This is a genomic window from Paracoccus sphaerophysae, from assembly GCF_000763805.1.
Classification (GTDB): Bacteria; Pseudomonadota; Alphaproteobacteria; order Rhodobacterales; family Rhodobacteraceae; genus Paracoccus; species Paracoccus sphaerophysae.
In genome coordinates this window covers 55,282-111,457 of the sequence record NZ_JRKS01000003.1, presented here as the reverse complement: position 1 = coordinate 111,457, position 56,176 = coordinate 55,282, and the positions used below count along the sequence as shown (strand labels likewise).

51 protein-coding genes, 2 tRNA genes and 2 pseudogenes (2 of these 55 running past the window's edge) are annotated in these 56,176 nt (G+C 69.2%); 38 read left to right on the top strand and 17 right to left on the bottom strand.

What is annotated here, in order from left to right:
* The 5 genes from fdhF to lysM all read left to right on the top strand — a co-directional run.
* On the top strand, positions 1 to 2,861 hold the 3' portion of the coding sequence (gene fdhF / locus IC63_RS02385; protein ID WP_036716542.1) for a formate dehydrogenase subunit alpha. It extends 28 nt beyond the left edge of the window; 2,861 of the gene's 2,889 nt are visible here — the last part of the coding sequence; its start codon lies beyond the left edge, outside the window; the stop codon is at positions 2,859 to 2,861.
* Between the two features lie 104 nt (positions 2,862 to 2,965).
* Positions 2,966 to 3,757, top strand: coding sequence for a formate dehydrogenase accessory sulfurtransferase FdhD (gene fdhD / locus IC63_RS02380; RefSeq protein ID WP_036716591.1), 792 nt, complete (start codon positions 2,966 to 2,968; stop codon positions 3,755 to 3,757).
* A gap of 3 nt (positions 3,758 to 3,760) precedes the next feature.
* The gene (locus IC63_RS02375; protein WP_084115386.1) at positions 3,761 to 4,060 is read left to right on the top strand and encodes a formate dehydrogenase subunit delta; all 300 of its coding nucleotides are present in this window, start codon (positions 3,761 to 3,763) and stop codon (positions 4,058 to 4,060) included.
* 101 nt (positions 4,061 to 4,161) lie between these two features.
* A complete protein-coding gene (gene rnr, locus IC63_RS02370; protein ID WP_036716540.1) occupies positions 4,162 to 6,432 on the top strand; it encodes a ribonuclease R in 2,271 nt (756 codons plus the stop codon).
* Between the two features lie 96 nt (positions 6,433 to 6,528).
* Positions 6,529 to 7,125, top strand: a complete 597-nt coding sequence (gene lysM, locus IC63_RS02365; protein ID WP_036716539.1) for a peptidoglycan-binding protein LysM — start codon at positions 6,529 to 6,531, stop codon at positions 7,123 to 7,125.
* A gap of 56 nt (positions 7,126 to 7,181) precedes the next feature.
* On the opposite strand, the gene IC63_RS02360 is transcribed toward lysM, so the two are convergent.
* A complete protein-coding gene (locus IC63_RS02360) occupies positions 7,182 to 7,724 on the bottom strand; it encodes an RSP_2648 family PIN domain-containing protein (protein ID WP_036716538.1) in 543 nt (180 codons plus the stop codon).
* The gene (locus tag IC63_RS02355) at positions 7,721 to 8,944 is read right to left on the bottom strand and encodes an RSP_2647 family RNA methyltransferase (RefSeq protein WP_036716536.1); all 1,224 of its coding nucleotides are present in this window, start codon (positions 8,942 to 8,944) and stop codon (positions 7,721 to 7,723) included. Before IC63_RS02355 ends, IC63_RS02360 begins: the two co-directional genes overlap by 4 nt.
* Positions 8,945 to 9,086: 142 nt before the next feature.
* On the opposite strand from IC63_RS02355, the gene IC63_RS02350 reads away from it, so the two are divergent.
* A complete protein-coding gene (locus tag IC63_RS02350; RefSeq protein ID WP_036716534.1) occupies positions 9,087 to 10,454 on the top strand; it encodes a glutamate--cysteine ligase in 1,368 nt (455 codons plus the stop codon).
* 34 nt (positions 10,455 to 10,488) lie between these two features.
* Here IC63_RS02350 and IC63_RS02345 read toward each other — a convergent pair whose 3' ends face one another.
* The 6 genes from IC63_RS02345 to IC63_RS02320 all read right to left on the bottom strand — a co-directional run bounded on the left by IC63_RS02345 (position 10,489) and on the right by IC63_RS02320 (position 13,850).
* The gene (locus IC63_RS02345; RefSeq protein ID WP_084115394.1) at positions 10,489 to 10,944 is read right to left on the bottom strand and encodes a DUF2852 domain-containing protein; all 456 of its coding nucleotides are present in this window, start codon (positions 10,942 to 10,944) and stop codon (positions 10,489 to 10,491) included.
* Positions 10,945 to 11,049: 105 nt separating this feature from the next.
* Positions 11,050 to 11,661: a TetR/AcrR family transcriptional regulator gene (locus tag IC63_RS02340; protein WP_036716533.1), complete on the bottom strand. Its 612-nt coding sequence runs from the start codon at positions 11,659 to 11,661 to the stop codon at positions 11,050 to 11,052.
* A 12-nt stretch (positions 11,662 to 11,673) separates the two neighbouring features.
* Positions 11,674 to 11,949 (bottom strand): HPr family phosphocarrier protein, encoded by a 276-nt coding sequence (locus IC63_RS02335; RefSeq protein ID WP_036716532.1) that lies wholly within the window; start codon positions 11,947 to 11,949, stop codon positions 11,674 to 11,676.
* Positions 11,946 to 12,359, bottom strand: a complete 414-nt coding sequence (locus IC63_RS02330; RefSeq protein WP_036716529.1) for a PTS sugar transporter subunit IIA — start codon at positions 12,357 to 12,359, stop codon at positions 11,946 to 11,948. Before IC63_RS02330 ends, IC63_RS02335 begins: the two co-directional genes overlap by 4 nt.
* Before the next feature lie 33 nt (positions 12,360 to 12,392).
* Positions 12,393 to 13,361: an RNase adapter RapZ gene (rapZ, locus tag IC63_RS02325; RefSeq protein WP_408633540.1), complete on the bottom strand. Its 969-nt coding sequence runs from the start codon at positions 13,359 to 13,361 to the stop codon at positions 12,393 to 12,395.
* Between the two features lie 69 nt (positions 13,362 to 13,430).
* Positions 13,431 to 13,850 (bottom strand): HPr kinase/phosphorylase, encoded by a 420-nt coding sequence (locus IC63_RS02320; protein WP_036716528.1) that lies wholly within the window; start codon positions 13,848 to 13,850, stop codon positions 13,431 to 13,433.
* Positions 13,851 to 13,974: 124 nt separating this feature from the next.
* Between IC63_RS02320 and IC63_RS02315 the strand changes: the two genes are divergently transcribed.
* The 4 genes from IC63_RS02315 to pgi all read left to right on the top strand — a co-directional run bounded on the left by IC63_RS02315 (position 13,975) and on the right by pgi (position 19,411).
* A complete protein-coding gene (locus IC63_RS02315; protein WP_036716527.1) occupies positions 13,975 to 15,570 on the top strand; it encodes a phosphoenolpyruvate carboxykinase in 1,596 nt (531 codons plus the stop codon).
* 63 nt (positions 15,571 to 15,633) lie between these two features.
* Positions 15,634 to 17,085, top strand: a complete 1,452-nt coding sequence (gene zwf, locus IC63_RS02310; RefSeq protein ID WP_036716525.1) for a glucose-6-phosphate dehydrogenase — start codon at positions 15,634 to 15,636, stop codon at positions 17,083 to 17,085.
* Positions 17,086 to 17,091: 6 nt separating this feature from the next.
* The gene (gene pgl / locus IC63_RS02305) at positions 17,092 to 17,760 is read left to right on the top strand and encodes a 6-phosphogluconolactonase (protein WP_036716524.1); all 669 of its coding nucleotides are present in this window, start codon (positions 17,092 to 17,094) and stop codon (positions 17,758 to 17,760) included.
* 25 nt (positions 17,761 to 17,785) lie between these two features.
* Entirely contained in the window at positions 17,786 to 19,411 is a 1,626-nt protein-coding gene (pgi, locus tag IC63_RS02300; RefSeq protein ID WP_036716522.1) for a glucose-6-phosphate isomerase, read from the top strand.
* A gap of 55 nt (positions 19,412 to 19,466) precedes the next feature.
* Here the strand turns inward: pgi and IC63_RS17240 are convergent.
* From IC63_RS17240 to IC63_RS02290, 3 genes and pseudogenes are all read right to left on the bottom strand, one after another.
* Positions 19,467 to 19,892: pseudogene (locus IC63_RS17240) on the bottom strand (ATP-grasp domain-containing protein); the annotation flags it as partial.
* Positions 19,889 to 20,863 (bottom strand): alpha/beta hydrolase, encoded by a 975-nt coding sequence (locus IC63_RS02295; protein ID WP_052041804.1) that lies wholly within the window; start codon positions 20,861 to 20,863, stop codon positions 19,889 to 19,891. The gene IC63_RS02295 and the pseudogene IC63_RS17240, both read right to left, overlap by 4 nt.
* Positions 20,864 to 20,881: 18 nt before the next feature.
* Complete coding sequence (locus IC63_RS02290; RefSeq protein ID WP_036716520.1) at positions 20,882 to 21,166, bottom strand: SCP2 sterol-binding domain-containing protein; 285 nt, start codon at positions 21,164 to 21,166, stop codon at positions 20,882 to 20,884.
* 53 nt (positions 21,167 to 21,219) lie between these two features.
* On the opposite strand from IC63_RS02290, the gene IC63_RS02285 reads away from it, so the two are divergent.
* From IC63_RS02285 to IC63_RS02260, 6 genes are all read left to right on the top strand, one after another.
* Positions 21,220 to 21,795, top strand: a complete 576-nt coding sequence (locus IC63_RS02285; protein ID WP_052041803.1) for a tetratricopeptide repeat protein — start codon at positions 21,220 to 21,222, stop codon at positions 21,793 to 21,795.
* A 4-nt stretch (positions 21,796 to 21,799) separates the two neighbouring features.
* Positions 21,800 to 24,910, top strand: a complete 3,111-nt coding sequence (locus tag IC63_RS02280; protein WP_036716518.1) for a helicase-related protein — start codon at positions 21,800 to 21,802, stop codon at positions 24,908 to 24,910.
* Positions 24,911 to 24,932: 22 nt separating this feature from the next.
* Positions 24,933 to 25,304 carry an RNA-binding S4 domain-containing protein gene (locus IC63_RS02275; RefSeq protein ID WP_052041802.1) on the top strand — a complete coding sequence of 124 codons (372 nt, stop codon included), beginning with the start codon at positions 24,933 to 24,935 and terminating at the stop codon, positions 25,302 to 25,304.
* 57 nt (positions 25,305 to 25,361) lie between these two features.
* Positions 25,362 to 25,700 (top strand): ferredoxin FdxA, encoded by a 339-nt coding sequence (gene fdxA / locus IC63_RS02270; protein WP_036716516.1) that lies wholly within the window; start codon positions 25,362 to 25,364, stop codon positions 25,698 to 25,700.
* A gap of 261 nt (positions 25,701 to 25,961) precedes the next feature.
* On the top strand, positions 25,962 to 26,471 hold the full coding sequence (locus IC63_RS02265) for a CarD family transcriptional regulator (protein WP_036716581.1): 510 nt from the start codon (positions 25,962 to 25,964) through the stop codon (positions 26,469 to 26,471).
* A 77-nt stretch (positions 26,472 to 26,548) separates the two neighbouring features.
* On the top strand, positions 26,549 to 26,746 hold the full coding sequence (locus IC63_RS02260; RefSeq protein WP_036716514.1) for a hypothetical protein: 198 nt from the start codon (positions 26,549 to 26,551) through the stop codon (positions 26,744 to 26,746).
* Between the two features lie 9 nt (positions 26,747 to 26,755).
* Here IC63_RS02260 and IC63_RS02255 read toward each other — a convergent pair.
* A pseudogene (locus tag IC63_RS02255) lies at positions 26,756 to 28,140 on the bottom strand (dipeptidase).
* A gap of 180 nt (positions 28,141 to 28,320) precedes the next feature.
* On the opposite strand from IC63_RS02255, the gene hemA reads away from it, so the two are divergent.
* From hemA to ispG, 3 genes are all read left to right on the top strand, one after another.
* The gene (gene hemA / locus IC63_RS02250; RefSeq protein WP_036716513.1) at positions 28,321 to 29,550 is read left to right on the top strand and encodes a 5-aminolevulinate synthase; all 1,230 of its coding nucleotides are present in this window, start codon (positions 28,321 to 28,323) and stop codon (positions 29,548 to 29,550) included.
* A 114-nt stretch (positions 29,551 to 29,664) separates the two neighbouring features.
* Positions 29,665 to 30,930 (top strand): helix-turn-helix domain-containing protein, encoded by a 1,266-nt coding sequence (locus IC63_RS02245; RefSeq protein ID WP_036716512.1) that lies wholly within the window; start codon positions 29,665 to 29,667, stop codon positions 30,928 to 30,930.
* 99 nt (positions 30,931 to 31,029) lie between these two features.
* A complete protein-coding gene (ispG, locus tag IC63_RS02240) occupies positions 31,030 to 32,160 on the top strand; it encodes a flavodoxin-dependent (E)-4-hydroxy-3-methylbut-2-enyl-diphosphate synthase (RefSeq protein ID WP_036716511.1) in 1,131 nt (376 codons plus the stop codon).
* A 260-nt stretch (positions 32,161 to 32,420) separates the two neighbouring features.
* Here the strand turns inward: ispG and IC63_RS02235 are convergent, their stop codons facing one another.
* A complete protein-coding gene (locus IC63_RS02235; protein WP_036716510.1) occupies positions 32,421 to 33,173 on the bottom strand; it encodes a DsbA family protein in 753 nt (250 codons plus the stop codon).
* A 141-nt stretch (positions 33,174 to 33,314) separates the two neighbouring features.
* Between IC63_RS02235 and IC63_RS02230 the strand changes: the two genes are divergently transcribed.
* From IC63_RS02230 to IC63_RS02210, 5 genes are all read left to right on the top strand, one after another.
* Positions 33,315 to 34,457 (top strand): pyridoxal phosphate-dependent aminotransferase, encoded by a 1,143-nt coding sequence (locus IC63_RS02230; RefSeq protein ID WP_036716509.1) that lies wholly within the window; start codon positions 33,315 to 33,317, stop codon positions 34,455 to 34,457.
* Complete coding sequence (locus tag IC63_RS02225; protein WP_036716579.1) at positions 34,454 to 35,662, top strand: N-acetylmuramoyl-L-alanine amidase family protein; 1,209 nt, start codon at positions 34,454 to 34,456, stop codon at positions 35,660 to 35,662. The genes IC63_RS02230 and IC63_RS02225 overlap by 4 nt, the downstream gene beginning before the upstream one ends.
* 97 nt (positions 35,663 to 35,759) lie before the next feature.
* The gene (locus IC63_RS02220) at positions 35,760 to 38,282 is read left to right on the top strand and encodes a penicillin-binding protein 1A (protein WP_036716507.1); all 2,523 of its coding nucleotides are present in this window, start codon (positions 35,760 to 35,762) and stop codon (positions 38,280 to 38,282) included.
* Between the two features lie 87 nt (positions 38,283 to 38,369).
* Positions 38,370 to 39,497, top strand: a complete 1,128-nt coding sequence (gene prfB / locus IC63_RS02215; protein WP_036716505.1) for a peptide chain release factor 2 — start codon at positions 38,370 to 38,372, stop codon at positions 39,495 to 39,497.
* 139 nt (positions 39,498 to 39,636) lie between these two features.
* On the top strand, positions 39,637 to 40,686 hold the full coding sequence (locus IC63_RS02210; RefSeq protein WP_036716503.1) for a patatin-like phospholipase family protein: 1,050 nt from the start codon (positions 39,637 to 39,639) through the stop codon (positions 40,684 to 40,686).
* Between the two features lie 18 nt (positions 40,687 to 40,704).
* Here IC63_RS02210 and IC63_RS02205 read toward each other — a convergent pair whose 3' ends face one another.
* Genes IC63_RS02205 through tyrS form a run of 3 tightly spaced genes read right to left on the bottom strand, consistent with a single transcriptional unit; the run spans position 40,705 to position 43,796 of the window.
* A complete protein-coding gene (locus IC63_RS02205; protein ID WP_036716502.1) occupies positions 40,705 to 41,613 on the bottom strand; it encodes a pseudouridine-5'-phosphate glycosidase in 909 nt (302 codons plus the stop codon).
* A gap of 57 nt (positions 41,614 to 41,670) precedes the next feature.
* On the bottom strand, positions 41,671 to 42,555 hold the full coding sequence (locus tag IC63_RS02200; RefSeq protein WP_036716500.1) for a PfkB family carbohydrate kinase: 885 nt from the start codon (positions 42,553 to 42,555) through the stop codon (positions 41,671 to 41,673).
* Positions 42,552 to 43,796 (bottom strand): tyrosine--tRNA ligase, encoded by a 1,245-nt coding sequence (gene tyrS / locus IC63_RS02195; protein WP_036716498.1) that lies wholly within the window; start codon positions 43,794 to 43,796, stop codon positions 42,552 to 42,554. Before tyrS ends, IC63_RS02200 begins: the two co-directional genes overlap by 4 nt.
* A 66-nt stretch (positions 43,797 to 43,862) precedes the next feature.
* Between tyrS and IC63_RS02190 the strand changes: the two genes are divergently transcribed.
* From IC63_RS02190 to IC63_RS02160, 7 genes are all read left to right on the top strand, one after another.
* Complete coding sequence (locus tag IC63_RS02190) at positions 43,863 to 44,984, top strand: anhydro-N-acetylmuramic acid kinase (protein ID WP_036716496.1); 1,122 nt, start codon at positions 43,863 to 43,865, stop codon at positions 44,982 to 44,984.
* A 141-nt stretch (positions 44,985 to 45,125) separates the two neighbouring features.
* Positions 45,126 to 45,947: a PRC-barrel domain-containing protein gene (locus IC63_RS02185; protein ID WP_036716494.1), complete on the top strand. Its 822-nt coding sequence runs from the start codon at positions 45,126 to 45,128 to the stop codon at positions 45,945 to 45,947.
* Positions 45,948 to 46,112: 165 nt separating this feature from the next.
* A complete protein-coding gene (locus IC63_RS02180; RefSeq protein WP_036716492.1) occupies positions 46,113 to 47,306 on the top strand; it encodes a hypothetical protein in 1,194 nt (397 codons plus the stop codon).
* A gap of 169 nt (positions 47,307 to 47,475) precedes the next feature.
* Positions 47,476 to 47,552 (top strand) — tRNA-Asp (locus IC63_RS02175).
* Between the two features lie 29 nt (positions 47,553 to 47,581).
* A tRNA-Asp gene (locus IC63_RS02170) sits at positions 47,582 to 47,658 on the top strand.
* A 123-nt stretch (positions 47,659 to 47,781) separates the two neighbouring features.
* Positions 47,782 to 48,246, top strand: a complete 465-nt coding sequence (locus tag IC63_RS02165; protein ID WP_036716491.1) for an SspB family protein — start codon at positions 47,782 to 47,784, stop codon at positions 48,244 to 48,246.
* 89 nt (positions 48,247 to 48,335) lie between these two features.
* The gene (locus tag IC63_RS02160; protein ID WP_036716489.1) at positions 48,336 to 48,893 is read left to right on the top strand and encodes a class I SAM-dependent methyltransferase; all 558 of its coding nucleotides are present in this window, start codon (positions 48,336 to 48,338) and stop codon (positions 48,891 to 48,893) included.
* 46 nt (positions 48,894 to 48,939) lie between these two features.
* On the opposite strand, the gene IC63_RS17235 is transcribed toward IC63_RS02160, so the two are convergent.
* Complete coding sequence (locus IC63_RS17235) at positions 48,940 to 49,887, bottom strand: Hint domain-containing protein (RefSeq protein ID WP_084115384.1); 948 nt, start codon at positions 49,885 to 49,887, stop codon at positions 48,940 to 48,942.
* A gap of 239 nt (positions 49,888 to 50,126) precedes the next feature.
* On the opposite strand from IC63_RS17235, the gene fumC reads away from it, so the two are divergent.
* The 7 genes from fumC to IC63_RS02120 all read left to right on the top strand — a co-directional run.
* Entirely contained in the window at positions 50,127 to 51,521 is a 1,395-nt protein-coding gene (gene fumC / locus IC63_RS02150) for a class II fumarate hydratase (protein WP_036716487.1), read from the top strand.
* A 94-nt stretch (positions 51,522 to 51,615) separates the two neighbouring features.
* Positions 51,616 to 52,314 carry a fumarylacetoacetate hydrolase family protein gene (locus tag IC63_RS02145; protein ID WP_036716484.1) on the top strand — a complete coding sequence of 233 codons (699 nt, stop codon included), beginning with the start codon at positions 51,616 to 51,618 and terminating at the stop codon, positions 52,312 to 52,314.
* Positions 52,311 to 53,024: a GntR family transcriptional regulator gene (locus tag IC63_RS02140; RefSeq protein WP_036716483.1), complete on the top strand. Its 714-nt coding sequence runs from the start codon at positions 52,311 to 52,313 to the stop codon at positions 53,022 to 53,024. The genes IC63_RS02145 and IC63_RS02140 overlap by 4 nt, the downstream gene beginning before the upstream one ends.
* A gap of 101 nt (positions 53,025 to 53,125) precedes the next feature.
* Complete coding sequence (locus tag IC63_RS02135) at positions 53,126 to 54,088, top strand: dihydrodipicolinate synthase family protein (RefSeq protein ID WP_036716482.1); 963 nt, start codon at positions 53,126 to 53,128, stop codon at positions 54,086 to 54,088.
* A 118-nt stretch (positions 54,089 to 54,206) separates the two neighbouring features.
* On the top strand, positions 54,207 to 55,013 hold the full coding sequence (locus IC63_RS02130; protein ID WP_036716480.1) for an ABC transporter substrate-binding protein: 807 nt from the start codon (positions 54,207 to 54,209) through the stop codon (positions 55,011 to 55,013).
* 66 nt (positions 55,014 to 55,079) lie between these two features.
* Positions 55,080 to 55,745: an amino acid ABC transporter permease gene (locus IC63_RS02125; RefSeq protein WP_036716479.1), complete on the top strand. Its 666-nt coding sequence runs from the start codon at positions 55,080 to 55,082 to the stop codon at positions 55,743 to 55,745.
* An 11-nt stretch (positions 55,746 to 55,756) separates the two neighbouring features.
* Positions 55,757 to 56,176, top strand: the 5' portion of a protein-coding gene (locus IC63_RS02120; RefSeq protein WP_036716478.1) for an amino acid ABC transporter permease. The gene runs 234 nt beyond the window's last position; only the first 420 of its 654 coding nucleotides appear in the window; it begins with the start codon at positions 55,757 to 55,759; the stop codon falls past the right edge of the window.

The window sequence follows — 56,176 nt, the reverse complement described above, 5'->3', positions numbered from 1 at the left end:
ACTGGACCCGCGACATGGGCACCCCGGCCTCGCGGTCCGACATCGCGGTGACGCTGACCGTGGACGGCATCGGGGTCACCGTCCCCGCCGGCACCAGCGTCATGCGCGCCGCGGCCGAGGCCGGGATCACCGTCCCCAAGCTGTGCGCCACCGACAGCGTGACGGCCTTCGGGTCGTGCCGGCTGTGCGTCGTCGCCATCGAGGGGATGCGCGGCACCCCGGCCTCGTGCACGACCACGGTCGCCGAGGGCATGGTGGTCCACACCCAGACCGACGAGATCGCCCGCATCCGCAAGGGCGTGATGGAACTGTATATCAGCGACCACCCGCTGGACTGCCTGACCTGCGCCGCCAACGGCGACTGCGAGTTGCAGGACATGGCCGGCGCCGTCGGCCTGCGCGACGTGCGCTTCGAGCCGGGCGAGAACCACGTCTACGCCCGCCAGAACGGCGCGCCGAACCCGGAATGGCGGCCCAAGGACCACTCGAACCCCTATTTCACCTTCGATCCGTCGAAATGCATCGTCTGCTCGCGCTGCGTGCGGGCCTGCGACGAGGTGCAGGGGACCTTTGCCCTGACCATCGAGGGCCGAGGCTTCGACAGCCGGGTGTCGGCGGGCATGGCCTCGGACGACTTCCTGACCTCGGATTGCGTCAGCTGCGGCGCCTGCGTGCAGGCCTGCCCAACCGCGACGCTGCAGGAAAACACCCAGATCGCCATCGGCACGCCCGAACGCATCGTCAAGACGACCTGCGCCTATTGCGGCGTCGGCTGTTCCTTCGACGCGCATATGCGGGGCGAGACGGTGGTCAAGATGGTGCCCTCGAAAGAGGGCAAGGCCAATCGCGGGCACAGCTGCGTCAAGGGCCGCTTCGCCTGGGGCTATGCGACCCACGCCGAACGCATCCTGCACCCGATGATCCGCGAGGATTACCGCGACCCGTGGCGCGTGGTCAGCTGGGACGAGGCGCTGGGCTTTGCCGCCGGCCGGCTGAAGCTTGCGCAGGAACAACATGGGCGGGAATCGGTGGGCGTCATCACCTCGTCGCGCTGCACCAACGAGGAAACCTATCTCGTCCAGAAGCTCGCCCGCGCGGTCATGGGCAACAACAACACCGACACCTGCGCCCGTGTCTGCCATTCGCCCACCGGCTATGGGCTCAAGACGACCTTCGGCACTTCGGCCGGCACCCATGATTTCGATTCGGTCGAGGATACCGACCTGGCGCTGATCATCGGGGCCAACCCGACCGAAGGGCACCCCGTCTTCGGCTCGCGCCTGCGCAAGCGGCTGCGGCAGGGGGCGGGGGTCATCGTACTCGACCCGCGCCACATCGACCTGCTGGACAGCGTCCACCGCAACGATGCCTGGCATCTGCCGCTGCTGCCCGGCACCAACGTCGCGGTGCTGACCGCGATGGCCCATGTCATCGTGGCCGAGGGGCTGCAGGATGACGAGTTCATCCGCACCCGCTGCGACTGGGATGAATACCTGGCCTATCGCGAGTTCCTGCTGGACCCGCGCCATTCCCCCGACGAGGTCGCCCGCGCCAGCAACGTCCCCGCCGACCTGATCCGCCAGGCGGCGCGGGCCTATGCCAAGGCACCCCGCGCCTCGATCTATTACGGGCTGGGCGTCACCGAGCATTCGCAGGGTTCGACCACGGTGATGGCGATCGCCAACCTCGCCATGCTGACCGGCAATATCGGCAAGCCCGGCACCGGCGTGAACCCGCTGCGCGGGCAGAACAACGTCCAGGGCTCGTGCGACATGGGGTCGTTTCCGCACGAATATCCCGGCTATCGCCACGTCACCGACACCGAAACGCGCGAACTTTACGAACGCGTCTGGGGCGTGCCGCTGTCCGATGAACCCGGCCTGCGCATCCCCAACATGTTCGACGCGGCGACCGAGGGGACTTTCCGTGGCCTCTATTGCCAGGGCGAGGACGTGCTGCAATCCGACCCCGACACGACCCACGTCAAGCGGGCGCTGGCGAGCCTCGACATCCTGATCGTCCACGACCTGTTCCTGAACGAGACGTCGAACTACGCCCATGTCTTCCTGCCGGGGTCGTCCTTCCTGGAAAAGGATGGCACGTTCACCAATGCCGAACGGCGGATCAACATGGTCCGCAAGACGATGACGCCCCTGAACGGGTACGCGGACTGGGAAATCACCCAGATGCTGGCCAACGCGATGGGCGCGGCGTGGGATTACACCCACCCCTCGCAGATCATGGACGAGATCGCGCTGACCACCCCCAGCTTCGCCGGCGTCAGCTTCGACCTGCTGGACCGGGAGGGCTCGGTCCAGTGGCCCTGCAACGACAAGGCGCCGCTGGGCACGCCGGTCATGCACATCGACGGCTTCGTGCGCGGCAGGGGCAAGTTCATCCACACCGAATATGTGGCGACCGAGGAACGCTCGGGCCCGCGCTTTCCGCTCCTGCTGACGACGGGGCGGACGCTGACCCAGTACAACGTGGGCGCTCAGACTCGGCGGACCGACAACCTTGTCTGGCACGCCGAGGACCGGCTGGAAATCCACCCCTCGGATGCCGAGAACCGCGGCATCCGCGACGGCGACGTGGTGCGGGTTGCCAGCCGCGCGGGCGACACCACGCTGCGCGCGCTGGTGACCGATAGGGTGGCGCCGGGGGTGGTCTACACGACCTTCCATCACCCCAACACCCAGGCCAACGTGGTGACCACCGACAATTCCGACTGGGCGACCAACTGCCCGGAATTCAAGGTGACGGCGGTGCAGGTCAGCCCCTCGAACGGGCCGTCGGAATGGCAAGAGGAATACCGCGCCCACGCCGAACTGGCCCGCCGCATCCTGCCCGCCGCGGAATGACCGGCCCGGCCGCGCTGCGCGACGCCGTCCGTGACGGGGGCCGACCACCGGCTGCCGAGCCCGGCTCCGGCCGTCCGGCGGCACGCTGGCGCGGGGGGGCGTGGGTGGACGTGGCCGCGGACCCACCCGCTCCGGCGCCCGAGGAGGCCGCGGTGGCGGTGGTGATCGACGGCAGCTCTCAGGCGGTGCTGATGGCGACGCCGCACGATCTGGACGACTTCGCGCTGGGCTTTGCCCTGACCGAGGGGCTGATCGACGGCCCCGGCGACGTTGACAGCGCCGAGGCGGTCGAGGTCGAGGCCCCGATCCCTGGCCGCGCCGCGTGGGAGGCACGGCTGTGGCTGCGCCCCGGACTGTCCGTGCGTCTCGCCGACCGCCGTCGCAGCATGGTCGGGCCGGTGGGCTGCGGGCTGTGCGGGGTGGACAGCATCGCCGCGGCCCTGCCGGCGGTGACCCGCGTAAGGGCAGACACCCGCTTTGCCCCCGCTCAGGTCGGCGCCGCGATGCTGGCGCTGTCGCAGGGGCAGCGGCGGTGGCGCGAGACGCCCGCGATCCACGCCGCCGCGCTGTGGACCCAAGATGGTGCGCTGGTGCGCGAGGATGTGGGCCGGCACAACGCGCTGGACAAGTTGGCCGGCGCGGTGGCCCGGGGCGGTGCCGATGCCGGCGCTGCCGCAGTGCCCGATGCCGGGCAGGGGGCGGTCGCGATGACGTCCCGGCTGTCGGTCGACCTGGTGCAGAAGACGGTGCGGCTGGGGGCCCCGGTGCTGATCGGCGCGGGCGTGCCGACCCGGCTCGCCATCGCCTGGGCCGAGGCCGCCGGGCTGACCCTGATCGGCCGCGCCCGCGAGGGCGGCTTTGACGTTTTCACCCATCCTCACCGACTGGAGCCGTGAGCCATGTCCGAGATTTCGGAACACTCTCCCACCGAAAAGCTGATGCGCATGGCCGGCCAGATCGCCGATTTCTTTCGCAGCCAGCCCGATCAGCCGCCCGAGGAAGGCGTCGCCGGCCATATCAACGATTTCTGGGGCTATCGGATGCGGCAGGACTTCCTGGCCTTGCTCGACCGCGGCGCGACCGACGATCCGGTGCTGCTGGCGGCCGGGCCGCTGATCCGGCTGCCGGGCGAGCCGTCGGAGGGGGTTGCGCCGAACGACCCGCTCACCCACATGAACGAGGCCGAGGCAGAAAGCTGATCTGTCCGCGCGGCCGTCTGCCGGGTCCGGTCGGCGTTCCTTTCCCGGCCCCCGCGCCTTTCCTGTGACGCCCGTTCGCCAGGCGTGCTAGCCTCATCCTCATGAACCAGTTTCCGACCCGCCAGCAGATCCTCGATTGGATCGCCGACAACCCCGACGCGACCGCGAAACGCGACATCGCCAAGGCCTTCAACATCAAGGGCTCGGCCCGAATCGAGCTCAAGCGCCTGCTGCGCGAGCTCGAGGCCGAGGGCGTCGTCGACCGCCGGCGCCGCAGCTACCGCGACCACGAAAGACTGCCGCCAGTCAGCGTGCTGGAAATACTGCCGCCCGATGCCGATGGCGACCTGTTTGCGCGCCCGATGGAATGGCAGGGCACCGCCCCCATGCCGCGCATCCTGTTTTCGCCGCGCAAGGCCGATCCGGCCGTCGCGCCCGGCGAACGCATCCTCGCCCGCCTGACCGAGGTCGAGGGCGAGGATTACGCCTATCAGGCCCGGCTCATGCGCCGGATCGGCGCGGTCGCGCACAAGGTCGTCGGGATCTTCCGCAAGGAAACCGAGGGCGGCCGCATCGTCCCGATCGACAAAGGCCAGGACCGGCAGTGGCGGGTCCGCGGCGATGCCACGCTGGACGCCCAGGACGGCGAGCTGGTCGAGGCTGAACAGGTCGGCTCTCGCAATCGCCTGGGCCTGGCGCAGGCCCGCATCATCGAACGGCTGGGCGATCCTTCCGCGCCGCGCGCGGTCAGCCTGATCGCCATCTACCAGCACGGCATCCCCGACGATTTCCCCGACGCGGTGATGGCCGAGGCCGACGCCACCGTCCCGGCCACGATGAGCGGCCGCGAGGATCTGCGCGCCCTGCCGCTGGTCACCATCGACCCGGCGGATGCGCGCGACCATGACGACGCCGTGGCGGCGATGCCCGACGACGACCCGAGGAACCCCGATGGGATGGTGATCTGGGTCGCCATCGCCGACGTGGCCGCCTATGTCCGCCCCGGCACCGCCCTGGACCGCGAGGCGCGGCATCGCGGCAATTCGACCTATTTCCCCGACCGTGTCGTGCCGATGCTGCCCGACATCCTGTCGGGCGACCTGCTGTCGCTGCACGAAGGCGTGGACCGCCCGGTGATCGCCGTCAGGATGCGGCTGGACGCGCGCGGCAACAAGATCAGCCACGATTTCCATCGCGGGATGATGCACTCCGCCGCGTCCCTGTCCTATGAGCAGGCGCAGGCCGCGGCGGACGGCACCCCGGACGAGGCGACAGCGCCGCTGATGGACAGCGTGATCCGCCCGCTGTTTGCGGCCTATGAGCTGCTCAAGTCCGCGCGGGCGCGGCGGCAGCCGCTGGACCTGGACCTGCCGGAACGGCGGATCGAGCTGACCCCCGACGGGCGGGTGAAGTCGGTGGCCTTCCGCGACCGCTATGACGCGCACCGGCTGATCGAGGAATTCATGGTGCTGGCCAACGTCGCCGCCGCCGAGGAGCTGACCCGCCTGCGCCGCCCGCTGCTGTTCCGCGTCCACGAAGAGCCCAGCCCCGAAAAGCTGAACGCGCTGCGCGACGTGGCCGAGGCGTCGGGCTTTGCGCTGGCCAAGGGACAGGTGCTTCAGACGAGCCATCTCAACCGCCTTCTGGCCCAGGCCGAGGGGACGGATTTCGACGAGCTGATCAACGTCTCGACCCTGCGGTCGATGACGCAGGCATACTATCACCCGGAAAACTTTGGCCATTTCGGGCTGGCGCTGAAAAGCTATGCGCATTTCACCTCGCCCATCCGGCGCTATTCGGACCTGATCGTGCACCGCGCGCTGATCTCGGGCCACGGCTGGGGCGGGGGTGCGAAGGGTGGCGACGGGCTGTCGCCCCAAGATATCGAGACCCTGTCCGAGACCGCCCAGCATATCAGCGACACCGAGCGTCGCAGCATGGCGGCCGAACGCGACACCACCGACCGCTACCTCGCCGCCTATCTGGCCGACCGGGTGGGCAGCGAGTTCGCGGGCCGCATCTCGGGCGTCCAGCGCTTTGGCGCGTTCGTCAAGCTGGACGAGACCGGGGCCGACGGGCTGCTGCCGATCCGCGAGATCGGGCGCGAGTATTTCCATTTCGACCGCGACCGGCAGGTGCTGGAAGGCGCCGATACCGGGCTGACCATCGGCATCGGCCAGCGGGTCACGGTGCGGCTGGCCGAGGCGATCCCGACCACCGGCGGGCTGACGCTGGAACTGGTCGAGATCGAGGGCCGCGGCATCCCGGCCGGCCCCAGGGGGGCGCGCGGCAAGGGCCCGCGCCGACGCGACGTGACCTCGGCCAAGGCCGGCGAGGCGCGGGCGCGCAAGCTGCGTCGAATCCGCAAGTAGCCCTCGGGCGGTTCTGCGCCGAGCCGCGGGCAGGGCAGGAACCTGCGCGCGATCAACGGGTTATTGCAGCGAGACCAACCGAAAGGAATTGCACCGATGGGTTTCTGGGATTTCGTCAAGGACTCTGGCAAGTCGATCTTTGGCACCGCCGAGGCCGCCGAACCGGAGGTGGAACCGAAAGCTGCCCCCCAGGCTGCTCCTCAGGCAGCGCCCAAGGCAGAGCCGAAAGCGGCGCCGGCCCCCACCGCCGGGGCTGCTCCGCAGGCCGCGCCCAAGGCGGCGCCCACGCCGCAGCATGACGCCGAAACCAAGCGCAAGCTGGACGCGCTGAATGCCGAGGTTGCGGCGCTGGGGCTCGATTCCGGCGATGTGCGGCTTTACCTGAACGGCGATACCGTGAAGGTCGAAAGCAAGGGCGCCGACCGCGCCACGATGGAAAAGCTGATCCTCGCGGTCGGCAACATCAAGGGCATCGCCCGGGTCGAGGCGGACCTGCCCGAGGATCCCACCGCGCCCAAGGCGGTCGAGCCGGTCTTTCACGAGGTGAAGAAGGGCGAGAACCTGTCCGAGATCGCCCAGAAATACCTGGGCAAGGCTAGCCGCTATCGGGAGATCTTCGAGGCGAACAAGCCGATGCTGACCGACCCAGACAAGATCTATCCGGGCCAGAAGCTGCGCATCCCGCAGGACTGATCACCCTGTGTAGGCCCACCGCCCCGGCGGGCCTTTTTCCTTGCGCGGTACGCGGCCTAGCTGCGCCGCAGTGCCTTGGACAGCCGCGGCAGGCGGGCGCGGGCCAGCAGGTCCTGCAGCGGCATCGCTCCGCCCAGGCGCTCGGCCTTGCGATGGGCAGCGGTGACGCTGGCCGCGACTACATCGGGCGAGCGGCGGTAGAGGTCCAGCAGGAATTCGTCGGGATGGATCGCCGTCAGCCCCAGATCAGCCAGCACGGCGCGGGGAAAATCGCGCAGGTTGGCGGTCACGATCAGCCCCGCGCGTGCGGCCAGCGCCGCCTCGGCCACGTGACGGTCGGCGGGGTCGGGCCAGTCATACCCGGCGGCTGCCGTCCCCTCATCGGCCGCACCGGCCCGCGGGTGCGCCAGTTGCAGCAGCGCGATCTCGGCCCCCGCCACGGCGGCCTGGTCGGGGCCAAGGCGGGCCGCGGCGTGCTGCCATTCGGCGAGGATGCGCGGCGACCAGACCGGAGTGAACAGCCCGGCCTCAGCCCCGCCGATCAGAATTTCCCGCAACACGGTCGGATACAGGACGCAGGCGTCCAGGACCGCCTTCATCCGTCCAGCCGGAAGAACAGCGCCTTGAGATAGCCCGTCTCGGCCAGTTGAGGCAGGATAGGGTGGTCGGGCCCGGCAAAGCCGGTGTGGATCAGCTGCATCCGCCGCCCGCCGCGCCCGATCCCCCGCGCCGAGGCGCTGCGGAAGGCGGTCAGGTCGGCCGCGTGGCTGCACGAGCACAGCACCAGATAGCCGCCCGGCGCGACCAGCGGGGCGGCCAGCCGCGCGACGCGCTCATAGGCGCGCAGGCCGGCCTCGAGCGCCGGTTTCGACGGCGCGAAGGCCGGCGGATCGCAGATCACCACGTCAAAGCGCTGCCCTTCGGCGGCAAGTTCCTCCATCGTGGCGAAGGCGTCGCCGCGGCGGGTGGTCAGCCGGTCGCCGGCCCCCATCGCCCGGGCGCCGCCCTCGGCCAGCGCCAGTGCGGCGGCCGATCCATCCACGCAGGTGGCCTGATCCGCGCCCCCCGCAAGCGCCGCGAGGGCAAAGCCGCCGACATGGGAAAACACGTCCAGCACCCGCGCCCCACGCGACAGGCGCTGGGTGAAGGCGTGGTTCGGGCGCTGGTCATAGAAAAGACCCGTCTTCTGCCCGCCGGTCAGGTCGGCCAGATAGAGCGCGCCGTTCATCGGCACCTCGATCGGGGCCCCGATCTCGCCGGCGATGACCTCGGTGCGATCGTCCAGCCCCTCCAGCCCGCGCGCCCGGCCGCTGCCGTTCATCACGATGCGGGTGACGCCCGTCACCTCGGTCAGGGCGGCGGCGAGTTCGGGCAGCAGGCGGTCGGCCCAGGCGGCGTTGGGCTGGATTACGGCGGCATCGCCGAAGCGGTCGATGATGACGCCCGGCAGCCCGTCGGCCTCGGCATGGACCAGGCGATAGAACGGCCCGTCGAACAGCCGCTCGCGCAGCGCGAGCGACCGGCGCAGCCGGCTGGCGAGCCAGTCGCGGTCGATCCGCGCTCCGGCATCGGGGTCGAGCATCCGCGCGACGATCTTGGACGCCGGGTTGACCGTCACCACGCCCAGATCGCCCCGCTCGGCATCCTGCAGGACGGCCAGTGACCCGGCGGCCAGCGCCTTGGTGCGGCGGTCGATCACCAGTTCGTCGGCATAGACCCAGGGAAAGCCGTGCCGGACGGCGCGGGCATTGGCCTTGGGGCGCAGCCGCACCACGGGCAGGCCGCCTTGCGGCTCGGTGCTGTCGGTGTCGTCTGTCATGGCGCGTTCCCCGTCTCTGTCCCCCGAGGCTGTCGCATTTCAGGCCCCGCGCGGCAAGCGTGGCGCCGCCTCACACCTCGGTGGCGCTTGACTATGCCGGATCGGCACGCCACCTGTCGCGGACGTTGATCGAGAGGCCGAGATGTCCATTCCCCAGCAGGGCGGCGGCCCGATCGAGCGGCCCGAGCAGATGGCCGAATATGTCGCGTCGGGCGAGAAGCCGCGCGACAGCTGGCGCATCGGGACCGAGCACGAGAAATTTGGCTTTACCTGGGACACGCTGAAGCCGTTGCCCTATGAGGGCGAGCGGTCGATCCTCGCCATGCTGGAAGGTCTGCGCGACCGCTTCGGGTGGGAGGAGATCCGCGAAAGCGGCAAGCTGATCGGCCTGTCGCGGGACGGCGCCAATGTCAGCCTGGAGCCGGGCGGCCAGCTGGAACTGTCAGGTGCCCCGGTCGAGACGATCCACGACACCCACGCCGAAACCGTCCGGCACCTGGACGAGGTGCGGGCGATCGCCGACGGCGTGAACGCAGGCTTCATGGGCATCGGCGCGGCGCCGGTCTGGCACCAGGACGACATGCCTATGATGCCCAAGGGGCGCTATGCGCTGATGACGCCCTACATGCAGAAGGTCGGCACGCTGGGCACCCAGATGATGTACCGAACCTGCACGGTGCAGGTGAACCTCGACTATGCGTCCGAGGCCGACATGGTGCAGAAGCTGCGCGTCGCGCTGTCGCTGCAGCCGGTGGCGACGGCGCTGCTGGCGAACTCTCCGTTCCTGGACGGGCGCCCGAACGGGATGAAGTCCTGGCGGGCGCATATCTGGCAGAACCTGGACGCGGCACGGACCGGGATGCTGCCCTTCGTGTTCGAGGACGGCTTCGGTTACGAGGCCTGGGTCGACTATGTCCTCGATGTGCCGATGTATTTCGTCTATCGCGACGGCAAGTACATCGACGCGCTGGGGCAGTCCTTCCGCGACTTCCTGAACGGCCGCCTGCCAGCTTTGCCCGGAGAGCTGCCGACGCTGTCGGACTGGGCCGACCACATGACCACGGTCTTCCCCGAGGCGCGGATCAAGAAATACATCGAGATGCGGGGCGCCGATTGCGGGCCGCTGTCGCATCTAAGCGCGCTGCCGGCGCTGTGGGTCGGGCTGACCTACGACCAGGGCGCGCTGGACGCCGCAACCGAACTGACCCGCGGCTGGACGCACGACACCCGCGAGGGGCTGCGCCGCGCCGCCGCCCGCGACGGGCTGTCGGGCGAACATGACGGCATCCGGCTGAACGACCTTGCGGGCGAGGTGCTGACGCTGGCCGAGGCGGGCCTGGCCGCGCGGGCGCGGCGGTCGGCCGATGGCGCCGCCGACGAGGTAGGCTACCTGGCCGTGCTGCGCGAGCGGGTCGAGCGCGGGATGACGGCGGCCGACGACCTGCTGGCCAAATATCACGGCGAATGGCAGGGCGACCTGTCCCGGATCTACGCCGAGACCGCCTATTGAAAAGGCCCCCGGAAGGGGGCCTTTCCCGTGTCGGTCAGGCGTTGCGGCGTTCGTCCATGAACTGGTCGAACTCGGCCTTGTCCTTGGCCTCGCGCAGCTTGGCCAGGAAATCGACGAAGGCCTGGTGTTCGTCTTCCAGCCGCTTCAGCGTCTCGTCGCGATAGGCGTCGAAGGCGGCGTTGCCGGTGGGGGCGGCGCGGTAGAAGCGCTGGGCTTCGCCGTCGCGATGGCGGCGGTGGGTACAGCTTCCGAACATGCGTTTGCTCCAGATCATGTAGCCGAGGATGAACAGGCCGACCGGCCAGGCGGCCACGAAACCGAGGATCATGGCCACGAGCCAGGCGATCCGGCCGCGGGCGTCCAGCCAGTCGCGGCAATCGGCCAGGACGCGGCCGACCGTGGCGCGCACCCCGTGGGGGGAGCGGCTGAAACCCGTCGGGCCATAGGCGGGGCCGTAGGCCGGGGCAGCGGAGGAATAGGCGGGGTGCATCGGGTGCTCCATCATGTGAATGTTAATCACATTAACACAGATGGCGCGCGCCAGGCTGTCCGTCAATGTGGCGGCCGAAAAATTTCGAGCGCCCCGCGGGCGCGGTCAGTCGGGGATCACGCCCAGCCCGCGCAGATAGATCAGCACGCCGCTTTCCAGCATCTCGGACGCGGAGATCGGCGCGCGCGACCCGGGCCGGCCGCGGCCAAACAGCTCGACCACGCCATGCGACATCGCCCAGATATGATGCGCCACCATCCCCGAAGGCGGGCGGCGGTCGGGGGGCAGGCGCTGGAACAGCGCCTCGGCGGCGCGGGTCAGGGCGTCCTCGGCGCGTTCGGCCGCGGCGGCGAGGTCGGCATTGCCGGCGATCGACAGGCCGGATTCGAACATCGCCATGTAATAGCCGGGCTTTTCGGCGGCATAGGTCAGATAGGCCTCGCCCATCCGCAGCAGCGCCGACAGCGGCGAGGGCTTGCCGTCGGCAAAGGCGGTCTCGAGCCGTTCGGCAAAGTCGAGGAAACCCACGCGGGCGACCTCTTCCAGCAGCTGTTCGCGACCGGCGAAATGGCGATAAGGTGCGGCGGCGCTGACCCCGGCCTGGCGCGCGGCCTCGGCCAGGGTAAAAGCCATCGGGCCCTTCTGCTCGATCAGCCCGACGGTCGCCTCGATCAGTGCCTGGCGCAGGTTGCCGTGGTGATAGCTGTCGCGGGCCATGAGGGCGGGGCCCTAGCGGCCTTCGCCGAAATAGCTGCCGACCAGCGCGGCCAGAGCCTCCATCAGCGCCTCGGCCTCGGGGCCGGTGGTGGTCACGGTGATGGCGCTGCCGCGCGGCGCCACCAGCATCAGCAGACCCATGATCGAGTTGCCGGCCACCCGCTCGCCGTCCTTCTCGACGGTGGCGCGGGCGTCGAAGCGTTCGACCGTCTCGACGAACTTGGCCGAGGCGCGCGCGTGCAGGCCCTTTTCGTTGATGATGCGCAGTTCGCGCGTGATCTCCGTCACGACACGGCCCTGCGGGCAGGCGTTTCCTCGGGGGCGTAGCAGTCGATGTACTTGCGCCCTGCCTCGGCCGCCATTTCCGCGGCCGCAGGGACGTCCAGGTGGCGTAGCTTGGCCAGCTTGACGAGCATCGGCAGGTTGGCGCCATAGATGATGCGCCGTTCGCCGGCGATGCACGCGGGCATCGACAGGTTCGACGGCGAGCCGCCGAACAGGTCGGTGACGATAACCACCCCGTCGCCGGTATCGACCTCGTTGGCGGCGTGGCAGATTTCGGCCTGCTTGGCGACGCGGTCGTGGTCTTCCTCAATGGTGACGGCACGGATGCCGCTTTGGGGGCCCACCACATGCTCGACAGCCGAGAGATATTCCCGCGCCAGTCCGCCGTGCGCCACGATCACGATACCGATCAAATCAGTTCCACCATGGGGCGAGCGCGCGCCGTCTCATCCGTTTATCCCCGCCGCCAGCGCAGCCTGAGTCGAGTCAACGGAACGCGGCTGGCTGGCCCGTCGTTCCAGTTCCCTGTGCCGTTTTGACACTTGCCAGCCCTGTTCCGCAAGCGCGTCGGCCATCATTTCCGCCAATGTGACGGAACGATGTTGCCCCCCGGTACAGCCGAAGCCGATCGCCAGGTGCGCCTTGCCCTCGGCGACATGGGCGGGCAGCAGGAACAGGATCAGATCCCGGACCCGCTGGAAATATTCGGCAAAGCGCGGATCGGCGGTCACATGCGCCCGCACCGCCGCGTCACGCCCGTCCAGCGCCCGCAGTTCGTCGACCCAGTGCGGGTTGGCCAGGAAGCGGCAGTCAAACATCATGTCCAGCCCCCGCGGGACCCCGCGCTTGTAGCTGAAGCTTTGCACCGACACCGACAGGCGGTTGCCGTCGCGGCTGTCGAAGGCATGGGCGAGTTCCGCGCGCAGGTCGTGCGGCGACAGTTCTGTGGTGTCGATCAGCACGTCGGCGCGGACCCGAATCGGCGCCAGCAGGTCGCGCTCGGCGGTGATCGCGTCCGAGGGCGAGCCGTCCGCGGCCAGCGGGTGCCGCCGCCGGGTCTCGGAATAGCGCCGGACCAGTGTCTCGGTGGCGCAGTCGAGATACAGGACCTCGGGCGCAAAGGCCGGATTGCGGGTCAGGGTGTCGATCAGCTCGATCACGTTCGAGGCCGAGAAATCGCGGTTCCGCACATCCAGCCCCAGCGCCAGCGGCACCGGGCGGGGCGGGCCGTCCAGCAGGCGTGGGATCAGGGACATCGGCAGGTTGTCGATCGCCTCGAACCCTAGGTCTTCGAGCACGTTGATCGCCGTCGAGCGGCCCGCGCCCGACGGGCCGGTGACCAGCACCAGCCGCTGCGCCTGCGAATCGGCGTCGCCGCCGGCTGGGTCGCGATGCCCTATGTCGTTGCCGTCCAAGCGGTCAGTCCCCCGGATCCGCGCGTGAGGATCAGTCACGGCATCAATCGCAGCCTTCAGTCGCAGCCCTCAGTCGGTGCGCCCGGCCAGCAGCATCTGCCGCAGCGCAGCACCAAGATGAGGGTGCAGCGGACCCAAGACAAGAGGCAAGCGGACCCCGCACAGGGTGATGGTCCGCAAGGGCGGCAGGCGATCGGTTTCGGCCTGCCCCAGGTCGACCACCAGCGCCACCGCGGTCGGCCCGGCGGGCGCGGCGTTCAGGATGCCGACCCCCCGCGCCTCGATCCGCCCCACCAGCGTCGGCGGGCAGCGCGCAATCAGCACCCCGTCCTGCGCCCCCAGCGCCACCCGGTCGTCGGCGACCAGCGCCGCCCCGCGCGACATCAGATCCAGCGCCAGCGCCGACTTGCCGGCGCCGGACGGGCCAAGGATCAGCAGCCCCCGCGACCCCATCGCGATCGCGCTGGCGTGAAGCGTCCGTCCGGTCATCGGGCGGTGATAACGCTAAACATGACTGGTTGCGCTAACTGCCACCTCTCGCTGCCTTCCTTCATCAAAACGCCATGATATAGGGACGCCCAAGGCGACCCCGCCCCGTCCAAGGAGTACCGGCATGTCACAGACCCGCGTCAACCCGAATTGCAAGCTTGAAGACCAGGGCATCTCGGGGCTGGGTCAGGTGCACTACAACCTGCTGGAGCCGGCGCTGATCGAGGCCGCGATCCGGCGCGGCGAGGGCCAGCTGGGCCTGGGCGGTACCTTCCTCGTGTCCACCGGGGCCAAGACCGGGCGGTCGCCCAAGGACAAGTTCGTCGTCCGCACCCCGTCGGTCGAGGACTCCATCGACTGGAACAACAACGCGCCGATGGACCCCGAGGCCTTCGACCGGCTGCATGACGACATGCTGGCCCACATGAAGGGCAAGGAATATTTCGTTCAGGACCTGTTCGGCGGCGCCGATCCCGAACAGCGGCTGGACGTGCGCGTGGTGTCGGAACTGGCCTGGCACAACCTGTTCATCCGCCACCTGCTGCGCCGCCCCGAGGCGTCGGAGCTGGCCAGCTTCACCCCCGACTGGACGATCATCAATTGCCCGTCCTTCAAGGCCGATCCGGCCCGGCATGGCTGCCGCACCGATACCGTCATCGCGCTGAACTTCGACCGCAAGATGATCCTGATCGCCAACACCGGCTATGCGGGCGAAAACAAGAAGGGCGTGTTCACGCTGCTGAACTATATCCTGCCGGGCAAGGGCGTGATGGCGATGCACTGCTCTGCCAACCACGCGCCGGGCGACACCGACGACGTGGCGATCTTCTTCGGCCTGTCGGGGACCGGCAAGACGACGCTGTCGGCCGACCCCTCGCGGGTGCTGATCGGCGACGACGAGCATGGCTGGTCCGACAAGGGCACCTTCAACTTCGAGGGCGGCTGCTACGCCAAGACCATCAACCTGTCGCCCGAGGCCGAGCCCGAGATCTACGCCACCACCACCCGCTTCGGCACCGTGATCGAGAACATGGTCTACGATCCCGACACGCTGGAACTGGACTTTGCCGACAGCTCGATCACCGAGAACACCCGCTGCGCCTATCCGCTCGAGGCGATCTCGAACGCGTCGGAAACCGGCATGGCGGGGCAGCCCAAGAACGTGATCATGCTGACCTCGGACGCCTATGGGGTGATGCCGCCAATCGCGCGGCTGACCCCGCAGCAGGCGATGTATCACTTCCTGTCCGGCTTCACCTCGAAGACGCCGGGGACCGAGGACGGGATCGTCGAGCCTGTGCCGACCTTCTCGACCTGCTTCGGCGCGCCGTTCATGCCGCGCCGCCCCGAGGAATACGGCAAGCTGCTGGCCGAGCGGATCGAGAAATCGGGCGCGACCTGCTGGCTGGTCAACACCGGCTGGACCGGCGGTCCGTTCGGCACCGGCAAGCGGATGCCGATCAAGGCGACCCGCGCCCTGCTGGCCGCGGCACTGGACGGATCGCTGAACGACGTCGAATTCCGCACGGACCCGAATTTCGGGTTCCAGGTGCCGGTCTCGGTGCCGGGCGTTGACACCCAGCTTCTGGACCCGCGGGCGACCTGGGCGGACGGTGCCGCCTATGACGCCCAGGCCGAAAAGCTGAAGGGGATGTTCCGCGACAACTTCCGGCAGTATGAGGCCAAGGTGGACGACGCGGTCAAGGCGGCCGCGATCTGAACCCAGGCGCGCCGCCACCGATCGGCCGGCTCGCCCTCTGCGGGACGAACGGACGAGGGAACGATGGTATCGCGGCTTATCCAGGTTGAGGATTTCGACCTCGTCATCTTCGGCGCGACCGGCGACCTGGCGCGCCGCAAGATCCTGCCCGGGCTGTTCCGGCGCCACGCCGCCGGGCAGTTCCCCCAAGGCGCGCGGATCATCGGCGCCGCCCGCACCGACATGGACGACGCGGCCTTCCGCGACGACGTCCGCGCCGCCATCGCCGAATTCGACACCTCGCGCAGGGATTCGCCGGAACTGCCGGGGTTCCTGGACCGGCTGTCCTATGTCCCGATCGACGCCAGGGGCGAGGGCGGCTGGGCCGAGCTGCGCGCCCGGATGCGTCCGGGCGTGGTGCAGGCGTTCTATTTCTCGGTCGCGCCGTCCCTGTTCGGGGACCTGGCCGAACGCCTCGCCCGCCACGACATCGCCGGCCCCGACGCCCGCATCGTCGTCGAAAAGCCCTTCGGCCGCGATCTCGCCTCGGCCCGCGCCCTGAACGAGACGCTGGCGCGGCATTTCGCGGAACGCCAGATCTATCGGATCGACCATTACCTGGGCAAAGAGACGGTCCAGAACCTGATGGCCGTGCGCTTTGCCAACATGCTGTTCGAGCCGCTGTGGAACGCCCATTACATTGACCATGTCCAGATAACCGTGGCCGAGACGGTAGGCGTCGCCGGGCGCGGCGCCTATTATGACCAGTCCGGCGCGATGCGCGACATGGTGCAGAACCACCTGATGCAGCTGGTCTGCCTGATCGCGATGGAGCCGCCCTTCCACTTTGACCCCAACGCGGTGCGCGACGAGAAGCTGAAGGTGATCCGGGCGCTCGAGCCGATCCCGCCTGCGGACATCGTGCGCGGGCAATATGGCGCCGGCGGGGCCGAGGCGGGCTATCTTGCCGATGCCGAGAACCCCGACAGCCGCACCGAAAGCTTCGTCGCGCTCAAGCTGCGGATCGCCAACTGGCGCTGGCAGGGGGTGCCGTTCTATCTGCGCACCGGCAAACGGCTGCGGGCGCGGACCAGCGAGATCGCCGTCGTCTTCCGCGAGCCGCCGCATTCGATCTTTGACGACACCGGCGAGCCGCAGACCAACCAGCTCGTCATCCGGCTGCAACCAAACGAGGGCATGAACCTCAAGGTGAACATCAAGGAACCGGGTCCGGGGGGCATGCGGCTGGTGCAGGTGCCACTGGACATGAGCTTTGCCGAGGCGCTGGGGCCCGACGGCACCGACATGCCGGATGCCTATGAACGGCTGATCACCGACGTGATCCGCGGCAACCAGACGCTGTTCATGCGCGGCGACGAGGTCGAGGCCGCCTGGGCCTGGGCCGATCCGGTGATTTCGGCCTGGGAAAGCGGCTCCGCCCGGCCCGAGCCCTATGACCCGGGCACCAGCGGCCCGGATCAGGCGTTGGGCCTGATGCACCGCGACGGGCGCCGCTGGCGCGAGATCAAGGCCTGAGAGATCATGAAACTGATCGAACATCCCGACCGCGAGGCGCTGACGCTGGCCGTCGCGCAGCACATCACCGACGCGCTGGGCATGGCGCTGAACACGCGCGACCGCGCCGCCCTGTGCCTGCCCGGCGGGTCGACTCCGCTGCCGGTCTTCAAGGCGCTGGCCGCGGCGCGGCTGGACTGGGGCCGCGTCGTGGTGGTGCCCGGTGACGAACGCTGGGTGCCGGCCGACCACGCCCGGTCCAACGCTCGCCTGATCCGCCGCAACCTCATCGACGAGGGCGCCGCCGCCGAGCTGGTCGAGCTGTATACCGAGGGTCTGGACCCCGATGCCGGCGCCGCGGCCGCCGCCGAGCGGGTGGCGCCGCTGCTGCCCCTGTCGGTGCTGATGCTGGGCATGGGCGACGACATGCACACCGCGAGCCTGTTTCCCGGCGCCGAGGGTCTGGCCGCGGCGCTCGCCCCCGACGCCCCCGCGGTCCTGCCGATCCGGGGCGAGGCGCTGGCCGAACCGCGGGTGACGCTGTCGCTGCCGGCACTTTCCTCGGCCCCCGAGGCGGTCCTGATGATCACCGGCGCCGACAAGCGCGCCGCCCTGGACCGCGCCGCCGGCCTCTCCCCCGAAGAGGCGCCGATCCGCGCCTTCTGGAAGGGGCTCGTCGTCCATTATGCCGATTGATGTGTCACCGAGTGAGGATGCGCAGATGACCGATCCGTGGAGCAGCCTTGCCGCCCATCGCGCCGCGACCGAGGATCGCGCGATCGCCGCCCTGTTCCAGGCCGACCCCGACCGGGCGCGCGGGTTTTCCACCGCGGCGGACGGGCTGCTGTTCGACTGGTCCAAGACCGCCATCGACGCCGACGCGCGCGACCTGCTGCTGGCGCTGGCCGCCGACGTGCCGGCCCGCCGCGACGCGATGTTCGCGGGCGAGCGGATCAACGAGACAGAGGGTCGGGCCGTGCTGCACACCGCCCTGCGCGCCGCGCGCGGCCCGGTCACGGTCGATGGCCGCGACGTGGTTCCCGACGTCCATGACACGCTGGACCGGATGCGCCGCTTTGCCGACCGCATCCGGTCGGGCACGATCAGCGGCCAAGGCGGGGCCTATACGGATGTGGTGAACATCGGGATCGGCGGGTCCGACCTCGGCCCGGTGATGGCCGCTCATGCGCTCGCGCCGTGGATGGACGGGCCGCGGCTGCATTTCATTTCCAACGTGGACGGGGCCGATGCCGCCGACACGCTGAAGGGGCTGGACCCGACCACGACGCTGGTGGTCGTGGCGTCCAAGACCTTCACCACCATCGAGACGATGACCAACGCCGAAACCGTGCGGGCCTGGATGGGCCGCGCCGTGCGCCACCCGGCCGACCAGTTCGCTGCGGTCTCGACCGCGTTAGGCCGGACGGCGCAGTTCGGCATCGACAGCGACCGGGTCTTCGGCTTCGCCGACTGGGTCGGCGGACGCTATTCGGTCTGGGGACCGATCGGGCTGGCGCTGATGCTGGGGATCGGACCGGACCGCTTCGACGACTTCCTCGCCGGCGGCCGGGCCATGGACGACCATTTCCGCACCGCCCCGCTGGAGGCGAACCTGCCGGTCCTGCTGGCCCTGACCGGCATCTGGCACCATCAGGTCTGCGGCTATCCGACCCGCGCCGTGCTGCCCTATGCCAACCGCCTGATCCGGCTGCCGGCCTATCTGCAGCAGCTGGAAATGGAATCGAACGGCAAGCGGGTGACGATGGACGGCGCCGATGCGGTCCGCCCATCCGGCCCCATCGTGTGGGGAGAGCCGGGGACCAACGGCCAGCACGCCTTCTATCAGCTGATCCACCAGGGCACCCAGGTCGTGCCCTGCGAGTTCATCGCCGTCGCGCAGGGCGAAGAACCCGAGCTGGATCACCACCAGCGCCTGCTGATCGCCAACTGCCTTGCGCAAAGCAAGGCGCTGATGCGCGGCCGCTCGCTGGACGAGGCGCGGGTCCTCATGGCCGACAAGGGGCTGGAGGGCGCCGAGCTGGACCGCCAGGCGCGGCACCGGGTGTTTCCGGGCAACCGCCCCTCGACGACGCTGCTGATCCCGCGGCTGACCCCGTTCACGCTGGGCCAGATCGTGGCGCTGTACGAACACCGGGTGTTCGTCGAGGGCGTGATCCTGGGCATCAACAGCTTTGACCAGTGGGGGGTGGAACTGGGCAAGGAGCTGGCCCTGCAACTCGCCCCGCTGCTGGACGGCGCGCCTGCCGAGAGCCAGGACGGCTCGACCCGCGCGCTGGTCGCGGCGGTGAGGTCGATGCGGGAGGGTGGGGCGGACGAGGGCCGCTGAGCCGCGTGGTACCCTCACGCCGGGCGTCGATGGCGCCGGCCAGACGGACGACATCGGCGGCGTAAAAACCCCTGGCGTTGATACAGTTCGTTTCGAGCAGGCGCAGCCCGTCATCCGTCCCGCAGATGTCCATGACGCAAGCCGGCGCACAGGCCGGATTGCGCGCCACCAGCATCCGCGCAAAGCCGAGCGCGTCGTCGCCGATTCCGGGGCGATAGGTGACTCGCGCGCCCTCCTTGTAAAGCGAGAAGGTGACCACCCGGTCGCCGACCACCCAGATCCGCCATTCCTTGAGGATGTGCGCCGGCGACGTCAGCATCATCAGTGTGTCGGGGCAGAGCGATCCGCGGGGGATCTCGTCAGGGCTCAACGACCTGCCCTTGCGCGCGGTCTCGCGCAGTTCGCGGGCGGACCTGACCGCGCCGGGCTGCTCCTTGCTGTCGGCGGCGGGTTGGCTGAACCAGTCTGCGAGGACGCTCAGCCGCCCATCAGCTCCAGCGCCGCGGTCAGGAACGTCTCCGGCACCGGGGCGGCCTCGAACATGATCTCGTGCCGGGCGTCGGGCAGCTCAAGCAGGCGGGCGCCGTCCCAGCGTGCGGCGCGGTCGCGGATCGCGCCGGGCGAGACGACCTTTTCCCGCGCGCCCAGCCCGATCAGCGCCGGCAGGTCGGGCGAGGGCAGGGCGGCCAGCCGGGCGCATTCGGCCATCGCCGCGCCGACCCAGGCATAGGTCGCGCCGCCCAGCGTCAGCTCTGGCCAGCTGCCGGCCTCGGCGACCAGCCGCGCCCATTCCACCGCGTCGCCGGTCAGGAAATTGCCGCGGAACGGCGCATCCAGCAGATAGGTGCCGCCGCCGCCAGTGCCAATGGCGGAACGGTCGGCGCGGCCGATCCGCCCCGCCGCGCGGGCGATGCCGGTGATGACCGGGCTGGGCATCAGCCGCCGCTCCAGACCCCACATCGGCGACGAGAACGACGCGGTCGCAACCGGCAGCCCGTTCAGCAGCGCCGACAGCCCGATGCAGCCGCCCATCGAATGGGCCAGCAGATGCCACGGCCGCGGCAGGTCCAGCGCCTGCGCGGCGACCACCATCTCGACCACGTCGGATTGATAGGCCGCGAAATCGGTGATGTGGCCGGGCCGAGGATCGGCCAGCAGCCGGTCGGATGCGCCCTGGCCGCGCCAGTCGATCCCCAGCACCGCCAGCCCGGCTGCGGTCAGCCGGGGGACGACGGGGGCGTATTTTTCCAGGTATTCCGTGCGGCCGGGGAACAGCAGGACGGTGCCCGAGGGGGCGCCGTCCGGCCGCCACAGCCCCAGCCGCAGGCGGATGCCGTCCTCGGCGCGGACGAAGAAGGTCTGCGCGGGCGCGCGGGTGTCCCCCGGCAGTTGATGGAACGGCGCCGGGTCAAGGCCCGCGCCGCGCCGGTGGTCAGGGGCGAGATCGGGCATCGTCGCCTCCGCCTTGGATCAGGACAGCGCCGCGCCCAGCTTCATCGCGGTGGGCAGCGAGCCGTCAATCTTCAGCTTGCCCGACATGTAGGCCATGGTCGGGTTGGTGTCGCCGTTCAGGATGCCCTCGAAGGTGTCGCGGCTGGCGGTCAGGGTGACCTCGGCGTCGTCGTCGCCGGCGCGCACGCCCTGGCCGTCGATCATGATGGCGCCCTCGCCCTCGACCACGAACTTGGCGGTGCCGTCGAACGAGGTAATCTTGTCCTGAAGGGCCTTCACGGCGCCGTCGATCACTGCACTCATCATCTTCTCCCTGAAATCTGGCGCCGCGGCGCGCTAGGCATTACATGGGTCATATGCGCCTGCGCCTTCCCCAGTTCCAGTGTGCCGCGACGGCAATCGGCGCCGCTATCCTGACGATGACGCTGTCGGCGCCCCCGCTGGGCGCCCAGACGGCCGACGAAATGGACGCGCTGTTCGCCGAACTGGCCGAACCCGAGGGCGATGCGTGGATGCGCGCCCAGTCGGATATCGAGCGCGCGTGGTCGCGGTCGGGTTCGGCGTCGCTGGATTTCCTGCTGATGCGCGGCGAGGCGGCGCTGGACGCGGGCGACGCGCTGGCGGCCGTGGGCCACCTGACCGCGCTGACCGAGAACGCGCCCGACTTCGCCTCGGGCTGGGCGGCTCGGGCGGTGGCGTTCTTCATGGCCGGCCAGACCGGGCCGGCGGCCGAGGATCTGGCCCGTGCCCTGGCGCTGGAACCGCGGCACTGGCCCTCGCTGACGCTGCTGGGGTCGATGCTGGAAGACACCGGCGACACGGCCCGCGCGCTGGAAGCCTATCGCGCCAGCCTGGCGATCAACCCCCATCAGGAGGATGCCGAGGACGGGGTGACGCGGCTGACGACCGCCCAGGCCGGGCAGGGCGCCTGAGCGCATGGCGGGACGCATCACGGCCGTGCTGGGGCCGACGAATACCGGCAAGACCCATTATGCGATCGAGCGGATGCTGGCGCACCGCACCGGCGTCATCGGCCTGCCGCTGCGGCTGCTCGCGCGCGAGGTCTATGACCGGATCGTCAAGGCCCGCGGGCCGTCGGTCGTCGCGCTGATCACCGGCGAGGAACGCATCGTCCCGGAACGCGCCGCCTATTGGGTCGCCACCACCGAGGCGATGCCCGAGGTGCTGGCCGACTTCGTCGCCATCGACGAGATCCAGCTGTGCGCCGACCCGGAACGCGGCCATGTCTTTACCGACCGGCTGCTGCACATGCGCGGGCTGCACGAGACGCTGTTCCTGGGGTCCTCGACCATGCGTCCGGCCATCGCCGCGCTGGTCCCCGAGGCGCAGTTCATGCGCCGCGAGCGGTTTTCCACCCTGTCATGGGCGGGGTCGAAGAAGCTCAGCCGGATGCCGGCGCGGTCGGCCATCGTGGGCTTCTCGGTCGATGACGTCTATGCCACGGCGGAACTGCTGCGCCGGCTCAAGGGCGGCTGCGCGGTGGTCATGGGGGCGCTGTCGCCGCGCACGCGCAACGCGCAGGTGGCGATGTATCAGGCCGGCGAGGTCGACTACCTCGTCGCCACCGACGCCATCGGCATGGGGCTGAACCTCGACATCCGGCACGTCGCCTTTGAATCGACGCATAAATTCGACGGCCGCCGGATGCGGCCGCTGTTCCCGCACGAATTGGGCCAGATCGCCGGCCGGGCGGGGCGTCATACCGAGGCCGGCACCTTCGGCGTCACCGGCGAGGCCGCGCCCCTGGACGAAGGGCTGATCGACGCCATCGAGAACCACCGCTTCCAGCCGATCAGCCGGCTGGTCTGGCGCAACGCGGCGCTGGAATTCGGCACGCTCGACTGGCTGGTGCAGTCGCTGGAACAGCCCTCGGGCAACGAATGGCTGGGCCGGGGGCGCGAGGCCGACGACCTGCACGCGCTGAAGGCCCTGCGCGATCTGCCGGAAATCCGCGACCGGGTGACCCACCCCAAGGACGTGCGGCTGCTGTGGGAGGTCTGCCGGATCCCTGATTTCCGCGGGATTTCGCCCGCGGAACACATCAGCCTGCTGACCCGCATCTATGGCTTCCTGCAGGATGGCGGCATCCCCGGAGACTGGCTGGCGCGGGCCGTCGCCCGGATCGACCGAACCGGGGGCGACATCGACGCGTTGTCCAAGCGGCTGGCCTATATCCGCACCTGGACCTATGTCGCCCAGCGTTCTGGCTGGGTCCGGGACGAAGCCCATTGGCGGGGGGAAACCCGCGCGGTAGAAGACCGGTTGTCGGACGCGTTGCACGCCGCGCTGACGCAGCGATTCGTGGACCGGCGCACATCAGTCCTGATGCGCCGGCTCAACCAGAAGGAGAGCCTGGTGGCCGAGGTGAACGACAAGGGCGAGGTGACGGTCGAGGGCGAATTCGCCGGCCGTCTGGAAGGATTCCGGTTCCGCACCGACCCCGCAGCCCAGGGCGACGAGGCCAGGATGCTGACCCGCGCCGCCTATGAGGCGCTGCGCCCCGAACTGCATCTACGCGCCGACCGCTTCTATAACGCGCCCGATACCGAGCTCGACTTCACCGAGCAGGGCGGGCTGATGTGGGGCGACACCGCCGTCGGCAAGCTGGTCAAGGGCCCCGGGCCGATGAAGCCGGGCATCGACGTCTTCGTCGACGAGGAAGCCGGCGAGGAGGTCACCGAAAAGGTCCGCCGCCGCCTGCAGCATTTCATCGACCGCAAGGTCGCCGCCGGGTTCGAGCCGCTGCTGGCGATGCAGGCCGACGAGGCGCTGACCGGGCTGGCCCGCGGCGTCGCCTTCCGCCTGGTCGAGGCGATGGGCGTGCTGCCGCGCGAGGGCGTGGCCGGCGACATCAAGGCGCTGGACCAGGATGCCCGCAGCCTGCTGCGCAAGCATGGCGTGCGGTTCGGCCAGTACACGATCTTTGTGCCCGCGGTGCTGAAGCCCGCGCCGACCCGGCTGCGGCTGCTGCTGACCGCATTGGCCGACGGGCTGGACGAATTCCCCGAAAGCCCGCCCCCCGGCCTGGTGACGATCCCGAACCTGCCCGACGTGCCGCGCGGCTACTACACCCTGTCGGGCTATCACCCGGCCGGCGAACGCGCGATCCGCATCGACATGCTGGAACGGCTGGCCGACATGCTGCGCGGGCAGGACAGCCGCGGCGGCTTCGAGGCAACGGCCGACATGCTGTCGATCACCGGCATGACCCTGGACCAGTTCGCCGACCTGATGGGCGGTCTGGGCTATCACGGCGAAAAGGCCGAGCGGCCCAAGACCCGTGCGGCGGCGGTGACAGTCCCCGAGCCGGCTCCGATCCCCGGGGGCGAAATCGCGGCCCCGATGACCGAGGAAGAAAGCGTCCTCGCCGCCGAGACCCGCGCGCGCTGGGAAGCCGAGCAGGCCGAAAAGGCGCGCGTGGCGGCCGAGGAAGCAGCGGCTGCCGAGGAAGCCGCTGCTGCCGAGGCCGCGGCGCCCAGCGACGAGGCGGCGATGCTGGAGGCTTCGGCCGCCGAGGCGTCGGCCAGCGCCGAGGCTGATCTGTCGGCTGCGCAGAGTGCCGAGGATGGCGCGGTTGCGGCGGATGCCGCGCCCGAGATGGAAAGCTACTACACCTTCACCTGGGCGCCGCGGCCGCGTGGCCCGCGCCGGGGTGCCGAGGGCGAGGCCCGCGGCCCGCGCCGTTCGGCGCGCCCGCCGGCTGCGGGCGAGGCTCCGCAGGCCGAGGGCGCCGAGGCGACCGGCAACCGCGGCGGACGCCGGCATGACGGCAAGCCGCGCGAGCGGCGCGAGGGCGATGCCGAGGCGCGTCCGCGCAGCGAGGGCCGGCCGGGCAACTTTGGCGGCAAGGGCGGCGATCGGGGCGACCGGGGCGAACGGCCGGATCGCGGCGGCAAGCCCGGTGGCAAGCCGCGCGGGCCGAAACCCGACGGCGCGCGCAGTTTCGAGGCGCGGCCGCCGCGCGACAAGCCGATGGACCCCGACAGCCCGTTCGCGATCCTCGCCGCCTTGAAAAACAAGTCGTGACGCCGCGGGTGGTCACCCGCTGATGGCACGCCGCGCCGAGCCGGCGCGCGCCGCTGCGCCTGCGCCAGTCGAGACGATCCGGCTGGACAAGTGGCTGTGCCACGCCCGCGTCTTCAAGACCCGCACGCTGGCCGCCGACGGGATCGCCGCGGGCGGCATCCGCATCAACGGCGCGCCCTGCCGCAAGCCGGGACACGAGGTCCGCGCCGGTGACGTCGTGACCGCGGCGGTGCCGGGCGGCGTCCGCAGCCTGCGCGTCCTCGCCGCAGGCGAACGCCGCGGCCCGCCCGCCGAGGCACGCGAATTGTACGAGGATCTGGACCGGGCTCCCGGCGCCGGGACCGAAGACCCCGATGACCTGCACCCGCGGCCCGGTGACCACGGCGCGGCTTGAACCGCGGCGGGCAAAGGTCTAGGTGACAACCCGCACCTGCACCGCGAGGACAAACCGATGACCTATGTCGTGACCGACAACTGCATCATGTGCAAATACACGGATTGCGTCGAGGTCTGTCCGGTCGACTGTTTCTACGAGGGTGAGAACACCCTCGTGATCCACCCCGACGAATGCATCGACTGCGGCGTCTGTGAACCGGAATGCCCCGCCGACGCGATCCGCCCGGACACCGAACCGGACATGGAATCCTGGGTCGAATTCAACCGGAAATATTCCGAACAATGGCCGGTCATCACTCGCAAGAAGGACCCGCTGCCGGGCTACGAGGCGATGGACGGGGTCGCCGGCAAGCTGGAAAAATACTTCTCGCCGAACCCCGGCGAGGGCGATTGACCCTGCCCGCCGGGGCCTGACTGCCCTGCGGCACAACGCTGCGGCTGGCGGCAAAATCAATTTCCCCTTCTTTCAGGGGGTGATTCGTGATACAAGCTTGTTACACGAGGCCGCGCCTGCCCGGCAGCAGTCGACTGCTGCCCCCTTGCCGGTTCGCTGCCCGGCCGGCCCTGGCAATAGCTCACACGGACCTCTCGGAGGGCGCTGGCCCGGCGAGAGGTTTTTGCGCCGCGCATGTGGTGCCACCTGGAAGGAAGCATGATGTCGAAGACCAAGAAGAACGAGTTCCGCCCTGACGATTTCGTGGTCTATCCCGCCCATGGCGTCGGTCGTATCGTGTCGATCGACGAACAGGAGGTCGCGGGGATCCGGCTGGAAATGTTCGTGATCTCGTTCGAGAAGGACAAGATGACCCTGCGCGTGCCCACCGCGCGGGCCTCGGAAATCGGGATGCGCGGCCTGGCCTCGCCGGACCTGGTCGACCGGGCGCTGGAAACGCTGAAGGGCAAGGCCCGCGTCAAGCGCGCGATGTGGTCGCGCCGCGCGCAGGAATACGAACAGAAGATCAACTCGGGCGACCTGCTGTCGATCGCCGAGGTCGTCCGCGACCTGCACCGCAACGACGACCAGCGCGAGCAGTCCTATTCGGAACGCCAGCTGTACGAGGCCGCGCTCGACCGCCTGACCCGCGAGGTCGCGGCGGTCAGCGGCATGGACGAGGCGCGGGCCCAGGAAAAGGTCGGCGCCGTGCTGACCACGCGCGCGGCCTGAGACCCGCGCAAGGGATGGATGGATGGGCCGCCCCGCGGGGCGGCCCTTTTTCGTTGGCACGACAGAGGACAGTCGAGATGCGCGGAACCTGGCCCTTTCCCGTCGATCAGACTGACCCGGGGGTCCAGGCCGCTGCCTGGCTGGTTCTGGCGCTGGGCGTCGGCGGTCTGTTCTTTGCGCAGTCTCTGCGCATGAAGGACAACAGGGATGGCGCCTTTGCGGTGACGCTGGTGGCGGGCGTGCTCGTCCTGATGGCTGCCTCCGTCATGCAATAGCGCGCCGCCTCAGCGCAGCGCCGCCAGGATCCGCGCCCAGGACCGCACGCCCTTGGCGAAGCTTTCGACGTTGTATTTCTCGTTCGGCGAATGGATGCGGTCGTCGTCGCGGCCAAAGCCGATCAGCATGACGTCCATGCCCAGCAGGCGCTGGAAATCGCCTGCGACGGGGATCGAGCCGCCCATGCCGATGAACGCCGCCTCGCGCCCCCATTCCTCGCAAAGCGCGGCACGCGCCGCGGTGAAGGCGGGGTCCGACACGTCCATGTGGCAGGCCGGGCTGCTGCCGTGGGGGTGGAACTCGACCGTGCAGTCGGCCGGAACATGGGCGCGAACATGGGCCTGCAGGGCGGCGCGAATCGCCTGCGGGTCCTGGGTGCCGACCAGCCGGCAGCTGACCTTGGCGCGGGCCTCGGCCGGCAGCACGGTCTTGAACCCGTCGCCCGCATAGCCCCCGGCGATGCCGTTGATCTCGAACGTCGGCCGGTTCCAGACCATCTCGAGACCAGATCGCCCGCGTTCGCCGATCGGATCCTTCAGCCCGACGCGGGACAGGAACTCTGAGGCGTCGAAGCCCAGATCCTCCCATTCGGCGCGCAACTGGTTCGACAGCTCCTCGACTCCGTCATAGAAGCCGGGCAGGATGACGCGGCCGGTGTCGTCCTTGATCCCGGCCAGCGCGTTGACCAGCACCTGGATCGGGTTCGCCGCGAGCCCGCCGAAATTGCCCGAATGCAGGTCGCGGCTGGCGGCGCGGACGACGATCTCCTCGCCCATCAGGCCGCGCAGCTGGGTGGTGATCGCGGGCCGGCCATCCGCATACATGCCGGTGTCGCAGATCAGCGCCAGGCTCGCGCGCAGCTCGTCGGCGTTGTCGCGCAGGAACGGCGCGAGGTTGGGCGAACCCGATTCCTCTTCACCCTCGAAGATCAGCGTGAGCCCGGCGGGCAGGGTGCCGTGGACGGACTTCCACGCCCGGCAGGCCTCGACCAGCGTCATCAGCTGACCCTTGTCGTCCGAGGCGCCACGGCCCCGGATCACCTGGCCGGCGGGGGTGTCCTCGATGGCCGGTCGAACGGATCGCGGTCCCACAGCGCGATCGGATCGACCGGCTGCACGTCGTAATGGCCGTAATAGAGCAGCGTCCGCCCCGCGCCCGGCTGCGAGCGGGCGATGACCACCGGGTGCCCGGCGGTCTCGCACACCGAGGCCTCGAACCCCAGCGCCGCCAGCTGGTCGCAGAGCCAGTCGGCCGCCCGCCGCACCTCGGGGGCATAGGCCGGGTCGGTGGACACCGAGGGGATGCGGACGAACTCGATCAGCCGGTCCAGCGCGCGCGGCAGCCCCTCGTCAAGCGTTGCCAGTACCTCGTCCAGCCGGGTGTCGGTGGCCATCGCAGCATCCTTTCCTGAGTGTTTTTATGCGGTTCTTTGAGTGGCGTTTTGTCGCATCACGGGAATTTTAAGGTGTCATCCTGCGGCTTTGACCCTTATCAATGACCCCGCCGCAGGGGTGGACGATGATCGCCCCAGGCCTGTGACGCAAGCCCAGCCCAGTTCGCAAGGGAGCCCGCGATGAACTATGATGCCGCACTCGACCAGGCGATCCAGCGCCTGCATGACGAAGGCCGCTATCGCACCTTCATCGATATCGAGCGGCGCAAGGGTTCCTATCCGCAGGCCGTCTGGACCCGCCCGGACGGGTCGGAAACCGAGATCACCGTCTGGTGCGGCAACGACTATCTGGGCATGGGCCAGCATCCTGTGGTTCTGGCGGCGATGCACGAGGCGCTGGACGCGACCGGCGCCGGTTCGGGCGGCACCCGCAACATCTCGGGCACCACGGTCTATCACAAGAAGCTCGAGGCCGAGCTGGCCGACCTGCACGGGAAAGAGGCCGCGCTGGTCTTCTCGTCGGCCTACACCGCCAACGACGCGACCCTCTCGACGCTGCGCAAGCTGTTCCCGGGCCTCATCATCTATTCCGACGAGTTGAACCACGCCTCGATGATCGAGGGAATCAAGCGCTTCGACGGCGCCAAGCGGATCTTCCGCCACAATGACGTGGGCCACCTGCGCGAACTGCTGGCCGCGGACGATCCGGCGCTGCCCAAGCTGATCGCCTTCGAATCGATCTACTCGATGGACGGCGATTTCGGCCCGATCGGCGAGATCTGCGATCTCGCGGACGAATTCAACGCGCTGACCTATCTGGACGAGGTCCACGCCGTCGGCATGTACGGCCCCCGCGGCGGCGGCGTCGCCGAGCGTGACGGGCTGATGGACCGCATCGACATCTTCAACGGCACGCTGGGCAAGGCGTTCGGCGTCTTCGGCGGCTATATCGCCGCGAGCGCCCGGATGTGCGACGCGATCCGGTCCTATGCGCCGGGCTTCATCTTCACCACCTCGATCCCGCCGGCGGTGGCCGCGGGCGCCGCGGCCTCGATCGCCTTCCTCAAGACCGAGGGCGGGCAAAAGCTGCGCGACGCGCAGCAGCTGCACGCGCGGATCCTCAAGATGCGGCTGCGCGGGCTGGGTCTGCCCATCGACGACCGCGGTTCGCACATCGTGCCGGTCCATGTCGGCAACCCCGTGCACTGCAAGGCGCTGTCGGACATGCTGCTGGCCGATTTCGGCATCTATGTGCAGCCGATCAACTTCCCCACCGTGCCGCGCGGGACCGAGCGGCTGCGCTTCACCCCGTCGCCGGTTCACGATTCCCAGCAGATCGACCATCTGGTCCGGGCAATGGATGCGCTTTGGTCACGCTGCGCGCTGAATCGCGCCGAGGCGGTCGCCTGAGCGCAACTCTGCGGTGTAACCCCTCTCGGTCACGTGATAACCTCCGATTAACGAAAGCATGTCAGATTCGGGCCAAGGCCGGGGAATCGGGCTGTCTACAACGAGGCGGGCGGGATGATCGGGATGCGGGCGTCGGCCACGGCGGACGACTCCAAACAGGACGGCGGCGCGAATGCGGCCGCGCCGGGTTTCGACGACTTCGAAATGCGGCTGGGCGACATCATGCGCGGCGAACGCGCGACGATGGGCAAGTCGCTGCTGGACGTGCAGCGGGAACTGCGGATTCGCGCGTCCTATGTCGCGGCGATCGAGAACTGCGACATCTCGGCCTTTGACGCCCCCAGCTTCATTTCCGGCTATGTGCGGTCCTATGCCCGCTATCTGGGTATGGACCAGGACTGGGTGTTCCGCCGCTTCTGCGAGGAATCGGGATTCCAGCCGGTGCACGGCATGGCCCCCGCGGCCGCCGGTCCCAAGCCGACCCGGCGCCCCGCCGACCCGGCCGAGGCGCTGGCCAACCCCAAGGCGCTGTTCATCCCGCAGCGCGAAAGCTTCTGGTCCTCGGTCGAGCCGCGGGCGATCGGCTCGGTGCTGGTCATGGCGGCGCTCGCGCTCGGGCTGGGCTATGGCGGCTGGGCCGTGCTGCAAGAGGTGCAGAGGGTCAATCTGACTCCATCGGACCAGGCGCCCGCGGTGATCGCGACGCTGGACCCGGTGCAGGACGCGGCGCCGGCCGAACCGGCCGAGATCGCCTCGGCCGACCTGCCGCAACCGCAGGCGCTGGACCGCGTCTATCGCCCCCAGGCGCTGGAAGTCCCCGAGATGACGCCGCGCGACACCCCCATCGCCGACATCGACCCCGGCCTGCCCGAGGAGAACGCGCCGATCCAGCAGGCCGCCGCCGCCCCCACGGCCGCCGTGCCGGGTGTGCCGTCGCGCGACCTGGCCATGCTGAACGGGCCGCAGATGCCGGGCGCGGCGCAGCCGCAGCCGGTCCGGACGCTGGCGCCCGACGCACCGCAGCTGGAAATCCTCGCTGCCCGCGCCGCCTGGGTGCGGGTCAGCGCGGCCGATGGCACGGTTATCCTGGAAAAGACGATGGATGCGGGGGAACGCTTTGCGCTGCCCTCGACGGAACATCCTCCGGTCCTGCGGACGGGGAATTCCGGGGCGATCTATTTCGCGGTGAACGGCCAGACCTATGGCCCGGCGGCGCCGGGGCCGCAGGTGGTCAAGAACGTGGAACTGTCGCCGGCGGCGCTGACCGGGAAATACGCGCTGGCCGATCCGGCCGCTGATCCCGAACTGGCCAGCATGGTGGCGCTGGCTTCGGCCGCGCCGCTCGCGGGAGCGCCGGCGGCCCTGCCCGCACAGGACTGATCGGTCGCACTGATCCGTCGCACTGATCCGTCGCACGGGGGCGGTTGCCCGGGGGCGTGACGCGGCCTATCTGTCCCTCGTCACCGAAAGGCCGCACCCATGACCCATAATCCGATCCGCCCGTGGCGCAACATCGACCGCCGCCGCAGCCGCAAGATCATGGTCGGCTCGGTCCCGGTGGGCGGCGACGCGCCGATCAGCGTGCAGACGATGACCAACACCGACAGCTCGGACGTGCGCGCCACGCTGGCGCAGGTGATCGCGGCGGCCGATGCGGGGGCCGACATCGTCCGCGTCTCGACCCCCGATGAGGCCTCGACCCGGGCCCTGCGCGAGATCGCCCGCGAAAGCCCGGTCCCGATCGTTGCCGATATCCATTTCCACTATCGCCGCGCCATCGAGGCCGCCGAGGCCGGCGCCGCCTGCCTGCGCATTAACCCGGGCAACATCGGAGATGCAGCGCGGGTGCGCGAGGTGGTGCAGGCGGCGCGCGATCACGGCTGCTCGATCCGCATCGGCGTCAACGCCGGCAGCCTCGAGCGTCACCTGCTGGAAAAATACGGCGAGCCCTGCCCCGAGGCCATGGTGGAAAGCGGGCTCGACCACATCAAGCTGCTGCAGGACAACGATTTCCACGAATTCAAGATCAGCGTGAAGGCGTCCGACGTGTTCCTTGCTGCTGCTGCCTATCAGGCGCTGGCCGAGGCGACCGATGCCCCGATCCACCTGGGCATCACCGAGGCCGGCGGCCTGCGCGGCGGCACGGTGAAATCGGCCGTCGGCATGGGCAACCTGCTGTGGGCCGGGATCGGCGACACGATCCGCGTCTCGCTGTCGGCCGACCCCGTCGAAGAGGTCAAGGTCGGCTACGAGATCCTCAAGTCGCTGGGCCTGCGCACCCGCGGCGTGCAGATCATCAGCTGCCCCAGCTGCGCGCGGCAGGGCTTCGACGTGATCCGCACGGTCGAGGAACTGGAGCGGCGGCTGGAACACATCAAGACCCCGATGAGCCTGTCGATCATCGGCTGCGTGGTGAACGGCCCGGGCGAGGCGCTGATGACCGATCTGGGCTTCACCGGCGGCGGCGCCGGGTCCGGCATGATCTACATGGCCGGCAAGCAGAGCCACAAGATGAGCAACGCCCAGATGATCGACCACATCGTCGAACTGGTCGAGAAGCGGGCGGAACAACTCGCGCTGAGCGAAAAAGCCGACACCGCCGCGGAATAGGCCGCAGAAAGGGGGCCGTCTGCCCCCTCTGGCGGCCCAAGGGCCGCCATTCACCCCCGAGGATATTTCAGGACCGCCCGACCCGGCACGCCCTCACCCGAGAGGGGTGAGGGTAACTTTCGGTCGGTGCGGTCATCGGCGTCCCCGCCTGTACCGCACGTCCACCGTGCCTGCGAAAGATTGAGATCAGGTTAACCCGCTTTGGGCGGTCCCAGATATCCCGCGGGGGTCCGGGGGCGCGAAGCCCCCAGTGCGGCCTCTCAGCCCTTCGCCGCGCCGCGGATCTGCTCGACCGCCGTCGCCAGCCCGGTCGACGGGATGCCGCGCAGCAGTTCCGGCCCGATGACGAAGGTGGGCGTGCCCATGATCTGCATCTTCTCGGCCAGTTGCCGGTTGGCGCGGATCTCGGCACTCACCTCCTCGGTGTTCATGCGCTGGGTGATCGCCTGCGCGTCCAGCCCCTGTTCCTTGGCCAGCGCGCCCAGCGATTCCAGCGTCACCGCGCCGCGCATCGCGTACAGCTTGTCATGCGCGGTCTTGTAGGCCTCGGGGCCCGCCATCTGCTTGACCGCGATCGCATAGCGCGAGGCGAGTTCGCTTTCCTGACCGAGGATCGGGAATTCCTTGAGGATCAGCTTGATGTTGCCGTCCTTGGCCACGACCTCGTCGACTTCGGCCGCCACCTTGCGGCAATAGCCGCAGCGATAGTCGATGAATTCGACCATCGTCAGGTCGCCCGAGGCATTGCCGCCGGTCCAGGAATGGCTGTCCTCGAAGATCTCGGCCTTGTTCGCCTCGACCAGCAGCTTGTCGTTCTTGGCCTCGTCGGCCAGGCGCTGCTCTTCCATCTTGTTGACGGCTTCGATCAGCACGTTGGGGTTGGCCATGATATAGTCGCGCACCGCCTCGCCGAAGGCCGCCTTTTCGGGCTCGGTCATGTTGGCGGGGTCAAACGCCGCCGCGGGCAGGGCGGTCGCGGCCATCAGCGCGGCGGCGGTCAGCAGGGTTTTCATGGCGCGTCCTTTCCGGTTTCGCGCGCGACCTTGGCGAACCGGCGGGGGCCTGTCCAGCCCAACTCGGCGTGAGGGGCGCTTGACCGCGGGGCCGCGCAGGGGCGACAAGCGCCGGCAACCAGCGAGGCAGGGGCAAGGCGGATGAGGCAGTCGACGCGGGGGCAGGTCGCCCCGTTCATCGTCATGGACGTGATGGAGGCCGCGCGCCAGGCCGAGGCCGCCGGCCGCCACATCATCCACATGGAGGTCGGCCAGCCCTCGACGCCCGCCCCGGCCGCGGCGCGGGCCGCGCTGGCCGCGGCGCTGGACCAGCCGCTGGGCTACACCGTCGCGCTGGGACTGCCGGCGCTGCGCGAGGCGATCGCGGGGCTGTACCTCCGCTGGTACGGGGTCGATCTGGACCCGGCGCGGGTCGTCATCACGCCGGGCTCCTCGGGGGCGTTCCTGCTGGCCTTCGCCGCGCTGTTCGATGCCGGAGACCGGGTCGCGGTCGGCGAGCCGGGCTATCCCAGCTATCGCCAGATCCTGCGCGCCATGTCGGTCGAGCCCGTGGGGATGCAGACCAGCGCCAACAACCGCTATCAGCCGGTCCCCGAGGACATCCCGGCGGATGTGCAGGGGGTGATGCTCGCCTCGCCCGGCAATCCCTCGGGGACGATGCTGGGCCGCGACGCGCTGAGCGCGCTGGGCGAGCGCACCCGGCAGATCGGCGCGGCGCTGATCTCGGACGAGATCTATCACGGGCTCAGCTATGGCGAGCGCTGCGTCAGCGCGCTGGAGGTGACCGACGATGTCGTCGTCATCAACAGCTTTTCCAAGTATTTCAGCATGACCGGCTGGCGGATCGGCTGGATGGTGGTGCCGACCGACATGGTGCGCACGATGGACCGGCTCGCCGCCAACATGTTCATCTGCCCGCCCCATGCGAGCCAGCTTGCTGCGCTGGCGGCGCTGTCGCCCGAAGGCGAGGCCGAGGCGGAGGGAAACCTCGCCGTCTATGCCGAGAACCGCCGCCTGATGCTGGACCGCCTGCCGGCGATGGGCTTCACCCGCATCGCGCCGCCGGATGGTGCCTTCTACGTCTATGCGGACGTGTCCGACCTGACCGACGACAGCGCCGCGCTGGCGCGCGAGATTCTGGGGCAGGCGGGCGTGGCGGTGACGCCGGGGATCGACTTCGACCCGGTGCGGGGCGCCCGGACCCTGCGGTTCTCCTATGCGCAGTCGACCGCCGACATCGCCGAGGGGCTGGATCGGCTGGCCCGTTGGATGGCGGCGCGATGAGGCGACTCGCGGCGGTTCTGCTGCTGGCGCTGCTGCCGTCGCTGGCGCTGGCGGCGGAACCGGCGGTCGTCGATCCGGGCCGGACGATGCTCGCGGTCGAGGGCAGGGACCGCGGCGCGCCGCGGCCCATCGCGCTGACCCTGGGCCTGTCGCGCGCGGTGCCGCATCGGGTGGCGCTGATCGACGGGCCGCCGCGGCTGGTCGTGGACCTGCTCGAGACCCGCGTTCCCGCCGCGACGGCGGCGGACCCGTCGCAGCCGCTGGCGCTGCGCTGGGGCCCGGCGCCGACCGGGGGCGCGCGGGCGATCCTGACGCTGCCCGGCCCGATGGAGGTGGACAGCGCACGCATGAACGCGGCGCCGGCGGCGCTGTCGATCCGGCTGGTGCCGGTGACGGCGGACCGCTTTGCCCCCCGCACCGACCCGCTCACGGTCCTGCACGGGCTGCCGCAGCCGGCCGCGACCGGGCAGGGGCGGGCCGGGACCGCGCTGGCAGACGGGCGCATCCGCGTGGTGCTGGACCCCGGCCACGGCGGCATCGACCCCGGCGCGCAGGTCGGCGGCATCTCCGAGGCCGCGGTCATGCTGGGCTTTGCGCATGAGCTGTCCGCGGCGCTGCGCGCCAAGGGGATCGAGGTCGTCCAGACCCGCGAGGATGACCGCTTCATCCCGCTGGAACGCCGCACCACCATCGCCCGCGCGCAGGGCGCGGACCTGTTCATCTCGCTGCACGCCGACGCGCTGCCGGCCGGAGAGGCCGCGGGCGCCACGATCTATGTCTGGGACCCGCAGTCGAACGATCGCGCCGCGCGGCAGCTGGCGCTGCTGCATGATCGCAGCGACCTGTTGGCCGGGATGGACCTGTCCAATACCGACGAGGATGTCAGCCGCGCCTTGATCGACCTGGCCCGCATCGACACCCAGCCGCGCAGCCAGGACGCCGCGCGGCACATGGTGGCCCGGCTGAATGCCGGCGGCATCGCCATGCATCGCGTGCCGGTGCGGGGGGCGGCGTTCTCGGTGCTGAAATCCCCCGACATCCCGTCGCTGCTGGTCGAGCTGGGGTTCCTGACCGATCCCGGCGACCGCACCAACCTGTTCGATCCGGACTGGCGCGCGCGCTTTGCCGGGGCGGTCGCGGACGGCGTCGCCAGCTGGGCCGCCGACGAGGCCGACCGCAGCGTCGCCGCCGGGGCGGGGCCGTGATCGCCTCGGCGCGTCCACACCTGACGCAAGCTTGCTTTGACCCCGCAAGGCCGTGCCGCTATAGATGCGCCCCGGTTGCGGTGGTGGGCATGGTTCGGTGATCCGTTTCGTTCTGAACTTCTTTGGTGCGGTGTTTTCGTGGTTCGTGACCGCGGCCGTGTTCCTTGCCCTGATCGTCGGCGGCGTCTTCTGGATCTATTCGCGTGACCTGCCCAGCCACGAGGTTCTGGCGTCCTATACCCCCAAGACCATCAGCCGGATCTATTCCGGCGAGGGCCGGCTGATCGACGAATTCGCCGAGGAACGGCGCATCTTCGTGCCCAGCGAGGAAATTCCCGACCTGGTCAAGCACGCCTTCGTGTCGGCCGAGGACAAGTTCTTCTACACCCATCACGGCTATGACCCCCGCGGCATGGCCGCCGCGGCCGTCGAGGCGGTCAGGACCCGCGGCGAAAGCGTGCGCGGCGCCTCGACCATCACTCAGCAGGTGATGAAGAACTTCCTGCTCGATTCCAGCCGCAGCGTGGAACGCAAGGTCAAGGAACTGATCCTCGCCACCCGGCTGGAACGGACGCTTAGCAAGGACAAGATCCTCGAGCTGTATCTGAACGAGATCTTCCTGGGCCAGAACAGCGCCGGGGTCGCCGCCGCGGCGCAGACCTATTTCAACAAGCCCCTGGGCGAGCTGGCCCCGCACGAGGCGGCGCTGCTGGCCGCCATGCCGCAGGCGCCGTCGCGGTCCGTGGTGCGCGACAAGGACCGCATCACCGAACGGCGCAACTACGTGCTGCGCGAGATGTGGCAGAACGGCTACCTGACCGAGGCGGAATACAAGTCCGAGGCCGCGCAGCCGCTGAGATCGGTCCAGAACGGCGACTATCCCGCCTTCCGGCAGAGCCTGCCGCCGCGGGACTATTTCACCGACGAGATCCGCCGCCAGCTGTCGGCCCAGTTCGGCGAGGACGAGTTCTTCGGCGGCGGCCTGTCGATCCGCGCCACGGTGGAACCGCAGCTGCAGCAGATCGCCGCCAAGGCGCTGCAGGATGCGCTGGAACGCTATGACCGCGGGCTCGGCCTGTGGCGCGGCACGGGCGAGACGATCCCGGCCGAGGAACTGGCCTCCGAGGATCGCTGGCGTGCGGCGCTGGCCAAGGCCAAGGTCCCGCGCGACATCGAGGGCTGGTATCCCGCCGTCGTTCTGTCGCTCGGCAAGACCGACGCCGAGATCGGCATCGAGGGCATCGCGCCGACCGAGGCCGAGCCGCAGGTGATCCCCGCCAAGGACGTCCAGTGGGCGCGCAAGATGATGCCCGGGCGCGAACGGGCCCGGCAGGCGCGCGTCGCCGCCGACCTGCTGGCGGTCGGCGACGTTGTGCTGGTGCGCCGGATGACCGAGGACGGCTCGGGCAAGTTCATCCGCTGGACGCTGCGGCAGGTGCCGGCGATCCAGGGCGGGTTCATGGCGATGGACGTGACCACCGGCCGGGTCCATGCGATGCAGGGCGGGTTTTCCTATCAGGCGTCGGTCTTCAACCGTGCCACCCAGGCGCAGCGGCAGCCCGGCTCGGCCTTCAAGCCCTTCGTCTATGCCGCGGCGCTGGACAACGGCTACACTCCCGCAACGATCGTCGCCGACGAGCCGATCACCGTGAACACGCCGCAAGGGCTGTGGACGCCCAAGAACTCGGGCGGCGGGTTCTACGGCCCGACGCCGCTGCGCACTGGGATCGAACAGTCCCGCAACCTGATGACGATCCGCATCGCCCAGGACATCGGCATGCAGACGGTGGCCAAGTACGCCGAGCGCTTCGGCGTCTATGAACATCTGTCGCCCTTCCTCGCCAATAGCCTGGGCGCGCAGGAAACCACGCTGTTCAAGATGGTGGCGGCCTATGCGATGTTCGCCAATGGCGGCGAGCGGGTGGAACCTACGCTGGTCGACCGGGTGCAGGACCGCTGGGGCAAGACCGTCTATCGCCACGACAAGCGGGTCTGCACGACCTGCCAGATGGGCGCCCTGCCGGCCGGCCAGGCACCGATCATCGTGTCCGACCGCGAACGGGTCATGGACGCGATCACCGCCTATCAGACCACCTCGATGATGGAGGGCGTGGTCAAGCGCGGCTCGGGCAAGGGCGTCAAGCTGCCGGTGCCGGTGGCGGGCAAGACCGGGACCACCAATGACGCCAAGGACGTGTGGTTCATCGGCTTCACCTCGAACATGGTGGCGGGCTGTTACCTCGGCTATGACGAGCCGCGCAGCCTGGGGTCCAACGCCTTTGGCGGGACTCTGTGCGTGCCGGTGTTCAACGCCTTCATGCGCCAGGCCGTCAAGCAGTATGGCGGGACCAGCTTCAAGGTGCCGCCGGGGGGCTATTTCGCCGACGTGTCCTATGGCAACGGCGTGATCTCGGAGTATTTCCGGAACGGGACCGTGGCGGCGTCGCGGGTGGTCGATGGTGGCTTCCAGCGGGTGCCGAAAGAGCAGCTGCCGGGCTTCAAGAAGAGCAGCGACGTGACCGAAAAGGCCGCCAAGTCGGTGACGACCTCGACCGGAAAGAAGAAGGTCATCCCCAAGAAGGCCGATTACGGCACCATGAGTTCGGGCGGCCTCTACTGACCGGCGGCGCCCGAAGCCCGGCTTGTGCGCGCCGGGCCGAGCGGTTATTTCCATCCATCCTTGCCGACAGCCCCTAAGGGACCGCCCATGCGTGCCGAAACCCAAGCCACCGTCGAATCCATCCGCAAGTCGCTGGTCCTGCTGGCGCAGCGGATGGACTGGGACACCGCGCCGCATCGCCTGGAAGAGATGAACGCGATGATCGAGGACGGCGACCTGTGGTCGGACCCGGCCCGCGCACAGAAGCTGATGCGTGACCGGCAGGTGCTGTCCGACAAGGTCGAGACCTACCGCCGCATCGAACGGGACCTGAAGGACAGCGTCGAGCTGATCGAACTGGGCGAGATGGAGGATGACGCCGAGATCATCACCGAGGCCGAGGCGACGCTGAAGGGCCTGGCCGAGCTGGCCGCCACCAAGGAGCTTGAAGCGCTGCTGGACGGCGAGGCGGACGGCAACGACACCTTCCTGGAAATCAACGCCGGCGCCGGCGGCACCGAAAGCTGCGACTGGGCGTCGATGCTGGCGCGGATGTACACCCGCTGGGCGGAAAAGAAGGGCTACAAGGTCGAGCTGCAGTCCGAAACCTCGGGCGACGAGGCCGGCATCCGCTCGGCCGCCTACAAGATCAGCGGGCCGAACGCCTATGGCTGGCTTAAGTCGGAATCGGGCGTGCACCGGCTGGTCCGCATCTCGCCCTATGACAGCGCGGCGCGGCGGCACACCTCGTTTTCCTCGGTCTGGGTCTATCCGGTGGTCGATGACAACATCGAGATCGTGGTGCCCGACAACGAGATCCGGATCGACACCTATCGCTCCTCGGGGGCGGGCGGGCAGCACGTCAACACCACCGATTCGGCGGTGCGGATCACACACCTGCCGACGAACATCGTCGTGACCAGCTCGATGAAGTCCCAGCACCAGAACCGCGAGGCGGCGATGAACGCGCTGAAGGCGCGGCTGTATCAGCTGGAACTGGACAAGCGGAATGCGGCGATCAACGCCGCGCACGAGAACAAGGGCGATGCCGGCTGGGGCAACCAGATCCGCTCCTACGTGCTGCAGCCCTACCAGATGGTGAAGGACCTGCGCACCGGGCATGAGACCTCGGACACGCAGGGCGTGCTGGACGGCGACCTGGACGGGTTCATGGCGGCCACGCTGGCGATGGACGTGTCGGGCAAGTCGCGCGCCGAGGCGAACGCCGAGGACTGAAGGCGCCGCTGCGCCTGACCGCGCGGCCGGAGCCTCCGGCGGGGATATTTGGGCAAAGAAGAACCTCGCGCGGCGGGCGGTTTTCTGCGGGAGCAAAAGGTGATATGCTGCAGCGCAGCAATTTGCGGAGCGCATCACGATGCCCAAGTCGATCAACCTCGCCCTGCAGGGCGGCGGCGCGCATGGCGCCTTTGCCTGGGGCGTACTGGACCGTCTGCTGGAAGGCGACGAGATCGACATCGCCGGGATCAGCGGCACCTCGGCCGGGGCGCTGAATGGTGCCGCGGTCACGGCGGGGCTGGCGGCGCGGCCGGGCAAGGCCGGGCGGCGGGCGGCGCGCGAGAACCTCGATTACGTCTGGTCGCAGGTCGGCCAGTTCAGCGACAATCGGATGGTGCGCTGGATGTCCAGCATGGTGCCGATCCCGCGCGGGCTGCAGCGCCTGGCCGAGCTGATGTCGCCGGTCGCCTGGCTGGAAGGCTTCAGCCGCGTGTTCAGCCCCTATGACACCGGCCCGTTCTATTCCAACCCCCTGCACGCGATCATCCGCGAGATGCCCCACAAGCTGCACGCGGGCAGCGAGGCCGGGCCCGACTTCTTCGTGACCGCCACCAATGTCCGCACCGGCCGGGTACGCATCTTTTCGGGCGCCGAGGTGACGCCCGAGGCGGTGATGGCCTCGGGCTGCCTGCCGACGCTGTTCCGGGCGGTCGAGATCGACGACCCCGCCACCGGCCGCCGCGAGGCCTATTGGGACGGCGGTTATTCCGGCAACCCGGCGCTGTTTCCGCTGTTCATCCCGACACTGCCCCCCGACATCGTGATCGTTACCATCAACCCGATGGAGCGTGAGGCGGTGCCGAAGACTCCGGTCGAGATTCAGGACCGCATCAACGAGATCAGCTTCAATTCCAGCCTGCTGCGCGAATTGCGCGCCATCCAGTTCATGAAGCGGCTGGCGGCCGAAGGGCGCCTGACCGGCCGCGGCATGAAGGAGCCGCTGATCCACATGGTGTCGGACGACACGCTGATGACCTCGCTGGGGACGCGGACCAAGGTCATGCCCGCGCCGGGGCTGCTGGGGCGGATGAAAGAGGCCGGGCGCGGCGCGGCCGAGGCCTTCATCGCCGGCGACGCGGCCAATATCGGCCAGCGCGATTCGGTCGACCTGCCGAAGCTCTACGGCTGATCGGCGCGGCGGGGCCGGTCAGGCGTCCGCCGCCGCGATCCGCGCCGCGAGCCGGGCATTGGCCAGCACCAGCGCGATGTTGGCGTCCAGCGAGCGTCCCTCGGTCAGTTCGAAGATGCGGTCCAGCAGGAAGGGCGTGACCTCCTTGGCGGCGATGCCCTGCGCCTCGGCCTCGGCCAGCGCGGCATCGACGACGGGGATCATCTCGCTGCGGGGGATCTCGGCCTCGGCCGGGATCGGGTTCACCACCAGCTGTCCGCCCGGCAGGCCGAGCGTCCGGCGCATCCGGGCCGCGGCCGCGATCTGGGCCGGATCGTCCAGCCGCAGCGGGGCGGGCAGGCCCGAATCGCGCGACCAGAAGGCCGGGATGGCGTCCTGGCCCACGGCGATGACTGGAACCCCCAGCGTTTCCAGCAACTCGACGGTGCGCGGGATGTCGAGGATCGCCTTGGCCCCCGCCGACACCACCGTCACCGGCGTCGCCGCCAGCTCATACAGGTCGGCCGACACGTCCATCGAGCGTTCGACGCCCCGATGCACGCCGCCGATGCCGCCGGTCGCAAAGACCCGGATGCCGGCCAGCGCCGCGCAGATCATCGTCGCCGCGACCGTGGTGGCGCCGTTTCGGCCGGTCGTCAGGCAGACGGCCAGATCGGCGCGGCTGACCTTCATGACCTCGCGGGCCTGCGCCAGGCGTTCCAGCGCGGCATCGTCCAGCCCGATCCGGATGTGGCCGTCGATCAGCGCGATGGTCGCGGGCGTCGCGCCGTTGTCGCGGATCGCGGCCTCCACGTCGCGCGCCATGGTCAGGTTCTGCGGATAGGGCATGCCGTGGGTGATGATCGTGGATTCCAGCGCCACCACGGGGCGGCCGGCGTCCAGCGCGGCGCGGACCTCGGGGGTGAAGCTGAGCGGAAGGTCGGTCATGGCGGCGTCCTTTCAGGCGGGGCAGGTGCCCCGGACACGGGGGATACAGCGAAGGCGTCAGGCGCCCGAGACGTGTTGCGCGGCCGCGGCTACGGCCGCATCCAGCGCCGTGGCGCGGTCGAGACCGGCGCTTTCCGCCACCAGATGCGCGGACAGGAAGCAGTCGCCGGCCCCCGTCACGCGGGCGATGGTGACCGCGGGCGGCTGGCGGGTCAGCACCTCGCCGCCGCGGGTGGCGCAGGCGGCCGGGCGGGCGCCGTCGGTGACCAGCACCCGGGCGGCGCCCCGCGCCACGACGGCGGCGGCAGCTTCGGCCGCGCCGGCGCAGGGATGGCCGGCCAGCGTTTCCGCCTCGGCGCGGTTCAGATACAGCGTCACGTGATCGAGCCCGATCAGCGGCGCCAGACGTTCCGCCTTGCCGGGGCTGGCCGGCGCCACGCGCAGGTCGGCCTGGGCCAGCGCCGGATCGGTGGCGATGGCGGTCAGCTGGGCAGAGGTCAGGTTGCCGTCGACGACGATGGTCCCCGGCCACGGCGCCCGGGCCGAGGCGAGCCGGCCGTCGCGCAAAGGCGCCAGCACGGTTTCCCCGGCGGTTTCCAGCGTGTGGGCATCGGCGATGGCGGCGATCAGCCCGTCGCAATCCTCGATCGCCATGTAGACGTCGGTGGGCAGGCGCGGGTCGCGGTGCACCCAGTCGGTCCCGACCCCCATCGCCCGCACCGCGATCAGCAGCGCGTCGCCTTCGGGGTCCGAGCCGACCGCCCCCAGCACCGCCGCGTCCTGCCCGCGGGCGACCAGCGCCATCGCCACGTTCAGCGCCACGCCGCCCGGCAGGTGGCGGATGCGGCCGGGCAGGTCGGCGCCCGGCGTCATCGGCGACGGGCTGCGGCCGATCACGTCCCACAGCACCGCGCCGATGCAAAGTACGGGCAGGTCGGTCATGCCGGGCGCAGCATCCGGTGCTTCTTCTTGCCGATGCTGACCTTGATGCCGTCGCCGACGGTGTCGGCCGTCACGGTCAGCTGCGGGTCGTCCACCGGCGCGTTGTCCAGCCGCAACCCGCCCTCGGCGATCAGGCGCTTTGCCTCTTTCCCCGATCCGACGAGCCCGGCCTGCACCAGCATCTGCTGGACGGTCAGCCCCTCGGACAGCACCGCGGCGGGCAGGGTGACGATTTCCAGATCGCCGCCGCCGCCGCCCTGCTCGAAGACCTCGCGCGCCGTCGCCTCGGCCGAAGCCGCCGCCTCGGCGCCGTGCAGCAGGGTGGTGACCTCGTTGGCGAGGATCACCTTGGCGGCGTTGATCTCGGACCCCGACAGCGCGCCCAGCCGGTCGCACTCCTCGACCGGCAGCTCGGTGTACAGCTTGAGGAACCGCCCCACGTCGGCGTCGGTGGTGTTGCGCCAGAACTGCCAGAACTCATACGGCGACAGCATCGCCCCGTTCAGCCACACCGCGCCGCCCGCCGACTTGCCCATCTTGCGCCCGTCCGAGGTGGTCAGCAGCGGCGAGGTCAGGCCCCAGATCTCGCGGTCCAGCACCCGGCGGGTCAGGTCGATCCCGTTGACGATGTTGCCCCACTGGTCCGATCCGCCCATCTGCAGCCGGCAATCATAGCGGCGGTAGAGTTCAAGGAAATCATAGGCCTGCAGGATCATGTAGTTGAATTCGAGGAAGCTCAGCGACTGTTCCCGGTCCAGCCGCGACTTGACGCTTTCAAAGGACAGCATCCGGTTGACCGAGAAATGCCGCCCGATGTCGCGCAGGAAGTCGAGGTAGTTCAGCTGGTCCAGCCACTCGGCGTTGTTCAGCATCCGGGCGCCGTCCGGGCCGTAATCGAGATAGCGGGCGAACACCTGCCCCATCCCGTCGATGTTCGACTGGATCGCGGCCGCGTCCAGCAGCGGGCGTTCCTCAGACCGGAAGGACGGGTCGCCGACCTTGGTCGTGCCGCCGCCCATCAGCGTGATCGGCCGGTTCCCGGTCTTCTGGAACCAGCGCAGCATCATGATGTTCAGCAGGTGGCCCACATGCAGCGAGGCCGCCGTCGCGTCATAGCCGATATACGCCGTCACCGGCCCGAGGGTCAGCGCCTCGTCCAGCGCCTGCAGGTCGGTGCAGTCGGCCAGGTAGCCGCGCTGGATCATCACGGTCAGGAACTCGGATTTCGGGCGGTAGGTCATCGGCTTTTTCCTTTGCTCCCGCCCGCCTATACAGGCCCGGCAAGCCAAGGAAAAGCGAGGGTTTCGATGCAGCGCGCCGGTTGGCCGAAAGGCCGGATGCAGGTGTTGGGGATGATGTCGGGCACCTCGCTGGACGGCGTCGATGCGGCGCTGCTGGACACCGACGGCGAGACGATCTTCGGCTTTGGCCGCAGCGGGTTTCGCCCCTATGCCGCGGCCGAGGCGGACGTCCTGCACGCGGCGCTGGGCCGGTGGCCGGGCGAGCCCGGCGTGGCCGCGGCGGCGGCGTTGTCGGTCGACGCGCATGCGGCGCTGGCGGCGGATTTCCCCGAGGCCGCGGCGATCGGCTATCACGGGCAGACGCTGGCGCATGATCCGGGCGGGCGCGGCACGCATCAGGCCGGGCCGGGATGGCAGCTCGCCCGCAGGACCGGGCGCCCGGTGGTCTGGGATTTCCGCACCGAGGATGTGCGCCAGGGCGGCGAGGGGGCGCCGCTGGCGCCGTTCTTTCATCACGCGCTGTCGCGCTGGGCGGTGTCCCAGGGGCGGCTGGAGGCCGCGCCGGTGGTGTTTCTCAACCTCGGCGGCGTCGGCAACCTGACCTGGTGCGATCCGCGCCGCGCCGATCCGGTCGGGGCCTGCGTGGCCTTCGACACCGGCCCGGCGAACGCGCCGCTGAATGACATGATGCGGGCGCGGCGGGGGCTGGCGCGCGACGAGGGCGGCCGGCTGGCCGCGGCTGGGCAGGTGCGCGAGGGCGTCATCGCGGCGGTCCTGCGCCACCCCTATTTCGCCCGCCCGGCGCCCAAGTCGCTGGACCGGGACAGCTTTGCCATGCTGGGGCCCGCCGTGGCGCAGATGGACGATGCCGATGCCGCGGCGACCCTGACCCATGCGGCGGCCGCGGCGGTCGGCGCGGGGCTGAAGCTGCTGCCCACCCGGCCGGCGGCGATGCTGGTCTGCGGCGGGGGGCGGCATAACGGCGCAATGATGGCGGCGCTGGCCGCGCGTTGCGGCGTGCCGGTCCGGGCGGTCGACGATCTTGGCCTGGACGGCGACATGATCGAGGCGCAGGCTTTCGCCTGGCTGGCGGCCCGGGTGCTGCGCGGCCTGCCGACCTCGGGGCCGGGCACCACCGGCGCGCCGGGCGCGGTGGGCGGCGGGCGGATCAGCCTGCCGGCGGGATGACGGCGCAGGTTCTGCGCCCCCGTTCCCGGCCCGGATCGCGGATGCGTGAACGGCGGGAACGGCTTGGCGGCCGGTGGCGTTGAACGGTGGATGCAGGGACGGGACAACCGGCCCTGCCAACGATCAACGAAGGAATGTCCGATGAAAGCTCTGCTTCTTGCCGCTACCTCGTCTCTGGCCCTGACCGGCTTTGCGATGGCGCAGACCGCGACCACCACAACCGACACCACCGTTGTCAACCCGGCCGCCGCCGCTGGCGACAAGGTCGAGGATGCTGCCGACAAGGCCGAAAACGTCGTCGATCAGGCGGGGAACAAGGTTGACGAGGCGATGACGACCTCGACCGCCGACGTCACCGAAGACATGGCCGACAAGGCCGAGGACGCCACCGACAAGGCCGAGGACAAGGCAGACGACGCGGCCACCGCGGGCACCGCCACAACCACGACCACGACCGAGACGGTGCCGGCCACGGCCGAGACCACCACCACCGAAACCACCACCGCCCCGGCGACGACCACGACCACGGTGCCGGCCGATGGCACGGTTGCGACCACCACGGCCGCGCCGGCCGATGCCGCTGTCGTTGCCCCGGACGTCAACGCTCCGGTGATGTCTGCCGACAATCCCGGGATGCTCGGTTCCTACATCATGAACCGTCGCATCTGGACCACCAACCAGCCGTCCTCGACCGCCTGGGAAAGCACCACGCTGACCGAGCGTCCGGCGGAATGGACCGACATCGCCAAGGTCGACGACATCGTGGTCGACCCGGAAGGCAACGTCCTGGGCTACATCGCCGACATCGGCGGTTTCCTGGGTCTGGGGGCCAAGCGCGTCCTGCTGGGCAAGGACGTCCTGCACTTCGTGACCGTGGGCGACGACGCGTTCTTTGCGACGAACTTCACCAAGGAAGAGCTGCAGGCTCTGCCCGACTTCGACGCGACGACCGTCCTGAAGTAAGCGGGTCGGCCCGCTGCGGCGGGTCCGCCCGACCTAACAAACATCAAGGGCGCCTTCGGGCGCCCTTTCTTCATGGTCGTGGAACCTGCGCGCGATCAGATGGTTGTGATCCCGATGCCTGAGACACCGGCGGGCACACCAAAAAAATCCGAAAGGACGATCCCCATGCTGATCAAGCAACTTCTTGGCACGGCTGCAGCCCTGTCGTTCGTGGCTTCGGGCGCGTTTGCCCAGGCGGCGACCGACGCGACGGCCGCCACCGACCCCGCAGCGGCCGCCGCTGACTCGGCCGCACAGGCGGCCGGTTCGGCTGCCACCGCTGCGGATGCCGCCGCCACCGATGCCGGCACGTCCGCCACGGTCGAAACAACCGCTCCGGCCGCTGGCGCCGTGGCGGTTCCCGGCGGTGGCCAGGTCGTCGTCGAACAGGCCGAGCCGACTGTCAACGTCGAGATCCCCACGCCCGAGGTTCACGTGAACCAGCCGGCGCCGCAGGTGACCGTCGAACAGCCCGAGCCGACCGTGACCGTCACCCAGGCCCCGCCTGAGGTGAACGTCGAGCAGTGCGCGCCCAAGATCACCGTGACCCAGGCCGAGCCGACCGTCTCGGTCAACATCCCGCAGCCGGTCGTGTCGGTTGCGCTGCCCGATCCGGAAGTGACCGTTGGCGAAGCCAAGCCGGTCGTCACCGTGGACGTGCCCGAGCCGGTGGTGTCCTTCGTTCAACCCGAGCCCAAGGTCGTCGTAGAAGCGGCCGAAGCCAAGGTCAACGTGACCGACGCGCAGGCGGAGGTGCAGGTTACCAAGGCACAGGAAGCCCAGGTCGAGATCCGCCAGAACCAGGCCGCCGTTGCGGTGGAACAGGCGGGTGATGCAAAGGTCAACGTCGCCGAGGCGCCCGCGCCGCAGGTCGACGTCCAGCAGTCGGGCCAGGCCAATGTTGAGGTCCAGCAGGGTGAAGCCGCGGTCAACGTGACCGGCGCCGATGCCGCTGCCCCGGCTGCCGCCGATGCGGCCGCTCCGGCGGTTGCCGTCGCGCCGGTGATGGCGACCGACATTCCGACCCGCGAAGGCTACACCGTGGTCAACGCGTCCGAGGTGACCGACCAGGGCCTGGACGGGCTGCAGGTCTTTGCCCGCGACGGCAACGACTTCAAGGAAATCGGCGAGATCGATGCGTTCGACAAGGCGACCAACACCGCCATCGTCGCCGTCGGCGGTTTCCTGAACATGGGCGAGCGCCAGGTTGCCTATCCGCTTGACCAGATCTCGTTCCAGCGCACCGCTGCGGGCGACCTGGAGGCCTATGTCGGCACCCCGGCCGATCAGATCGAGAACCTGCCGGCCTACATCAAGTAAGGCTCTTGGTTCCTGACCTTCCGAAAGGCCCCGCCTCGTGCGGGGCCTTTTCACGTTCGGACCTGTGGTCACGCCCAGGTCTTTTGCGCACGGGGCGCTTTGGCGCTTGACCTTGCCCGGCGCGCTGCGTAAATCCCCCGCACCCCGGAGGCGATCCGGGTGTGGTTGGGCGGTTGTAGCTCAGTTGGTTAGAGTACCGGCCTGTCACGCCGGGGGTCGCGGGTTCGAGCCCCGTCAACCGCGCCACCACCACACCATCGCCATTGGGACCGTGCGCGGTTGTAGCTCAGTTGGTTAGAGTACCGGCCTGTCACGCCGGGGGTCGCGGGTTCGAGCCCCGTCAACCGCGCCATCTTCCCCTGTGAAGCGTCGCCCGTTCCGGCGCCCCAGACGGCCTGCCTGCGGCCCGCTCGGCCCTTTTCAAATGTCCCCACATCCCTATGCTGGCCTCGATTACTTCAGGAGAGTGTGACTGATGGCACGCGGAATTGATTATGGCGGGATGATGCATCGCGCGATGCAGGGCCTGATCGCCGACGTGCTGCAGGGCGTCGCCGAGGAAGGGCTGCCGGGCGAGCACCATTTCTTCATCACCTTCGACACCCGCGACGAAGGCGTGGAAATCGCCGACTGGCTGCGCGAACGCTACCCCGAGGAAATGACCATCGTCATCCAGCACTGGTTCGAGAACCTCACCGTCACGCATGAGGGTTTTGCGATCACCCTCAACTTCGGCAACTCGCCCGAGCCGCTGTATATCCCGTTCGATTCGGTGCACACCTTCGTGGACCCGTCGGTCGAATTCGGCCTTCGCTTTGAAACCCAGGACAGCGACGACGAGGAGGACGAGGACGGCGACGACCCGGACGGGGCCGATGACCGCGCCGCCCCTCCGGAAGGCGGGGCCGAGGTGGTCAGCCTCGACAAGTGGCGCAAGTGAGGTTGTCGCGCCGCTGACATCCAACCGCCGCGAAGCCGTTGCATCGCTCGCCTAGCAGGGCCGGAAACCTGCTGCACGAGGGGCGCGCGATGTCGGATCTGTCACTGTTTCTGGGCCAGCTCATCCGCCGCCCAACGGAAATCCGCGCCATCGCGCCGACCGCCAGCGCCGCGGCGCGCGAAATGGCACGCATCGTCCGCCCGGACATGCAGGCGGTCGCAGAGATCGGGGCAGGGACGGGCACCATCACCCGCGCCATCCTCGATCGCGGCCTCGCGGCCGAGAGGCTCGAGCTGTACGAGCTGAACGCCGCGTTCTGCGACCGGCTCCGCAGCCTGTTCCCGGGCACGACGGTGCATAACCGCCCGGCGCAGGACATGGTGAATGTCGGCCGGGGCGGTCTGGACGCGGTGATCTCTGGCGTGCCGACCCTGCCAATGTCCGATGAAATGCAGCACGCCATCGTCGGGTCGGCGCTGTGGATGCTGAAACCGGGCGCGCCCTTCGTGCAGATCACCTATGGCACCCAGCCGCCGCTGTCGGCGCGGGTGCGGGCCGATCTCGGCCTGACCCATACCCGCAGCCGCCGCATCTGGATGAACCTGCCGCCGGCGCAGGTTTATGTCTTCCGCCAGGCCCCGGGCTGACGCGCCGACAGGCGCGCGCCGTGCCCGCGCGACGGACGAGCCGCGGTCAGTTGACCAGCGGCCGTTGGTTCTGCAGGTGGCGCACCGCCAGCTTGCGGGCCAGCCGGCCGCTGGTCACGGTCCGGGCGGGTACGGCCGCATGGTCGGCCAGTTCCGGGAACAGGGCCAGGATTTCGGCGCGGGCCGCGATGCCCACGGATTTCAGTGCCTCGGGTCCGACCAGCAGTGATTCCGTCTCGGCGCCGTTCGAGAACACGATCTGGTGGTCGTCGAACAGGAAATGGATGTAGACGACTTCGCTCAGGTCCTGCGCGACGTCGATTCCGTCCAGCTGGCACAGTTGCTTGGCGGCGACCAGCACCTCGTCCGTGCCGAACATGCGCTGGGCGATCCGCGAGCGGACCAGGATGCGGTGCTGCGGCGACACGACCAGGTCGGCCGCCGGGCAGCCCTCGCCCAAGGCGCCGGCCCGGATGCGGATCGGCCGCAGATGGGGCGCGCGTTCCAGCGCGGCGGTGTCCAGCGCACGACGCCCGATCCAGCGGATCGGCTGCAGCCCGGCGTCGCGGGTGCGCACCATGTCGCCCACCGCCAGGTCGCCGGCGGCCACGGGGCCGCGTGCCGTCTCGATCAGCGTGGCGGCGGAAAAGCAGGGCACGCCCGCCTCGTGCGGATCGAACGGTTTGAAGTTCTGCACCAGCCCGCTGGTGTCGACCTTGTCCCCGACCTCGTAGAGGCGGGTGGTGAACAGGGTGAAGTCCTTGAGGTTCCCGGTGTCGCCCACGGTAAAGGTGGCGGGGCGGGCGGGATCGGTTCCGCCGATCCCCCAAAGATGGCCGTTGCCCTGTTCCTGGAAATAGGCCGCCAGCTCTTTCTGGGTAAGCAGTCCGTCGCCGTTCTTGTCGTCGACAGTCAGGGTCTGCAGGCCGGACACCTCGGTCACGGCACCGTTGACGACCGTATACTGATAAAGCGAGAATTCCAGAGTCGCCATCGTGCACCTTTTTCGTTGCGCTGGTCCAAAAGGGCGGGCCGAACGGTCCCTTCCAGACAGCGCATGCTATCGAATCTTTCCCATTCTAACCGATTTCGCGCCGATGAAAACAGCTTTCCCGTGCCGGCGACCTGTCGGTTGGGATAAGCCGGGCCTGGTCGGCATGCAATTGCATACCCGTTGCCAAGCCGCGGCCGCTTGCCTAGAAGCCGCGCCAGGACTCGCAAGGGGGATTGAGGATGCCGACGACCCGCACCGAAACCGACAGCTTTGGCCCGCTCGAGGTGCCGTCCGACAAGTATTGGGGCGCGCAGACCCAGCGCTCGATCCAGAACTTCCCGATCGGCTGGGAAAAGCAGCCGGTGGCGATCGTCCGCGCGCTGGGCGTCATCAAGCAGGCCGCGGCGCAGGTGAACATGGCGACCGGCAACCTCGACCCGAACCTGGGCGAGGCGATAGTGCAGGCGGCCTCCGAGGTGGTGGCCGGCAAGTTCGACGACAACTTCCCGCTGGTGGTGTGGCAGACCGGGTCCGGCACCCAATCGAACATGAACGCCAACGAGGTCATCTCGAACCGCGCGATCGAGATCCTGGGGGGCGAGCTGGGCAGCAAGAAGCCGGTTCACCCGAACGATCACGTCAACATGGGCCAGTCGTCCAACGATACCTTTCCGACCGCAATGCATGTCGCCATCGGCATGGTCGCGCGCGACACCCTGCTGCCGGGGCTGGAAAAGCTGGCCGCCGCGCTGGAAGCCAAGCGCGACGAGTTCAAGGACATCATCAAGATCGGCCGCACCCACACGCAGGACGCGACGCCGCTGACCCTGGGGCAGGAGTTTTCGGGTTACGCCCATCAGGTCCGCATGGGGATCGAACGGGTCAAGTTGTGCCTGCCGCAGATCTATGAACTCGCGCAGGGCGGCACCGCCGTGGGCACCGGGCTGAACACGAAGAAGGGCTGGGACACCGCCATCGCCGCCGAGATCGCCAGGATCACCGGCCTGCCCTTTGTCACCGCGCCGAACAAGTTCGAGGCGCTGGCCGCCCATGACGCGATGGTGTTCTTTCACGGCGCCCTGAAAACCGTCGCGGCGAGCCTCTTCAAGATCGCCAACGACCTGCGGCTGCTGGGGTCCGGCCCGCGCTCGGGCCTGGGCGAGCTGATCCTGCCGGAAAACGAGCCGGGCAGTTCCATCATGCCCGGCAAGGTCAACCCGACCCAGGCCGAGGCGCTGACGATGGTCTGCTGTCAGGTCATGGGCAACGACGCGGCGGTGGGTTTCGCCGGGTCGCAGGGGCATTTCGAGCTGAACGTCTATAACCCGATGATGTCCTACAACGTGCTGCAATCCATGCAGCTTCTGGGCGATGCGGCGGGGTCGTTCACCGACAACATGGTGGTCGGCACGCAGGCCAACCTGCCGCGCATCGACAAGCTGATGAAGGAAAGCCTGATGCTGGTGACGGCGCTGGCGCCGACCATCGGCTATGACGCCGCCACCAAGGTCGCCAAGACCGCCCACAAGAACGGCACCACGCTGCGCGAGGAAGCCGTGGCGCTGGGCTATGTGGACGAGGAAACCTTCGACCGGGTGGTCCGCCCGGAACTGATGGTCGGCCCCGAGGACTGATCCGGCGCCCTTGCTTGCGCGGTCCCATCCCCGGCCCTAGAACCGGCTGATACGCGCGCCGCGGTCGCGGCGCGGCCACAGCGAGAGGACCGCCATGTCAGACACGCTGTTCCCCGCGCCCGACTGGCCGTCCCTGCCCGTGGCGGGCTCGCAGGCCCGCTTCCCCGTCCGGCGCATCTTTTGCGTCGGGCGCAACTATGCCGCCCATGCCGCCGAGATGGGCAACGAGGTCGACCGCGCGGCGCCGTTCTATTTCACCAAGTCGCCGCTGGCCGTGGTGGAGAGCGGCGCGACCGTGGCCTATGCGCCTGGCACCGCGGACCTGCATCACGAGATGGAATTCGTCGTGGCGCTCGGCCGCCCCGGGTTCCGCGTCGCGCCTGCGGCGGCGATGGCGCTGGTCTTCGGCTATGCCGCGGGGCTCGACATGACCCGGCGCGACCTGCAGGCCGCGGCCAAGGCCAGGCAGCGCCCCTGGGACCTGGCCAAGGATTTCGAGGACAGCGCGGTGCTGGCCCCGATCACCCCCGCCGGCGATTTCGGCGTTATCGGCGACCAGCGGATCGCCCTGTCGGTGAACGGCGCCCCGCGGCAAGAGGCGAGGCTGTCCGACATGGTCTGGTCGGTGCCCGAGCTGATCGCCGACCTGTCACGCTTCTATCACCTCGCGCCGGGCGACCTGATCTTTACCGGCACCCCGGCCGGGGTCGGCGCGGTGGGGGCGGGCGACCGCATCCGTGGCGAGATCGATGGCCTCGCCCCGGTCCACCTGACGCTCGGCGTTGCGGAATGACCGACGGCGAGGATGCTGCGGGGCCTGACCTTCCCGAACGCCGCCGCGGATCGGGCGTGCGGGTGGTCCATGAAAGCCTGCGCGACGAGATCCTGGACCTGACCCTGCCCCCCGGCAGTCCCATCGACGAGGTCGAGCTGGCCGAACGCTTCGGCATGTCCCGGACCCCGATCCGCGAGGCGCTGATCCGGCTGGCCGGCGAGGGGCTGGTCGAGACGCTGCCGAACCGCTCGGCGATGGTGGCGCGCATCGATTTCCTGAACCTGCATCACTTCTTCGACGCGATCACGCTGATGTATCGGCTGACCAACCGGCTGGCGGCGATGAACCGCAGCGACGCTGCCCTGGCCCGCATCCGCGCCGCCCAGGCCGACTATGCCGCCGCGGTGGCGGCGCAGGACGCGCTGACGATGATCGCCGCCAATCGCAGCTTTCACGCCGCCATCGCCGAGGCCGGCGGCAATCCCTACTACACCCAGTTCTTCCTGCGCGTGCTGGACGAGGGGCGGCGGCTGCTGCGGCTGTATTACCAGTCCTTCGACGACCGCCTGCCGCAGGAATATGTCGGCGAACACGACGCCATCATCGCCGCCATCGCGGCCGGCGACGTCGAGGAAAGCGACCGGCTGGGGCGCGCCCATGCCGACCAGATCGTCCGGCAGATCAGGGCCCTGCTGGCCCGCGAACGACGGGACGACCCGCCGCTGTAAGGCGGGCGATTTTCTTGTCGACAAATAAAATACAAACCGGCATCATCGGACCCAGCTACAGATCCGGGCCGCAGGCGGCCGTTGTGCAAGGGAGCGATCTGATGAAATCGGCGATCTTTACCGGCGTGATTCCGGCCCTGATGACCCCCTGCACCCCCGACCGGCAGCCCGACTTCGACGCGCTGGTCCGCACCGCGCAGCAGCTGGTCGAGATCGGCATGTCGGCCGTCGTCTATTGCGGCTCGATGGGGGACTGGCCGCTGTTGACCGACGCGCAGCGGATGGAGGGCGTGGAACGCCTGGTGGCCGCCGGGCTGCCGGTAATCGCGGGGACGGGGGCGGTCAACACCGCCTCGGCCGTGGCGCTGGCCGCCCATGCGCAGAAGGCCGGGGCGGCGGGGCTGATGGTCATCCCGAGGGTGCTGTCGCGGGGCAATTCGCCGATCGCGCAGCGCAACCACTTCAAGGCGATCCTGTCGGCCGCGCCGGACCTGCCGGCGGTGATCTACAACTCGCCCCACTACGGGTTCGAAACCCGCGCCGACCTGTTCTTTGTCCTGCGCGCCGAACACCCGAACCTGGTCGGCTTCAAGGAATTCGGCGGCACCAGGTCGATGAGCTATGCGGCCGAGCACATCACCTCGGGCAATCCCGACGTGGTGCTGATGGCGGGCGTCGATACCGGCGTCTATCACGGCTATGTCAAGGCCGGCGCCGAGGGGACGATCACCGGCATCGGCAACGCCATCCCGCGCGAGATCCTGCATTTCGTGGCGCTGGCCAAGGCCGCGGCCAAGGGCGACGTGGATGCACGCCAGCGCGCGCTGGAACTGGGCGAGGCGCTCGAGGTGCTGTCGACCTGGGACGAGGGCACCGATCTGGTGCTGTATTACAAGCACATGATGGTCATGCAGGGGCACCCCGAATACACCCTGCATTTCAACGAGACCGACGAGCTGTCGCCGACCCAGCGGGCCTGGGCGGAAACCCAATTCAACCAGTTCCGCGCCTGGTACGACCAGTGGTCGCGCCTGCCGGGGGCCGTGCAGGCCTGCAAGGTCTGACCGCAGCCGGTCCTGCATACGCCATGTATTACCAGTTGATCCGTGGCGAGCCTCACCCGAAGGTGGCATCAGTCGGGAATCGAAACAGGGCCCCAAGGCCCGGTCAGGGAGAAAGAAGATGAAGACGACGATCATTGCCGCCGCGCTTGCCGCGACCGCGCTCGCCGGCACCGCGCAGGCCGACAAGCTGGACGACATCATCGCCTCGGGCACGCTGCGCTGCGCGGTCGTGCTGGACTTTCCGCCGATGGGCATGCGCGACGACCAGAACAACCCGATCGGCTTCGACGTCGATTACTGCAACGATCTTGCCAAGGCACTGGGCGTGACGGCCGAGATTGTCGAGACCCCGTTCCCCGAACGCATCCCGGCGTTGATGGCCGGCCGGGTGGACGTGGGCGTCGCCTCGACTTCGGACACGCTGGAACGGGCCAAGACCATCGGCGTCACGATCCCCTATTACGCCTTTGAAAACGCCGTCGTCGCCAACGACAAGGTCGAGATGGCGAACTGGGAAGGCATGAAGGGCAAGACCGTCGGCGCCACCGCCGGCACCTACGAGGCGATCTGGCTGGAAGGCAAGATCAAGGAATGGGGCGAGGGCAACTTCCGCCCCTACCAGACCCAGGCCGACGTGTTCCTGGCGCTGAGCCAGGGCCAGCTGGACGCCACCGTGTCGACCGTCGAGGTCGCCAACGCCAACGTCGCCTCGGGCAAGTTCCCCGGCATCAAGATCGTCGACAAGGCGCCGATGGTGCCCGACTACGTGTCGCTGTTCACGATGCGGCAGGAATACGGGCTCATCAACTACATGAACCTGTTCATCAACCAGCAGGTCCGCACCGGCCGCTATGCCGAGCTGTACAAGAAATGGGTGGGCGAGGGCGAACCGGCCGACCTGACCATCAAGGGCGTCTATCGCTGATCCGGCCGGGTGGCGCGGGGCAGGTTCCCGTGCCGCCTTCCACCTGACCAGCGACGGGGCGAGCCGATGTTCGGATACACCTTCCAGTGGAAACAGGCCCTCGCGCGACTGCCGCAGATGCTCGACGGCGCGCTGGTCACGCTGCAGATCGCGCTGCTGTCGATGGCGCTGGGCATCCTGCTGGCGATCCTGCTGACCGTCTTCCGCCGGTCGGGCAGCCGCATCCTGAACGCCATCGCCACCGCGTGGGTGGAAATCGCCCGCAACACCCCCGCACTGTTCCAGATCTACATGGCGCATTTCGGAGTGGCGAGCTTTGGCATCCACCTCTCGCCCTTCACCTCGCTGCTGATCGGGATCACCTTCAACAACGCGGGCTATCTGGCGGAAAACTTCCGCGGCGCCCTGAAGGCGATCCCGGACACGCAGGCCCGGGCCGGGCGGTCGCTGGGGATGACGCCGCTGCAATCCTTCCGCTACGTGGTCATGCCGCAGATGCTGCGGATCGCTTTCCTGCCGATGACGAACCAGATGGTCTGGGCGATCCTGATGACCTCGCTGGGCGTCACCGTGGGGATGAACACCGACCTCTATGGCGTCACCCAGGACCTGAACGCGCTGACCTTCCGCACGTTCGAGCTGTTCGCCCTGGCCGCCGTGATCTTCTACCTCATGACCAAGACCGTGCAGTTCGGGGCGCGCCTGATCGCCGCCCGGATGTTCCGGTACTGAAGGGGCTGCAGATGTTCGACACCGCCCTGACCGCCGCCGACCTGGTCTTTCTCGCCAAGGGCGCCGGTATGACGCTGCTGGTCACGGCCATCGCGGTCGTGCTGGGCACGATCCTCGGCATCCTCTTCGGCGTCTTCCGCTATCAGGTGGGGCCGTGGTGGACGGCGCCGCTGACCTTCGTGCTGGACGTGTTCCGGTCGATCCCGCTGCTGATCCAGCTGGTGCTGGCCAACGCCTTCATGGGCATGGTGCTGCGCTGGCAGCTGTCGGGCTTCACCGTCGCCTGCGGCGTGCTGACCATGTACACCGCCGCCTATTGCGCCGAAATCGTCCGCGGCGGGATCGAAGCCGTTCCGATGACCACCCGCCGCGCGGCGCGGTCGCTGGGGCTGAGCTGGGGCCAGGACATGGTCAATATCGTCATGCCGCTG

Bases quoted from the DNA above. Each gene is read 5' to 3' on its own strand.
- IC63_RS02210 (WP_036716503.1), top strand. From the start codon at position 39,637: ATGCCCAAGTCGATCAACCTCGCCCTGCAGGGCGGCGGCGCGCATGGC.
- IC63_RS02245 (WP_036716512.1), top strand. From the start codon at position 29,665: ATGATCGGGATGCGGGCGTCGGCCACGGCGGACGACTCCAAACAGGAC.
- IC63_RS02180 (WP_036716492.1), top strand. From the start codon at position 46,113: ATGCTGATCAAGCAACTTCTTGGCACGGCTGCAGCCCTGTCGTTCGTG.
- fumC (WP_036716487.1), top strand. From the start codon at position 50,127: ATGCCGACGACCCGCACCGAAACCGACAGCTTTGGCCCGCTCGAGGTG.
- IC63_RS02185 (WP_036716494.1), top strand. From the start codon at position 45,126: ATGAAAGCTCTGCTTCTTGCCGCTACCTCGTCTCTGGCCCTGACCGGC.
- IC63_RS02360 (WP_036716538.1), bottom strand. From the start codon at position 7,724: ATGAAGGCGGTCCTGGACGCCTGCGTCCTGTATCCGACCGTGTTGCGG.
- IC63_RS02140 (WP_036716483.1), top strand. From the start codon at position 52,311: ATGACCGACGGCGAGGATGCTGCGGGGCCTGACCTTCCCGAACGCCGC.
- IC63_RS02315 (WP_036716527.1), top strand. From the start codon at position 13,975: ATGTCACAGACCCGCGTCAACCCGAATTGCAAGCTTGAAGACCAGGGC.
- IC63_RS02280 (WP_036716518.1), top strand. From the start codon at position 21,800: ATGGCGGGACGCATCACGGCCGTGCTGGGGCCGACGAATACCGGCAAG.
- prfB (WP_036716505.1), top strand. From the start codon at position 38,370: ATGCGTGCCGAAACCCAAGCCACCGTCGAATCCATCCGCAAGTCGCTG.
- IC63_RS02190 (WP_036716496.1), top strand. From the start codon at position 43,863: ATGCAGCGCGCCGGTTGGCCGAAAGGCCGGATGCAGGTGTTGGGGATG.
- IC63_RS02265 (WP_036716581.1), top strand. From the start codon at position 25,962: ATGTCGAAGACCAAGAAGAACGAGTTCCGCCCTGACGATTTCGTGGTC.
- IC63_RS02275 (WP_052041802.1), top strand. From the start codon at position 24,933: ATGGCACGCCGCGCCGAGCCGGCGCGCGCCGCTGCGCCTGCGCCAGTC.
- IC63_RS02205 (WP_036716502.1), bottom strand. From the start codon at position 41,613: ATGACCGACCTTCCGCTCAGCTTCACCCCCGAGGTCCGCGCCGCGCTG.
- IC63_RS17235 (WP_084115384.1), bottom strand. From the start codon at position 49,887: ATGGCGACTCTGGAATTCTCGCTTTATCAGTATACGGTCGTCAACGGT.
- IC63_RS02135 (WP_036716482.1), top strand. From the start codon at position 53,126: ATGAAATCGGCGATCTTTACCGGCGTGATTCCGGCCCTGATGACCCCC.
- IC63_RS02375 (WP_084115386.1), top strand. From the start codon at position 3,761: ATGTCCGAGATTTCGGAACACTCTCCCACCGAAAAGCTGATGCGCATG.
- IC63_RS02320 (WP_036716528.1), bottom strand. From the start codon at position 13,850: ATGACCGGACGGACGCTTCACGCCAGCGCGATCGCGATGGGGTCGCGG.
- IC63_RS02355 (WP_036716536.1), bottom strand. From the start codon at position 8,944: ATGACAGACGACACCGACAGCACCGAGCCGCAAGGCGGCCTGCCCGTG.
- IC63_RS02230 (WP_036716509.1), top strand. From the start codon at position 33,315: ATGAGGCAGTCGACGCGGGGGCAGGTCGCCCCGTTCATCGTCATGGAC.
- IC63_RS02350 (WP_036716534.1), top strand. From the start codon at position 9,087: ATGTCCATTCCCCAGCAGGGCGGCGGCCCGATCGAGCGGCCCGAGCAG.
- IC63_RS02340 (WP_036716533.1), bottom strand. From the start codon at position 11,661: ATGGCCCGCGACAGCTATCACCACGGCAACCTGCGCCAGGCACTGATC.
- fdxA (WP_036716516.1), top strand. From the start codon at position 25,362: ATGACCTATGTCGTGACCGACAACTGCATCATGTGCAAATACACGGAT.
- rnr (WP_036716540.1), top strand. From the start codon at position 4,162: ATGAACCAGTTTCCGACCCGCCAGCAGATCCTCGATTGGATCGCCGAC.
- IC63_RS02290 (WP_036716520.1), bottom strand. From the start codon at position 21,166: ATGAGTGCAGTGATCGACGGCGCCGTGAAGGCCCTTCAGGACAAGATT.
- IC63_RS02165 (WP_036716491.1), top strand. From the start codon at position 47,782: ATGGCACGCGGAATTGATTATGGCGGGATGATGCATCGCGCGATGCAG.
- hemA (WP_036716513.1), top strand. From the start codon at position 28,321: ATGAACTATGATGCCGCACTCGACCAGGCGATCCAGCGCCTGCATGAC.
- lysM (WP_036716539.1), top strand. From the start codon at position 6,529: ATGGGTTTCTGGGATTTCGTCAAGGACTCTGGCAAGTCGATCTTTGGC.
- IC63_RS02260 (WP_036716514.1), top strand. From the start codon at position 26,549: ATGCGCGGAACCTGGCCCTTTCCCGTCGATCAGACTGACCCGGGGGTC.
- tyrS (WP_036716498.1), bottom strand. From the start codon at position 43,796: ATGACCTACCGCCCGAAATCCGAGTTCCTGACCGTGATGATCCAGCGC.
- pgi (WP_036716522.1), top strand. From the start codon at position 17,786: ATGACCGATCCGTGGAGCAGCCTTGCCGCCCATCGCGCCGCGACCGAG.
- IC63_RS02125 (WP_036716479.1), top strand. From the start codon at position 55,080: ATGTTCGGATACACCTTCCAGTGGAAACAGGCCCTCGCGCGACTGCCG.
- IC63_RS02145 (WP_036716484.1), top strand. From the start codon at position 51,616: ATGTCAGACACGCTGTTCCCCGCGCCCGACTGGCCGTCCCTGCCCGTG.
- IC63_RS02225 (WP_036716579.1), top strand. From the start codon at position 34,454: ATGAGGCGACTCGCGGCGGTTCTGCTGCTGGCGCTGCTGCCGTCGCTG.
- IC63_RS02295 (WP_052041804.1), bottom strand. From the start codon at position 20,863: ATGCCCGATCTCGCCCCTGACCACCGGCGCGGCGCGGGCCTTGACCCG.
- IC63_RS02130 (WP_036716480.1), top strand. From the start codon at position 54,207: ATGAAGACGACGATCATTGCCGCCGCGCTTGCCGCGACCGCGCTCGCC.
- zwf (WP_036716525.1), top strand. From the start codon at position 15,634: ATGGTATCGCGGCTTATCCAGGTTGAGGATTTCGACCTCGTCATCTTC.
- ispG (WP_036716511.1), top strand. From the start codon at position 31,030: ATGACCCATAATCCGATCCGCCCGTGGCGCAACATCGACCGCCGCCGC.
- pgl (WP_036716524.1), top strand. From the start codon at position 17,092: ATGAAACTGATCGAACATCCCGACCGCGAGGCGCTGACGCTGGCCGTC.
- IC63_RS02235 (WP_036716510.1), bottom strand. From the start codon at position 33,173: ATGAAAACCCTGCTGACCGCCGCCGCGCTGATGGCCGCGACCGCCCTG.
- IC63_RS02345 (WP_084115394.1), bottom strand. From the start codon at position 10,944: ATGCACCCCGCCTATTCCTCCGCTGCCCCGGCCTACGGCCCCGCCTAT.
- IC63_RS02285 (WP_052041803.1), top strand. From the start codon at position 21,220: ATGCGCCTGCGCCTTCCCCAGTTCCAGTGTGCCGCGACGGCAATCGGC.
- IC63_RS02160 (WP_036716489.1), top strand. From the start codon at position 48,336: ATGTCGGATCTGTCACTGTTTCTGGGCCAGCTCATCCGCCGCCCAACG.
- IC63_RS02200 (WP_036716500.1), bottom strand. From the start codon at position 42,555: ATGACCGACCTGCCCGTACTTTGCATCGGCGCGGTGCTGTGGGACGTG.